A 46,170-nucleotide genomic window follows, 5' to 3' on the forward strand; every position below is an offset into this window, starting at 1 on the left:
AGGTTTATCACTGGTAGCATGCAAACAAGAGAAAGAAAAAGTTGATTTACTAGTTTATAATGCCAATATCCATACAGTTGATTCATTGCTTCCCAAAGCAACAGCTTTTGCAGTAAAAGAAGGTAAGTTTATTGCTGTTGGGGCAAGTCATGATATTCAGGAAAAATACCATGGGATACAGCAATTAGATGTCAAAGGAAAAACGATTGTTCCAGGGTTAATAGATGCACATTGTCATTTTTATGGATTGGGGATGCAGCAGCAAAATGTCGATTTGGTAGGAACCAAAAGTTTTGATGAGGTGGTTGAGCGGGTAGTAGCTTTTCAAAAGAAAAAACAAGTAAAATTTATTAGGGGAAGAGGATGGGATCAGAATGATTGGGAAGTGAAGGAGTATCCGACCAAAGCAATTTTTGATAGCTTGTTTCCAAATATCCCAGTAGTTATCACTAGAGTAGATGGTCATGCTATGCTAGCCAATCAGGCGGCTCTCGATTTGGCAAAAATCACAAAAGACACCAAGGTGTCAGGAGGTGAAATAGTTTTGAAAGACGGAGCGCTAACAGGAGTATTGATCGATAATCCAATGAGCCTTATAGAAGCAATTATTCCCAAACCCAGTAGTAAGGAACAGGCTCAGGGGTTAAAAGAAGCAGAAGCAATTAACTTTAGTTATGGCTTAACTACCGTAGATGATGCAGGGCTGGCACCTGAAGTTATTCAGCTAATAGATAGTTTGCAAAAAACAAAAGAATTGAAGATACGAATCTATGCAATGATTAGTAATACTCCGGAATATGTGGCAACTTATCTAAAAAAAGGACCTTATCGGACGGATGTCCTAAACGTATCGTCTTTTAAAGTATATGGAGATGGTGCTTTGGGATCGAGAGGAGCAGTACTTAAGAAACCATATACTGATCAGGAAAACCATTATGGAGCTATGGTAATCGGAGTTGCCGAGTTCAAAAAATTAGCTCGGAAATTAGCTGCTTCTCCTTTTCAGATGAATACTCATGCTATTGGAGACTCAGCAAATGCAGTGGTAATGAATACCTATTATGAAGTGCTGAAAGGGAAGAAAAATCGCCGATGGAGAGTAGAGCATGCACAGGTAGTTGATTCATTAGAGTTTGATATATTAGATGATAATTTAATTATGAGTGTACAGCCAACTCATGCTACCAGTGATATGTACTGGGCAGAGCATAGGTTGGGGACGCATAGAATTAAAGGAGCATATGCTTATAAAACACTTCTTAATAAAACGGGAAAACTAGCCTTAGGAACCGATTACCCGGTAGAACAGGTGAATCCATTTTATACTTTTTATGCAGCGGTAGCAAGAAAAGATTTGCAACAATATCCAAAAGAAGGGTTTTATAAAAATGAAGCCTTGACCAGAGAAGAAGCCTTGAAGGGCATGACATTATGGGCAGCGTATAGCAATTTTGAAGAATACGAAAAAGGAAGTATTACGCAAGGGAAATTTGCTGATTTTGTAATTCTCAATCAGGATATTATGTCGATAACTGAAGATGAAATCCCTGATACAAAGGTGATGTCAACATATTTAGGAGGGGAGAAAGTGTATTGATAAATAACATAAAAAAGACTCCTGATCGAATTTTTTTGATGGCAGGAGTCTTTTCACTAAAACTAAAAAAAGCGTTTTTTTGGCAACTATTTTCAAAATCCAAAATCTGATTATCTATAGTTTTACTGATATCGTGATCTAATTATTTTTGATATTAATATACAGTGCTCTTCTTGGGCTTCCCGGATTAAAAATAGCTCTCATTTTTTCTTTTTGTCCTTTGGTAAACATATGCATGACATCGTCATCAGCATGATTCATGAAATTCATAAACATATCATTGCTTCCACAGGATGTTTGAGGGTGTTTTGGTTTACCATAATAAATTCTGGATTGTTGTGGGGTATCTTTGACATCGTCAGAAGATGAGCAGTTGAATGCAGTCCCATAAGTGTGTTTAAGTCCCAACCAATGCCCGATTTCATGCGTAGCAGTTCGACCTTTATGCACACCATTTTGTAGTGGAGCTAATGTTCCAAACGCATTGGGGTCAATGGCAATTCCGTCAATTCTCGGATCATCTCCAGGAGCACTGGAGAAGGCATATGCTACTTGATTATCTATATCCCTGAAATAAGCAATCCATATATTTAGGTACTGATCGTTTGGCCAGGCATCTTGCCCTCCTTTATCCGTAAAAAAAAGTGCCAGATCTTCTATAGATTCCCCTTCATCTCTTTTTCCATCAAAGCCGGTAACATTTCCCATGGTTCTGATGATTCCTTTAGTAGGTTGTCCTTCCGGGGATGTTGTTGCCAATTTGAATTCTATTTTAATGTCTGCAATAAAAGGTTTGAATTCATCAGGTGTTTTAGAAAGATCTTCATTTTTCATTCTGAAATCCTGATTCAAAACCTTGATTTGCGATTTGATTTTATCATCGCTTATTTCAAAAGGTTCCGGAGCGTAGTTAACTACATGTACCACTACTGGAATAGTAATTATTTCATCTTGCCCCACAGATGTATTGTTGTCTTCTTCAGGGATGGTGCTATCATCGCCAGAACAAGAAATGAGAATACAACTAAGGCTAAAAAAGACAATAGTTATCTTTTTTTTCATAGGATTAGGATAGGTTTATTACATTGCTAAGAGGAGAGATTGTGTATAATGTATTTGTATACCATACTGACAATCTGGATATCATATGTTTTCCCCTTACAGCGAAGATATAAAAGCTTTTATATCTCGAATCCTGCCTTAATATAAGTTTAACAGTCAGAGGGTGTTAAAAAAAGAGGGTGAATAAAGCCAGGATCAATGGGGGAAAAACAGTTCATTTTCCACCGTTAGCTTGTAAGTCGGCAATGCATTGAGGGTCTAATGAAGGAATCCCATTCCCTAAGATACTCATCATTGAATTTCCGAATTCAATGGTTGCTCCCATCAAACATCCTGAAATATTACAATGACCTTTAGCAGTGAGGTCTTCATGAGGTGTTACAGTAGGCGTTCCTACATTTACCAATCCTAATAAGTGCGCAAATTCATGATGAAGTGCTGCTGTCTCTATAATAGGTAAGGTCGGAGCATTGATGGTATTACTCAATTCTTTTAAGGTGTCTTCATAGATAACTATAGATGTATTGAGGTAGGCAGTTCCAAGGGTCTTTTTAGTAGCTGTATCTTTTTCGTTTTTGCCATCTGCAAAATAAATATAGACTGATATTTCGTCTCCTGTATTATAGGAGGTGCGGGTGTTGTTTTCTATTTGAGCAATTTCTTCAATTGTAAAAGGAGCAAGGTTAGAAGAGGCTACTGTACGTTGTTTAATGGTGATGCCATCAGGTTTATGAAGCCGATCAGTTAAGAATTTTCTTAAACCATTGATAGCTTCTATTGTAGGTTCCGCTCCTTTGACAGATACAATTTCCAATGTGATTCCTTTGTAATTTATATCACTTAGGAGATCATTAGCAGAGGTTCCTACCCCTTTTTTATTTGCCATTTGCGCTTCGCTGAATGCTGGGGAATCATCTTCTGTACTACATGCAGTAAACAAGATTGAACTTATCAGTAAAAGACTTAATAATTTTGTAATTTGCATAAAATGAGTTTTCCAGATAAACGAGCGTTAGTAAAATTAAAACTTATGAAAAAAGTAATCGTTAGTCTTTTTATCTTTTTGACATATACTGTTTTTTCGCAGCAAAGATCATACCATGAAGATGTTAAAGAGTATTTTGATTTGAACGGGACTACACAGCAATATAGCAATGCAGTAGATCAAATGTATGAGTTGCTTCGAAATCAATTACAGCATCAGGTCCCCGCCGCCATATGGGAAGAGTTGCAAAGAGAGAAAAATACGACTTTAGGAAATGTAAAATCGTTATTGACTCAGGTGTATAAAGAGCACTTTAGTCATCAGGAGATAAAGGAGTTGTTAGCATTTTATAAATCCGAAACAGGAAAGCAATTCAGGAAGAATCCCGATGGCTTATCCAGAAAGCAAAACAAACGATATGAACGGTTTTTAGCTTCGGATGTGGGGCAGAAAGTAAAAGCACAAAGTCAATCACTAAAGAAGGCTGTAGGAGAAGCTAGTGAATTATGGAGTCGTGATTTATACCGGGAAACCGTAAAAAAGCTTAAAGCTAAAGGGTATTCTTTTTCGCAGTGATTCTCGCCAGATAATCGTTGTTTTCTCCTTTGATAATACACTCGCAAATGAACCCGTGAGCATTTGCGGCATTGACTAGCGTATTGTAGTCTATGTACAACCAATCAAACCATTCAGATTCATCGCCCTTGTACCGGAGTTTGTATTTCATCTCTCCGTAGTAGTCAGCATTAGCATCCACCCAAAAACCACCATCTTCATCTTCGAATAAATAAGAGATGTCCGAAGAATCTATGAGGATTTGTCCCTTAGGATGAAGAAGCTTTTTTACTTGAGTAAAAAAATAGTCAATATTAGGAAGCCTTCCGATGATGCCGCTACCATTCATTAAAAAAAGAAGGGTGTCATAGCTCCCTTCCTGATCAAAGAAATTTTCGCATGCGGCATTGGACACGCCTCTTTTATGTGCAATGCGAATTGCTCCGGCAGAGATATCGATCGCTTTTACGTTTAGTTTTTTCTCTTTTTGTAGATATAGACTGTGACTTCCGGCTCCGCAACCAACATCCAGAACTGTTCCATAAGAAAGTTCAAGTGCTTTTTGTTCTATTGCAGGCATGAGTGAGTACTCTCTGAATAAATAAGCAATAGGAATTAGATCATCATCAAAATCGGGCGCAATTACAGTGATATCTTCCGGGGAATTACTGGTGTAATAATCTTGTATTGCTAAGCCAAAAATATCTGTATTCATTCTATATTATGCTATGATTTCTAAATAAGAAATGCAATCTCTTTATAAACGGTAATTAATAGGTTACTTTTGCTGTATGCAGGATTTTTTAGATCAATTACCGACACTCGCCAAAGATAAACATAACGAGAATAAAAAGTTCTTTTCCAAATTAAAAAAGAAGCAGCCCAAACGGTTTGATATAACAATGCAGCAACTGCATGATGAAGAGTTTGCCGAGACGGACTGTCTGACATGTGCCAATTGCTGTAAAACAACTGGTCCTTTGTTTACTGATAAGGACATCGAGCGAATTGCCAAATACATGAAAATGAAACCATATGATTTTGAGCAGAAATACCTTCGAAAAGATGAAGAAGGGGATATGGTTTTACAAGAAACACCTTGTCGTTTTTTAGCTTCTGATAACTACTGTTTGATTTATGATGTCCGACCAAAAGCATGTAGGGAGTATCCACATACAGATCGAAAAAAGTTTCATCAGATTGCTCACCTGACCATGCACAATGTGGCTATATGTCCTGCAGCATTTAGAATAGTAGAAAAAATGAAGATGTTATTTCAGGGAGGGTAAAAGCAATAAAATAAAGGGGGCTTTTATTGCATTAAAAAATCTCTCTGAATCCTAATGCTTCTAATCTGTTTTGATCTTTTGATACTCCAGGGATTTTTGGAGCAGAGGTAAAATGAGTTTCAATTTTAGGAGTTCCGATAATCTCTCCGGTTTCTTTATGTATTTTGTAATAAGAACCGCTACTTTTGCTATTTGGGTTTTCTGCTTTTTCTTCTACGTAAAAGTGATCATTCTCTTCAAAAATCGTCATCTTTAGATCCCATGCTCTAGTGTTGATTTCTATAGAACTTCCATAAATAGCTTTTACTACGAGGTTGATATATTTTGTATGTTCCTTTGTAGGGATATAAAACTTTGTTTTGGAATAAAAATCAACTCCGCTGTCCTTATGAAAATGACCATTTTTCCCATAGCAATTATTCCGATTACTTTTCTGTTTTACTTTTCCACTAGGTAATTCGACCTCGAGATTATAATAGAATTTTGCATATAAAGGCACATAAAGTACATTCCGCTCAAAAGAAACAATAATTTTTCTGTTATCAGTAACTACCTTGATAAAGTCAAAATCCTCTCTGTAAATAATTTTTCCTAGATGTTTTTTCTGTTTAATGATATTGATTGCAATGTCAATTAATTCATTTTTTCCTAATTTTTTTAACTCTTGTATTGTATAGGTAGTATTTCCTATGGTATCCAGCTTAAAAGCTTTATTGATATCTGTTGTTATTGTGGAACTCATCATGATCGTTTCAATTTATTGTTTAATTCCTAAAGGCAATTTCAAAATGCCGTAAAGGTGGATTGGAAGCTATAGGATGATTGGGGGGCATCTATAACAGCTACGACATTTTGAAATTTTAGAACTCTTAATTGAACATTACTCTCATTTCTAATGTTTGCCTTGTTAAATTTGGTTATACGTTTTTGTCACTTCTCCCATCTACAGTAGAAGGGATATTTTTTTATTGTCTGATATACGTTTTTGTGTTGTACAGCGGTACTTAGCATAAGGTGTGCTATACCTAGATATGGGATTGTTTTTTGGTCTCTTTCTGATGTTTTGCTATGGGAAATATAAACTTGGAGGATCCTGATGTAATCAATTTTATAAGTAGGGCGTAATCGTTGTTGGTTTATACCATCATAAGCATCAGATAGTGTGAAAGACCTTGTATCTTTATTCAGATATAATAAAGAAGATGTTGTCTTTATAATGTCTAAAAGTTGCTGGGATACAGCTGTTGTTTTAGACCAAAAAAACTCCCGGTAATTTCTGATTTTTGATAAAGACATAAAATGTGTTTAGTAGTAATGCATGTAATCAAAAAACATTTTGCAAAAGCTATGTTTTTTTGATTAGGGAGTATTGTGTTTTATTTTATGAACAAGTTTTTTCTGTAGATCTCCTGATAAAATTACAAGACCAGATGGTGTTAGTTATTTTAAGGTCGCTATGTTGTGTTATTGAAAGTACAGGAAACCTGAGATGATCTGTTGTGAGAACTACCGTCTCTTATGGTTGCCATAAAAGACAGTAGTTTTGTGTGTCTGAAATCAGTGTTAATTATTTACTTAACTCTTTTTTAAGGTCAGCAATAGTTTTTGCCATTGCTACTCCAGGAAGTTTTATAGGAGCAGCAACCTGAGCTACAAATGTTCCTTTTACTTCACCTCTTTTATATGTAGTAAACCCAACTCTGTATAAACCTACAGTAAGTGCTTTTGTAGGGCTGCTGATTTCACTCTTGTATCTCAAAAGAGAGTTGTAGCTGCTCCCACTAGGCTGTTTAGGCATTTCTCCACTGTCATCATTGCTAGCAAGTGTTACCCAGTTGGCATTTTTTACAGCATCTTCTGTAATGTTATTTTTACTGATAATATCGGAACGCTCTAATGTAATGTATGTATCAAAGTAGTCATTCGATTTGCTGTTATCAGCATATGCTTTAGATACAGTTGCATTCTTTATTTTGTTTTTTCCTACAGGAGACATCATTCTTACTCCTAATTCAGGAGCTACTGCAGGAATCCATACATATATGTAGTAGAATTTTTTCCCATCTTTTACTTGATCTTCATTTCCTGGAGTTGCATATCCTAGGTAAGATACAACATCTGTATAAGGAACTTTGATGGTTTTAGGTCCGATCTTTTTTTCGATAGAACTTCCGAATTTTTTAAGTTTTTGTGCTTGTAAGGTTGCAGAACTTCCAAGTGCGAAAATACTGAGTAGTACTAAAATTTTTGTTTTCATTATTGAATATTTATTAGTGTTGATTGTATAGGTTAGACACACGGTCTGTTTGTATTTATAATAGTTTAAAAGAAACCGTTACATAGTATTTTTGAGTAGATGTTATCTTGTTAATATCTATGTATTGGCTGGATGTATTTGAACTTCTAATAGCGATAATATCTCCAATGTTTTTGTTGAGTTTTTCTGCCATTTTTTGCGCAATACTTTTGGCATTTAGAATTGCTTTATGGCTAATCGTAGCAAGCTCTTCTGCGCTTTTTTCTTTTGCTATGATTTCAACATTTGTAACTCTTACTCCAGGGGTTTTTAAGGCCATTATTTTTTCGACTTCTTCAGAGGAGTTAGAAGTGTAGTTGTAATACATTACTTCGTTTATTTCTGAAGTTCCCGCATAGAGTTTATAGGAGGTATTTTTCTGAAATTTAGCAAAATCTATTCCTGCCGTTTTTAATTTACTTTTATAAGTGTTTGTTACTTCATCAAGGCTTTTAGCTTCTAAATTTCTATATCCATCGGCTAAAACTTCTTTGATATTTATGAGCATATTATATCGGTCTATAGTAATGGTTGCCTCAGTTTCTCCGACAACTTCGATAGCATTTTGTGTCTCCTGAGAAAAGATCGGAGAGCTACAAATTAAAAACAGCAGGTAGATTGTGTATTTCATGATTGTATGATATATGACTGTTTTTTTTAGAAGAATAAGATGTATGCAACGATCATCCAAACTCCAACGATAAGACCAAGCATCCCTAGTTTTCCTTGCATAGGAGCTAATTTTGCTCTTAATTGTAGTGCTTTCTCTTTTGCTGCTTCATTTTTAGAAAGTACAAGTTTGTTGATCATTCCGAATCCTAATAAAAACCCTAATACTGCTTCTACAAGGTTACCAGCTAATAATGTTACCCACCAGATAGGGTGTGTTGTAAGCCATCCAATATTTAAAATTGCAGAGATAACTCCCCATACTCCCCAGAAACAAAATACAAGCCCAATCCAACCTTGATATGGTTCGATTTTATCCAGTAATTCTTTTGCGTTTGGTTTTTTAGATAGTAATAATGATGGTACTGCTAAAATACTTAGTATAATTAATGTGATTCCCCAAGTCATGATTTTATAAGATTTATAGGGTTAGTAATAGTTTTAACTCGCTCTGTGTTATAAGAACAATGCAAAGATGGGGGATATCTCCTGGGGGATAAACACTCTTTGTAGTGAAAATAACTACCCTGAAAACAGGGGGTGTTTTTTTTGATAAATTATTGCTGGTCTTATCTGTTTGTTGACTTTTCTATAGAAAACGAGAAAATAGCGTGAGTTTTAATAAAAAAAGAAGAAAAGCAGAGAGGAAAGTGTTGGGTGAAAGAAGAGCGTATATGTATAGAAACAGTAAGAAAGCAACGCTTTTCTTGTTTGATAAGAATTTTTATAAAAATTCTAAAAAAAGATGCAAAATAGCATAAGGAATTAACTTATGAATTCTCCTAGATAAAAAAAAGGAAGTGGGATAGAAATATTAATGAGGGATATTCGCTTAAGGTTCTATATATTTCATTTTTAGTGCGTACTTAGTAAGTCCAGCCAAATTTCTGACATTGAGTTTGGCGATGAGGTTTTTTCGATAACTTTCTATAGTGTGCTTGCTTAAAAATAACTGATCTGCAATTTCTTGAGTTGTATATTCTTGTGCGATCAGAGTGATAACATCAATTTCTCTTTGAGTTAGTTTGATTTCGTTTTGTTTCTTTTTAGAAAACTTATTTTCAATATAAATATCTTTAATCTCTTTTGAGAAATATTTTTCACCTCCTAAAATTGTTTTTATAGCTAAAAGTAATTCTTCTTTTTCAGCATTTTTAGGAACATACCCATCAACATCATGCTCAATCAGATTGTCAATCATTTCTGCATTGTTATGCATACTGACAACCAGTGTTTTTATATTTCTGTTTTTTTCTTTCAGCATCTTGTTTAATGTGATGCCATCTACTTCTGGCATGCTGATATCAGTAATGATCAGGTCAATTTTTTCTTTTGGGTTGATCTCTACATATTTTATGATGTTACTTCCGTTTTTTGCAGTTAATAAGATATTGTAGTCTTGTTCTTCATTAAGAATACTAAGTAAACCGTCCAAAAACATTTTATGATCGTCTGCAATGATAAGGTTGTATTTCATAATATAATATGTTTTTTATTAGGGATTTCGATATTAATGATAGTTCCTCTTTTGTGTCTGGAATCAATGGTATAGACCCCGTCCAACGCCTTTAGACGCCTTTTGAGGCTGGTTAGTCCTACTCCTGGTGTAATCAGAGCACAACTGAACCCTATTCCATTATCTTCAAAAATTAAATGAATGGTGTCGTGAATAAGGTCTATTTGAATATCTAACCGAGTTGCTCCGCTATGTTTTATTGTATTAGTAATTAATTCCTGTAGAATTATGAAAATTTCATTTTGTAACTTTTCGTCTATTTCATTATTGATATCATCTTCCGGGTATATAGAAAGCATCACCTTTAATTTGCTTGCTTCCTCAATGTTTTTCATATATTCTGTGATCAAAGGTACAAAATCGTTTTGACGAAATTTGGTTGGAATTAAATTATGTGATAAAGTTCTTACTTGCTGGTATGTGTCATCTAACTGATGGTATAATGTTTTGAATTTGCCTCTGTCTTTGGATAAATTGCTGAATTGTAATTTTATGGCGGCAAGATTACCTCCAATACTATCATGTAGCTCCTGAGCTATTCTTTTTCGTTCTCTGTCTTGTCCTTCAATGGAAGCCCGAATTAATTTTAATTCCTGATCTTTTAATATGGTAGAAATTCGTTGTTGGCCGATCTCTTTTAGTTTTTTGTTGAGCAGGCTTTGTGTTTTTAATTTTTGATAATATAAAATGAGCAACCCTATGATAGGAATTAATGTAATAATAAATGAAATAAAGGTGATTTTCTTTATTTCTTTTTGACGGTTGATTTCTAATTCTTTGAGCTGCTTGTCTTTTTTTAAAAGAATGATTTCATTTCTTCTTCTTTCAGCAGTATTTTTTAAAAACAAGATTTGATTTTCATTTTCCTTTCGCTGAATGTCTTTTTGAAGGTCAATATGCCTGAGTTCATCTTCTTTGTTTAATAAGGTCAGTTTTTCTTTTTCTTTCTGAAGTTTTTGATACTTGTTTTCAAGAAAAGTTATCTTTTTCAAACGCTCTAACGCATTGATAGAATCTTTTATCACAAAATATTGAGAAGAAAGTGCAAAGGCACTTTTATAATCGTCTTTTTGTAAGGCGATAAGCTTTAGTTTATGATAAATTTCTGCCTGCTCTTTTAATAAATTAGAAGGAATAGCTTCTTTTAAGATTTTTTTATAAATGGCAGCGGCGGCATTAATGTCTTTTTGAACAAATAACCGATCGGCAATCCCTAATTCTGTGGTAATTCTAAGCTTGGCTAGTTCCTTTTTTTGTACTTCGGGCGCTATTTTTTTTGCAGGAAAAGCGGAGATTTCTTCTACTGCTTTTTGAGCATAAATAAAAGGAAAACAGCCTAATAGGATAATTAATATGTTTTTTTGAAAAGATTTGAGCATAAGCAAATGTATCAAATCCTATATGTCTGTATATCCCTGAAAATGGGGTTTTTTGTTATACGGTATTTGTTATTTGTACAAGAGGTACTTAGCGCGTGTTTTCTTATAAATGTTTAGGTCTGAGTTCCATGAATCTCGGATTTTTTGTATAGAAACTCCTTGCTCTATTTGTTTTTGTAATAAAGTATTTCCTGCGTGTATGGTAAATGATTTGTTTTTGAAAAAAACAGCTTTTTTACTAGAAAGTTTATAGGCATTTATAATCCAGCTTAAGTTAATTCTATTCATTTTTTCGGTGTTTCTAAGGTCAATACCGTTGCAGAGATTTCCTTTGTGTTTAGGGTTTTTAGCTCCAAAATTAGGAGCAGGAGTATAGCTAAAAGGGTATTTGTCTTTAGGTAATTCCGGAGCTCCAATTAGCTGAAATTGCATTTCGGTTCCTCGACCTGCATTGATAGTTGTACCTTCGAATAAACCTAAACTGGGATATAGATTAATAGCAATATCATTAGGGAGATTGGGAGAAGGTCTGATGGGAAGGTGATAAGGAGTTGTGTGAGTATAGTTTTTTACAGGGATTATGGTGAGATTGCATTTCTGATCGGTCTGTAACCAACCTTCTCCATTAATCATTTGTGCATATTCTCCAATAGTCATTCCATGTACTAAAGGAACTGGATGCATTCCTACAAAACTACTATGTCTGGTGTCTAAAACAGGACCGTCTATATAATGCCCGTTTGGGTTGGGTCGATCTAATATAATAACAGGAATCTGGTTTTCTGCACAAGATTGCATCACATAATGTAATGTAGAAATGTAGGTATAAAAGCGAACTCCTACATCCTGAATATCGAATACGATTATGTCTATGTCTTTTAGCATATCAGAAGTAGGCTTTTTATTTTTGCCATATAGTGATATAATCGGAATACCAGTTTTTTTATCTCTTCCATCAGCAACGTGTTCTGCCGCGTCTGCTTTACCTCTAAAGCCATGTTCGGGAGAAAAGACTTTTTTTATTTTTATCGAATGGGCGACAAGTGAATCTACCAGGTGAGTAGTTTTGGTATCGTTTCTGAAAATTACACTGGTTTGATTCCCCACAAATGCTACATTTTTATTTTTGAGTAACGGGAGGTATGCGTCTAACTGATTTGCTCCTACAACAGGAGGTTGAGATACGGAAGTAGCTGTTTTATTTACCTTAGAAACCGTTTGAGGATCTATTTTTGCTGTTGCAAAATTAGAAGAAGCATTATTTCTACAAGAAATAAAAAGGAGAAAGAAGAATAAAAATGTATTTTTGAATGTATGTTTTATAAAAACCATAAATAAGTTTGAATTTCGAATATTTTATAGCTAAACGCCTTATCAAAGGTAAAGAGCATAAAAGTAGCATATCGACACCAATAATAAAAATTGCGATTTTTGCAATTGCTTTGGGAATGGTGATGATGTTGATTACTATAGCAACAGGAGTAGGTCTTCAGAAAAAAATACGGGAAAAAGTAGCAGCATTTAATGGGCATATTGTAGTCTCCAGTTATGATAATAATCAGAGTATAGAATCATTAGTGCCTATAGATAAAAATGAGTCTTTCTATCCTGAGTTTTCATCATTAGAAGGGATAGCACATGTACAGGGAGTGGCTACAAAAGCTGGGATTATAAGGACAGCTTCGGATTTTGAAGGGATTGTAGTAAAAGGCGTAGGGGCAGACTATGATTGGTCTACTTTCGAAGAGTATTTGGTAGAAGGGAAAATTCCTGATTATGATACAAGTCACCCGGTAAATACCGAAATTCTAATTTCTAAACATATTGCAGATAGGTTACAGCTAAGTATTGGAGACAAAGCCAATACATACTTCCTAAAAAAAGGAAAATCTTCTAATCCGGTGCCGAATATTAGATCTTTTGTAGTGACAGGAATTTATTCTTCAGGATTTCAGGAGTTTGATGAGGTTTTCGTTCTTTGTGATATAAGACATATTCAACGTTTGAATAAATGGAAAGAAAATGAAATTGGAAATTTTGAAATCTTTATAGACAATTTTGAGCATTTGGAAGAAAAAGGCGTTGAAGTCAATGAAACTATTTACCCCGTATTATATCAGGAAACAATTGCTAGTAAATACGAAACGATATTCGAATGGTTAAAATTATTCGACCTCAATATTATAGGGATTATAGCGATTATTATTTTGGTAGCCGGGATTAATATGATTACTGCTTTGTTAGTTTTGATTTTGGAACGTACACCTATGATTGGTATTCTGAAAGCATTAGGAAGTTCAGATTGGAGCATTAGAAAGGTATTCCTGTATAATGCAGCCTATTTGATCATGATTGGGCTTTTTTGGGGGAATCTTATTGGGCTGGGATTGTTGTGGATTCAGAAATTATACGGTGTAATTAAACTGAACCCAGAGACCTATTATGTGAGTACGGCTCCGGTACATATTGATATAGGATATGTATTATTGCTAAACCTGGGGACCTTGTTATTGTGTCTTATTATGTTATTAATTCCATCCTATATCGTATCAAAAGTATCTCCGGTTAAGGCAATACGTTTTGAATAAAAAGATTATTTGCTAAAAAAAGTGGAGGTTGATGACACATCTTGTTATCTTTGTGCTTAGAATAAAATATCATTTCTAAAGATAATTCTTAGAAGATTATTCTGTAGGGATGTGTTTTTTTGTAAAAAGAATAAAGGTTTGGTACTGTCATTCGGTTTTTGTTTAACTAAATAATTATAGGGTCTTGGAATACGCAGAGAATATTTTAGAAACGATAGGAAATACTCCATTAGTAAAAATGAACGCATTGGTGAAAGATGTTGATGCGTTGGTGTTGGCAAAATATGAAACATTTAACCCCGGGAATTCTGTAAAAGATCGGATGGCATTAAAGATGATTGAGGATGCTGAATCTGATGGTAGATTACAACCAGGAGGGACGATCATAGAAGGAACTTCTGGAAATACAGGAATGGGATTGGCTCTTGCAGCAGTTGTGAAAGGGTATAAGTTGATCTGTGTGATGGCAGATAAACAATCCAAAGAAAAAATGGATATTTTGAGAGCAGTGGGGGCAAAAGTTATGGTGTGCCCTACTAATGTAGATCCTGAGGATCCGAGATCGTATTATTCTGTTTCCAAACGATTGTCTGAAGAGACACCTAATTCATGGTATGTTAATCAATATGATAACCCTTCTAATACGTTAGCTCATTACGAAAGTACAGGACCAGAGATATGGGAGCAAACAGATGGAAAGGTTACTCATTTTATTGTAGGGGTTGGTACAGGAGGGACAATCTCTGGAGTAGGGAAGTATTTAAAAGAAAAAAATCCAAATGTAAAGATATGGGGAGTAGATACGTATGGCTCTGTTTTTAAAAAATATCATGAAACGGGAATTTTTGATGAAAATGAAATCTACCCTTATATCACAGAAGGTATTGGAGAAGATATTTTGCCTAAAAACGTAGATTTTTCGGTTATTGATGGTTTTACCAAAGTAACTGATAAAGATGCTGCCATTTATACGCAAAAATTGGCAAGAGAAGAAGGAATGTTCTTAGGGAATAGCGCAGGGGCAGCGATCAAAGGGTTATTGCAATTAAAAAAAGAATTCAAACCTGAAGATGTTGTTGTTATCCTTTTTCACGATCATGGAAGCAGGTACGTAGGGAAGATGTTTAATGATGATTGGATGAAAGAAAGAGGGTTTGTAGAAGAGGAAGCATATACAGCCTCTGATCTTATAAAAGCGCATGAAGATAAACAGCTGGTAACTGTGAAAACAGAAGAATTAGTGTCACATGCGATTGAGCGAATCCGAAAGTTTCAAATATCCCAAATACCCGTTGTAGATAGCGAGGGGTTTGTTGGTTCAGTGGATGAAAGTGCTCTTTTTACAGCTTTTCTGGATGATAAAAACCTGGCAGATACTCCCATAAAAGAAATTATGAATCCGCCATTTCCTATCGTGGAAAAAAACACTTCATTAGATGAAATATCAGGACTCATTAAAAAAGGGAACTCTGCTGTTCTGGTAAATTTAGGAAATAATAAGCACCATATCATTACCAAGTATGACGTTATAAGTCATATAAAATAATTTATTATCTTTAGAGGGATGAATTACCCCCTCTATTTAATAATGTGATCTTTTTTAGTAGGATTCGTGTTTTTCTATGTCTAATTTTTTGTTTAGTTGGATGATAGGAGTTTATGGTGTATCCAGAAGATACACATAGTGGGGCATCATTAAAATCATTGCCTATGTATAAATATACGTTTGATTTTTCTGATATAGATCGCTTAAGGGACTATTTCCATTCGGAATTAGACCCCAAAGGAACTACAGATAGAATTTTTTTTCCTCCTGAGATTGGGGATGGGTATCTTCAGTATTATAAAATTTCTCCAGAGGTTTTTTTATTGATAAATAATTATACGGCAAATGCTGATATTGAATATATAAGGAAACCTGCTGAAGAAAGAGACCTGATTTTACATTTTAGAAAATATGCTTTAGATCATGAAGTGACCTCAGATGAGATCATCAGCAGGTATTCTAATGGTTATACGCCAGGAAATATGCGCTGTATAGACGCCAGAACCGGAGAGCGGGTATTTATAGCCAAAGGAGGTGTTGTGAAGTCTACTATGATTGTTTTAAAAAAATCATTTACGAAATCGTATTTGATGAAAGGAAATGAGGCTCTTGTTGATAAAGTAGATCATTATATAAAACAATCCCATAAACACATTAATAAGTTTTATCTTTCCTATAGGCAGTCTAAGTTATTTGATCAGATCGTAGAACCTTTTGAAGATAAAGTGGAAAGTTACTTGTTTTATCTGGCCAGAGCGGTGTTACTATTAGAAACATTTTGGAAAGATGTACTCAAGTGGACAACAGAGGAAAACCCATTTAGTATTAATAGCTCTCAGATTGGCGGAATTTATAAAGTAACTGATTATTTGGAAAATAACTTAAATGAACCTTTTATCGGGGTTGATCAGCTAGCTACAATGGCATATATGAGCAGGACAAGCTTTTTTAATACTTTTAAAGAGATTCATAACCAGACCCCTTTAGAATTTTTTAATAATAAGAAGTTAGAAAGGTCGTATAATATGATTTTTACAAAACAATTATCTGTAAAAGAGGTAATGAGTAATTTGAACTATTCTAACTCTTCTAAGTTTAGGAAAGCATTTTTTGATCGATTTAATATTTATCCTGATTGAGAAAATATGATATAAAATAAAGATGGTCATCAAAAAATGACAACCATCTATAACCTAACACAAACTCAACTTCGTTTAGGGTTTTAAAATTTTAAGTATATATTTTGAAAGACGTTTTCCCAATTGCTTCATGACCAAAATAACTAAAAGAAGACGTAGATTCGTTTCCATTAATACAAAATATATTACCAATAGTCCAACTGTTTGATTATTAACATTTTTTTATAAAAATTTTAAGCTTAATAAGTTTTTTTAATAATGAAAAACAAACTTTTTTTCAGAAAAATGATCGTTTTTAAGAAAAAATGTCAGAGAGCTTAATAACCCATATTTTATAGTTATCTTGTTGTTCTTTAATGTGTTGTATTTGTGGAAGAGCATTTTGTTCAATATATATGGAATCATAAAAAGTTTGATGTTTTTAACCTGAAAACATCAGCAGGTGAGCTGGTTTCTATTTATTCATCAGGGATCCACAATAAAAATACTTCTGGTCCTGACTTTTTTAATGCCAAACTAAAAATAGGAGATCAGCTATGGGTAGGAAATGTAGAAGTTCATATAAAGGCCAGTGATTGGTATGCACATGCGCATCAAGATAATGAGGCGTATGATAAAGTTATACTTCACGTGGTTTGGGAAAATGATATGCCTGTTTATAGAAAGGATAAAACCCAGATACCTGTTGTACAGTTAAAAGACTTTATTAAACCAGCCTTGTTGGCGAGATATCAGATCTTTTTCGAAAATATGAAACGAAAAACAATTATTTGTGAAGGGCTAATTTCTAGTGTTTCTGATTTTAGAATGTACCATTGGCAGGAACGATTATTTATAGAAAGGCTGGAAAGGAAAACAGTAGAAATTCATAGACTGCTACAAAAGACAAAAAATGATTGGGAACAAGTGTTGTTTTTATTAATCTGTAAGAGTTTTGGATTGAGAATTAATAGTGATGCATTTCTTAGTATTGGGATGTCTTTTGATTTTTCAGTGTTTAAAAAATGTCAAGAATCTCTCTGTCAACTAGAAGCATTGTTTTTTGGTCAGGCTAAGATGCTTCCGGAAAATCCAGATTCGAAATATGAGAAAAATCTAAACAAAGAGTATCAGTTCCTGAAAAAAAAGTTTTCGTTAACTACTACAGGAGTGCTGTCTCCACTTTTTTTTAGATTACGCCCGGGGAATTTTCCAACAATACGATTATCTCAATTAGCCAATTTGTACAATCAAAATAATAAATTATTCCATAGGTTAATACATGTGAAAAATATTAAGGAAGTGTATGGTTTGTTCTCTGTTTCTGCAAGTGATTTTTGGAATAACCATTACGTTTTTTCTAAAGAATCCTCAAAAAAAGTGGAAAAAAGAATCTCTAAATCGTTTATTGATCTAATTGTAATAAATACGATAATTCCTTTAAAGTTTTTGTTTGATACAATGCAAGGGGTGGATGCAGAGAAAAATATATTTGATTTGATGTCAGAGGTTTCTCTAGAGAAAAACGCTATAATCAGGCAATTCGAATCCATGAAAATAACCATGAAGAATGCAATTCATTCTCAAGCAATGATTGAATTAAAGAATAAGTATTGCGATAAGAAGGCATGTCTGAAATGCGATGTTGGGAATTATTTACTCAATAGATAATAAAATTAATTAGATTATAATTAATTTGCAGTATGATTTATGATTTACGACACTTTTTGGAAAGGAATGGATTTTATGTATCATCCAGGTTAGCAGACAGACTTGGTATCAGAGCTAAAAATGTACGATTGTTTTTTATCTATATAACGTTTGCTACGGTAGGACTGGGATTCGTATTGTATCTGGTAATGGCATTTTGGTTAAAATTAAAAGACTTGGTGTATACCAAGAGAACTTCGGTATTTGATCTTTAATGATGTTGAACTGGTTAAGATCTAAAATATATATAGCACTGTTTTTTTTAATTATATCAGTGTTAATTGGTGTATTGGGGTTTCATCTGTTTGCAGGCTATTCCTGGATAGATGCATTATATATGACCGTAATTACACTGTCTACAGTTGGTTTTGGAGAAGTTGGTCCTTTAAATGAGATGGCAAAATTATTTACTATTTTCCTCATTGCGATTAATGCAGTCGTATTTGCCTATTCAGTCTCCGTAATTACAGAATATATTGTGAGTAAAAATGATCCCGAAAGATTATATTATAAGAGGATAAAAAATATGATAGAAAAATTGGAAAACCATATTATTATAGTGGGATATGGAAGAAACGGGAAGCAGGCTGCCGATAAATTATTAGCTTACGACAAGAAGTTTGTTATCATAGAAAAAGATAAAGATATCATTGATAAACATCAGAATGATAAGTTTTTTTTTATGGAAGGCAATGCAACAGAAGATGAGGTGCTGATTGATGCAGGTATAAAGAGAGCTTCTTGCTTGATATGTACTTTGCCAGATGATGCAGATAACCTCTTTATTGTATTGTCAGCAAGACAGATCAACAGACGCCTAAAAATAATAAGTAGGGCTTCTCAGGATGCTTCCTATAAGAAAATACGATTAGCAGGAGCGGATAATGTAATTATGCCGGATCGAATCGGAGGAGATCATATGGCATCATTGGTCGTTGTGCCGGATTTAATCGAGTTTTTAGATAATTTATCAATTGTAGGAAAAGGACTCATTAATATAGAAGAGATTACTTTCGAAGATATGTTTACGGATGGGGAAAAACGAACGATCAGAACTATAGATATGAGAGCAAGAACCGGATGTACTATTATAGGGTATAAATCTCCGGAAGGGGAATACATAGTAAACCCGGAAGCAGATACAGTTTTAAGACCTGGTTGTAAAGTCGTTGTTTTAGGGAGACCAGAGCAAATTAACCTTCTAAATAAGGAGTTCGGAATTTAGCGGTTACAATATATTTAATTGTGAAAAAATTGTAAACAAAGGCTTTTTTTTGCATATTGCTCACTTTACTAAACAATAAAATTTATAATTCATAAAATCATGAAGAGATTTCTTCTTTCAATTTTAGCACTCACTATACCGTTACTGACATTTGCGCAAGAAGCATCAGAAAAAGGGCTTGATCAGAAAATAGACGAAGCATTTAAACCTTTTTCAGACGCTGTTTCCGGCATCGTTTTTTTTCAAGTTTTTAAAGATGCTCCATTTGTTATCATTCTATTAGTATTTAGTGCTTTGTTTTTTACACTGTATTTTGGATTTCCAAATATTCGATATTTTGGGAAAGCAATTAATGTGGTAAGAGGAAAGTATGATGATCTAGAAGGGCATGGAGTAGGAGACCCATCAGCAGCGGTGGATGGAGATATTCCAGATACAATCAGAGATGAGTCAAAAGAAGGAGAAGTATCGCATTTTCAGGCATTGGCAACCGCGGTTTCAGGAACAGTTGGTAATGGTAATATTGCAGGGGTAGCTTTGGCAATTGCTTTGGGAGGTCCCGGGGCAACCTTTTGGATGGTTATTTGTGGATTATTAGGGATGTCTACTAAATTTGTAGAATGTACGTTGGGAGTTCAGTATCGCGATGTGGGAGAAGATGGAACAGTCTATGGAGGACCGATGTATTATTTAAGTAAAGGATTAAAAGAAAGAGGATTTGCGACGTTAGGAAAAGTAGTTGCGGCGCTTTTTGCTGTTTTCTGTATTGGAGGATCCTTTGGAGGAGGAAATGCTGCGCAGTCTAATCAGGCAACTGTAGTGTTAAAAGAGCTTTTGAAATTAGATAATACTGGAGCTGGCTTTTGGATAGGAGTTATTCTGGCAGTGTTGGTAGGTATTATTATTATAGGAGGAATTAAGCGTATTGCATCAGTGACAGAGAAGGTTGTTCCTTTTATGGCTGTTATGTATATTTTGGCTTGTTTGTATATAATTTTTGGGAACTTCTCTTTAGTAGATGATGCTACAGGATTGATCATAACAGAAGCATTTAACCCGAAAGCTATTGGAGTAGGTGGTGTTATTGGAGTTTTGTTAGTAGGATTTAAAAGAGCTGCTTTTTCGAATGAGGCAGGTGCAGGTTCTGCATCGATAGCGCATTCTGCAGTGAAAACTAAGTATTCTGCTAGTGAAGGTTTGGTAGCTTTACTGGAACCATTCATTGATACTGTAGTGATCTGTACGATGACCGCTTTGGTAATTATTATCTTTAATTTTAATGGAGAATTTGATTATGGAGGTTTGCCAGAAAGAGTAGAACAAGCTGATGGTACTTTTAATGCAATGGTGGATGGAACTTTGTATGAAGATGTTAAGGGTAAAGTGCTTATTAATGGAGAATTGAAGGAAGGTGCGGGGATAACAGCTGCAGCATTTAAAAAATACATTCCGTTTTCAAATATTTTCTTAACAATAGCAGTAGTGTTGTTTGCTGTTTCTACAATGATCTCATGGTCGTATTATGGATTACAATCATGGAAGTTTTTGTTTGGAAGAGGAAAAGCAGCGGATTTAACGTATAAGATATTATTTTTGACCTTTGTGATTATTGGAGCAGCTGCTAGTATGGGGTCTATCTGGGCATTTTCAGATGCAATGATATTTGCCATGGTGTTCCCTAATATGGTTGGGTTGTTCTTTTTGTTTCCAGTAGTTAAAAAACAATTGGTGCGATATTTTGATGCAATAAAAGCCGCCAAATCGTAGAAAAACTTTTTTCTGAAATGAAAAATATAAAATCCCATTTCGAAATGCATGAGCGTTTTCGAAATGGGATTTTCCTTTTATTAGTAATATTGTTTTTAGGAGGTCTCGCTTTCTTTTTTTATCCAGTAGAAGAAAAAGAATATCATTTGACAGAGCTAGAGAACTATCAAAAAGAAATTGATTCTCTAAAATTAGAAGAAGAAATAAAACGACAGGAAAGAAAGAAGGTATCTTTTAATCCTAATTTTATTTCTGATTATAAAGGATATATTCTTGGAATGTCGGTAGAAGAGTTGGATCGTTTGCACGCATATCGCAAAAAAGGTTTGTGGATTACTTCTGCTAAAGATTTTCAAAAAGTAACACAGGTTTCTGATTCGTTGTTAAATGCGATGATTCCTTTGTTTTTGTTTCCGGAATGGAGTGTTAAATCAAGAAACCTCCGTACAGTTAGTATACATAGAATAAAGAAAGATCTGAATTTTGTATCTGCGGAAGAATTAATAGGGACGTGTAAGATACCTGATTTTATCGCTGAAAGAATTATTAAGTACAGGGATAAGTTGCAAGGTTTTTTAGCAGATGAGCAATTGGAAGAGGTATATGGATTGTATAAATGGCAACGAGAAAATATCCTGAAACTGTATACTGTAAAACAAAAAAAGACAGTACAGAAAATTAATGTCAATAAAGCTACGGTAGAAGAGTTGTTAACCGTTCCTTATTTTGATTTTGAAACAGCAATTCAGATAAGAGAATTTATAGAAGAAAATAAATCTATTTCAGAATTAGGTGAATTAAGAGGAATTGAAGGGTTTGATCGCTTTAAAATTAATAGAATAGCATTATATTTGTATGCAGATTAGGGATTATTCAAAAAACAATAGTGTATATTAAGTAATAGTTAAAAAATAGCCTTTAAAATGGTTATTTTTTAATATTTATGTAGTTTCTGGTCTTTTTTATATAAAGTTTAGAATAGTTGTGAAAAATAAAGGTAAGTTATCATATGAGTAAAATGTATTTTACTGAAGAGCATGAACTTTTTAGAAAGAGTCTTCAAGACTTTTTAAAGAAAGAGGTGGTTCCTCATATAGAAAAATGGGAGGAAACAGGGACGATCGATCGTTTTATCTGGAAAAAATTTGGAGATATGGGGTATTTCGGAATTGCTTACCCCGAAGAGTTTGGAGGCTTGGATTTAGATCTTTTTTATACAGTAATACTTTTAGAAGAATTACAAAAAATTAATTCAGGAGGTTTTGCGGCGGCAATATGGGCACATGCATATTTGGCGATGACCCATATTAACAAAGAAGGAGACCAGCGAATAAAAGAAGAATATTTGTCTCCTAGTATAACAGGAGATAAAATAGGGTGCTTATGTGTGACAGAGCCTTTTGGAGGGTCTGATGTTGCTGGAATGAGAACTACTGCAGTTAAGGATGGAGATCATTATGTGATAAACGGATCAAAAACATTTATTACCAATGGAGTGTATAGTGACTATTTGGTGGTTGCGGCAAAAACATCTCCGGAATTGGGAAATAAAGGGATTAGTATTTTTGTTATAGATAGAGATACTCCAGGGGTGTCCTCTGTAAAATTAGATAAATTAGGGTGGAGAGCTTCCGATACCGGAGAGATTGCTTTTGATGGAGTACGCATACCTAAGGAAAATTTGATGGGAGAAGAAAACAAAGGCTTTTCTTATATTATGCAGCATTTTTCACTAGAGCGATTGATAATGGGGATTAATGCTCATGCTAGATCCGAATATGCAGTAGAATATACGATTCAATATATGTCAGAAAGAGAAGCTTTTGGAAAGACACTGGACAAGTTTCAGGCATTGAGGCATTCTATAGCGGAAATGGCAAGTGAAATAGAAATGAGTAAGGAGTTTAATTATTCAGTGGCAAGAAGGTTGGATAAAGGAGAATATGTGGTAAAGGAGGCAACGATGTCTAAATTGCTTTCCACTAAGATTGCTGATGAGGTTGCTTATAAGTGTTTGCAAATGTTAGGAGGCTATGGATATATGGAGGATTACCCATTGGCGCGATTGATGAGAGATAGTAGACTTGGTCCTATTGGAGGAGGAACATCAGAGATTCTCAAAGAGATTATTGCAAAAATTATTATAGATAAGAAAGAATATAAACCAGCTACATAGCAGAGAAGGTAAAGAGGATTGAAATCTTTTTAGAATAAAAAGAGCAGAAAACTTTGTAGGTAATACTTTTCTGTTATCTTTGCAACCTAAAATTTTTAAAGAAAGGAGGTGCATTATGTTAATTATACCAGTTAAAGACGGAGAAAATATAGATAGAGCTTTAAAACGTTTCAAGCGTAAATTTGACCGAACAGGTACTATGCGTCAGCTACGTAAACGTCAGCAATTTACAAAACCTTCTGTATTGCGCAGAGCGCAAATTCAAAAAGCTCAATATATTCAGGGCTTAAGAGATCAGGAAGAGATCTAAGAAGTGATTCGTTAAGGTTTTCTGTTTGATAAGAAAACCGTCTCAAAATAAATAAAACCGTTATGGCAAAAGTTTATACTTTTGTTTTATAACGGTTTTTTTATGTTTTTAAATGAATTTATTGACTACTTACAGTTAGAAAAAAAATATTCGTCTCACACTGTGTTGGCTTATGAGAAAGATGTGTTGGCTTTTTCTGAGTTTTTAAAAAAAGAAGAAGGAGGGGATGTGGTATCGGTTCATTATGCGCAAATTAGATCCTGGATTGTTTTTTTGGTGGAAACCGGACTGACCAATAGAACGGTGAATAGAAAGATTTCTTCCTTGCGATCATATTATAAGTTTTTGTTGAAAACAGGGGTGGTTGATAAGAATCCTCTGGCGAAACATAAGGCTTTGAAGGTGTCAAAGAAGCTTCAGGTTCCTTTTTCTGAAAAAGAAGTGGAAGATGTGCTGGGGGTGTTGGCGGATGCTGGTGATTTTGTCAGTGTGCGGGATCGTTTGATTGTAGAGCTTTTTTATTCTACAGGAATAAGAAGAATTGAATTGGTTAATTTGAGCTTATCAGATGTGGATAGGGGGCGAAAATTACTTAAGGTGTTGGGGAAAAGAGGGAAGGAGCGATTCGTACCGCTTTTAACCTCGGTTTTGAAAACACTAAACATGTATTTGGAGGTGAGAAATGAATTGTTAGAGGGGAAAGATGAAAAGGCGTTGTTCTTGACTGAAAAGGGAATTAAAATTTATGAAATGCTTGTGTATCGAGTAATAAATGGCTATTTTAGTAAGGCTTCTTCAAAGTTAAAAAAGAGTCCGCATATTCTAAGGCATTCCTTTGCAACTCATTTGCTCAATGAAGGAGCAAATTTAAATGCGGTAAAAGAATTACTTGGGCATTCCAGTTTAGCGGCTACACAGGTTTATACACATCATAGCGTGGCTGAATTGTCAAAAGTGTATAGAAAGTCCCATCCTCGGAATAAAAAGTGATTCGTGATTGAGGAATCATTATCGCGCATTTTAAGTTATTTTTTGTTCAATTTATTAAACCTTTTAGTTATGAAAGTAAACTTGCAGTCCGTAAATTTTAATGTAGATAAGAAATTAGTTGATTTTATTCAGGGTAAATTGGATAAGTTAGAAGTGCATTTTAATCGTATAATTTATGCCGATGTGTTCTTGAGAGTTCAAAATACAAGTGGGAAAGAAAATAAATTTACAGAAATTTTATTGAGTGTTCCAGGGGATGAATTTATGGTTAAAAAGATCAATAGGACGTTTGAAGAAGGTGTGGATGAGTGTGTTAGTTCTTTAGAGCGTCAATTGAGGAAAAGAAAGGAAAAATTAAAAGCGCATGCTTAGCGAATTTTTTTTCAGAAAAAGTTTTTGAGAATTAAAATGTTTTCTTACATTTGCACCGCGTTAGAGATAACGCAGCCTTTTACAAGTTAAAAGGAAGGCAAAAGCCGATATAGCTCAGCTGGCTAGAGCAGCTGATTTGTAATCAGCAGGTCGTGGGTTCGAGTCCCTCTATCGGCTCAAGTTCTTAGAATAATTATGATATAAAATACCATTGGGGAGATACTCAAGCGGCCAACGAGGACAGACTGTAAATCTGTTGGTTTTTACCTTCGCAGGTTCGAATCCTGCTCTCCCCACAAAAAGAAAAATACAAGTCTTTAGTAATTTATTGGCTTGTTTTTTTTGGCAGTAAAATAATAAGGATTATCTTTGCAAAACTTTTTAAAAGTTTAGATTGTCTAAGAAAATAATGCGGGAGTAGCTCAGTTGGTAGAGCGTCAGCCTTCCAAGCTGAATGTCGCCGGTTCGAACCCGGTCTCCCGCTCTAAAGCGCAGAACTAATCTTAATGAGTTTTTAAGGTTGGTTTTTTAATATAAAGAAAATGACGAATCGGATTTCTTTCGAAATAAAAATGAAAGTGCTCGGGTTTGTCATCGTACTTTTTAAAAAGCCGGTGTAGCTCAGGGGTAGAGCGTTTCCTTGGTAAGGAAGAGGTCACGAGTTCAAATCTCGTCATTGGCTCTTAGTTCAGAAGCATAAAATGAACACTAATATATAACTAAGATTAAATAAATTAATTATGGCAAAGGAAACTTTTGATCGTTCCAAACCGCACTTAAATATTGGTACTATTGGACACGTAGATCACGGGAAAACAACGTTAACTGCTGCAATTACAAAAGTATTAGCAGAGGCTGGACTTTCTGAAGCAAGAGATTTTGATACTATCGATAATGCTCCTGAAGAAAAAGAAAGAGGGATCACTATTAATACTTCTCATGTAGAGTATCAAACGGCTAACCGTCACTATGCACACGTTGACTGTCCAGGTCACGCGGATTACGTAAAGAACATGGTAACTGGTGCTGCGCAGATGGATGGTGCGATCTTAGTAGTTGCTGCTACTGATGGACCTATGCCTCAAACACGTGAGCACATCCTTTTAGGACGTCAGGTAGGTATTCCTAGAATCGTTGTATTCCTTAATAAAGTGGATATGGTTGATGATGAGGAATTATTAGAGCTTGTTGAGATGGAAGTAAGAGATCTTCTTTCTTTCTACGAGTATGATGGAGATAATGGACCTGTTGTTTCTGGATCTGCATTAGGAGCTCTTAACGGTGAGCAAAAATGGGTTGATACAGTATTAGCTCTTATGGAAGCTGTTGATACATGGATTGAGTTACCAAAGCGTGATGTAGATAAGGATTTCTTAATGCCAATCGAAGATGTATTCTCTATTACTGGACGTGGAACAGTTGCTACTGGTCGTATTGAGACTGGAGTTGCTAACACTGGTGATCCAGTAGAAATCATCGGAATGGGAGCAGAGAAATTAACTTCTACAATTACTGGAGTTGAAATGTTCCGTAAGATATTAGATAGAGGAGAAGCAGGAGATAACGTAGGGATCCTATTAAGAGGTATCGAGAAAACTGAAATCTCTAGAGGTATGGTAATCGTTAAGCCTGGTTCTGTAACTCCACATAAAAACTTCAAAGCTGAGGTGTATATCCTTAAGAAAGAAGAAGGTGGACGTCACACTCCATTCCACAATAACTACCGTCCACAGTTCTACGTACGTACAACTGACGTAACAGGAAATATTTCTCTTCCTGATGGAGTAGAGATGGTAATGCCTGGAGATAACTTAACAATCACTGTTGAGCTTATTCAGCCAATCGCAATGAATGTTGGACTACGTTTCGCTATCCGTGAAGGAGGTAGAACAGTAGGAGCTGGTCAGGTAACTGAGATTCTAGACTAATTAGAATAAAGATATAAAAGTGAGGTGTCTTTATTAAGATACCTTACTTTATCTAAATACGGGTTTAGCTCAGTTGGTAGAGCACTGGTCTCCAAAACCAGGTGTCGTGAGTTCGAGTCTCGCAACCCGTGCAACATAAAAAATAAATAGAAAGTAGTCTTGTACTACTTCTGTTTTTTAACTAAGAATTTTATAATGAGATAAGAATTAATTTTTTAGTTAGAAACTAAAAAGAGACTTTCTTAATCCGTTCAAAAGATAAAATAAGATGGCTGGATTTTCAAATTACATTACAGAATCGTATAACGAATTAAGAAATCATGTTACATGGACTCCTTGGGCAGAAGCACAAAGATTAACTGTAGTAGTGATTGTTTTTTCAGTGTTATTCTCTTTAGCTATTTGGGGTGTTGATACTGTATTTAGTAACGTTATAGAGTATTATTTTTCTTTAGTTAAATCTTAAATTTATAGCATGGCCGAGGTAGATAATACAAAGAAGTGGTACGTTGTTCGAGCAGTTAGTGGTCAGGAGAATAAGGTAAAAGATTATATAGAGCGTGAAATCGCTCATATGGGATTAGAAGATTATATTTCTAAGATATTAGTTCCTACAGAAAAAGTTGTTCAGATACGTAACGGGAAGAAAATAAATAAAGAAAGAGTTTATTTTCCTGGTTATGTAATGATAGAAGCAAATTTATCTGGGGAAATTCCGCATATTATAAAATCAATAAATGGAGTTATTGGTTTTCTAGGAGAAGTAAAAGGAGGAGATCCTGTTCCTTTAAGGAAATCAGAAATAAATAGAATGCTAGGTAAAGTAGATGAGTTAGCTGTAAAAACAGATAACGTTGCTATACCATATACTGTAGGAGAGACGGTGAAGGTGATCGATGGACCATTCAATGGATTTAATGGGACAGTAGAAAAAGTAAATGAAGAAAAGCGTAAGCTAGAAGTAATGGTTAAGATTTTTGGAAGAAAAACACCATTAGAGCTTAGCTATATGCAAGTAGAAAAAGTATAATAATTGTTACATTATATATCCTGAATTGTTCTTAACGCTTCCAAAACTGTAGGACAATTCTAATTTAAAATTAGAGAAATGGCTAAAGAATTAAGTAAGGTAGTAAAACTACAAGTTCGTGGAGGTGCTGCTAATCCTTCTCCTCCTGTTGGACCTGCTTTAGGTGCTGCCGGAGTAAATATCATGGAATTCTGTAAGCAATTCAATGGTAGAACACAGGATAAAGCTGGAAAAGTATTGCCAGTGGTTATTAGTGTTTATAAGGATAAGTCGTTTGACTTTGTTATAAAGACTCCACCAGCAGCTGTTCAAATATTGGAAGCAGCTAAACAGAAAAAAGGTTCAGGAGAGCCTAATCGTAAAAAAGTAGCTAGTGTTACTTGGGATCAAGTTCGTGCGATTGCAGAAGATAAAATGCAGGATCTTAATGCATTTACTATAGAGTCTGCAATGAAAATGATTGCCGGAACAGCTCGCTCTATGGGTGTAACTGTTAAAGGTGACGCACCATTTTAATCATTAAACGTTTATAAAATGGCTAAAGTAACTAAAAAACAAAAAGAAGCACGTGCTAAGGTTGATAAGAATAAAGCTTACACGTTAGAGGAAGCTTCTTCTTTAGTAAAAGAAATAACAAATGTAAATTTTGATGCTTCTGTAGATCTAGCTGTTCGTTTGAACGTTGATCCACGTAAAGCGAATCAAATGGTACGTGGGGTAGTAACATTACCACATGGAACAGGTAAGGATGTTAAAGTATTAGCATTAGTTACTCCTGATAAAGAAGCTGAAGCAAAAGAAGCAGGAGCTGACTTTGTAGGGCTTGATGAGTACTTAGATAAGATCAAAGGAGGATGGACTGATGTTGATGTAATTATCACAATGCCTAGTGTTATGGGTAAATTAGGACCTTTAGGAAGAATCTTAGGACCTAGAGGATTGATGCCTAATCCAAAGACTGGAACAGTAACAATGGATGTAGCAAAAGCTGTTTCTGACGTAAAAGCTGGTAAGATCGATTTTAAAGTTGATAAAACAGGAATCGTTCACGCTTCTATCGGAAAAGCATCTTTTGATTCGAATAAATTAGCTGGAAATGCTAAGGAATTATTAACAACATTAGTAAAGTTAAAGCCTCAGGCAGCAAAAGGAGTATATATTAAGTCTATATATATGTCTTCTACAATGAGTCCTGGAGTAGAAGTAGATTCTAAAAACTTTGCTGGGTAATTAAGATAAACGATTATGACTAGAGAAGAAAAATCACAAGTTATTGAAGACTTAACTGCTCAGTTAGCTGATAATTCTAACATCTATTTAGCTGATATATCAGGTCTTGATGCAGGAACAACTTCAAACTTACGTAGAGCTTGTTTTAAAGCAAATGTATCACTAGCAGTGGTAAAGAATACTCTATTAGCAAAAGCTATGGAGAATTCAGATAAGGATTTCGGAGAATTACCAAATGTATTAAAAGGTAATACTTCAATTATGTTCTCAGAAACTGGGAATGCACCAGCGAAGGTAATTAAGGAATTTCGTAAGAAATCAGAAAAGCCTTTATTAAAAGGAGCCTTTGTAGAAGAAGCAATATTTGTAGGTGACGAAAACTTAGAGACCTTAGTTAACATTAAGTCTAAAGAAGAAGTTATCGGAGATATTATTGGCTTACTACAGTCACCTGCTAAGAACGTAGTATCTGCGTTGAAGTCAGGAGGAGGAAAAATAGCTGGTATCCTTAAAACATTATCCGAGAAAGAAGGATAATCATAATGTGTACGCACTTTTAACAAATTATATTTCAAATTAAAATTATTATTTAAAACGATAGAAAATGGCAGATTTAAAAGAATTCGCAGAACAATTAGTTAACTTAACAGTAAAAGAAGTTAATGAATTAGCTGATATATTAAAAGAAGAGTATGGTATCGAACCTGCTGCTGCTGCTGTAGCTGTAGCTGGAGGAGCTGCTGGTGGTGGAGAAGCTGCTGAGGAGAAAACAGAATTTGATGTTATCCTTAAAGCTGCAGGTGGATCTAAATTAGCTGTTGTAAAACTTGTAAAAGATTTAACAGGATTAGGTCTTAAAGATGCTAAAGAATTAGTAGATGGTGCTCCTAAAGCAGTAAAAGAAGGAGTAGCTAAAGACGAAGCAGAAGCTCTTAAAACTCAATTAGAAGAGGCTGGAGCTGAAGTTGAGCTTAAGTAAGCTTACCATAGTTCAAAATATAGGTTTAGACCTGGAGATTATTTCTCTAAGGTCTAAACCATTTTGCGTATATAAGTAATAAGTCTTATTAAATCGCATCATTTTTTAAAGTTTTAATTTAAATTCCGTCCATTGATGTTAGCAACACAAACTGAAAGATTGAATTTCTCTTCTGTAAAGAATAGACCTGAATATCCAGACTTTCTTGATATTCAGATAAAATCATTTCAGGATTTCTTTCAACTAGAAACGAAGTCTGAAGAAAGAGGAAGCGAAGGTCTGTATAATACCTTCATGGAGAATTTTCCGATTACAGATACACGTAATCAATTTGTATTAGAGTTTATAGATTACTTCGTAGATCCTCCAAGATATGATCTTCAAGAATGTATAGAAAGAGGGTTAACATATAGTGTTCCCTTAAAAGCGAGATTAAAGCTTTTTTGTACCGACCCGGAACACGAAGATTTTGAAACCATAGTGCAGGATGTATATTTGGGAACGATCCCCTATATGACACCAAGTGGTACCTTCTGTATCAATGGAGCCGAGCGTGTTGTAGTGTCACAGTTACACCGATCTCCTGGTGTATTCTTTGGACAATCATTCCACGCCAATGGAACAAAGCTGTATTCTGCCAGAGTAATTCCTTTTAAAGGATCCTGGATAGAATTCGCTACAGATATCAATAGTGTGATGTATGCATATATTGATAGAAAGAAAAAATTACCGGTAACAACACTTTTCCGTGCTATTGGATTCGAGCGCGATAAAGATATTTTAGAAATTTTTGATCTTGCAGAAGAGGTGAAAGTTTCTAAATCCGGATTGAAGAAAGTTTTAGGACGTAAATTAGCCGCACGTGTATTGAATACATGGCATGAAGATTTCGTAGATGAAGATACCGGAGAGGTAGTATCAATCGAAAGAAATGAAATTGTATTGGATCGTGATACGATCTTAGACAAGGATCATTTGGATGAGATTGTAGACTCTGGAGCTAAAACAATCTTATTACATAAAGAAGATAATCAAAAAGGAGATTATGCAATTATTCATAATACCCTTCAGAAAGATCCTACCAATTCTGAAAAAGAAGCAGTAGAACACATATATAGACAATTACGTAACGCTGAACCGCCTGATGAGGAAACCGCAAGAGGGATCATCGATAAGTTGTTCTTCTCTGATCAGCGATATAACCTAGGAGAGGTAGGTCGTTACAGAATGAATAAAAAATTAGGGTTGGATATCGAAATGGATAAGCAGGTACTTACCAAAGAAGATATCATAACTATTATAAAATACTTGATTGAGTTAATTAACTCTAAAGCAGAGATTGATGATATTGATCACCTTTCTAATCGTCGTGTTAGAACAGTAGGAGAGCAGTTGTCTCAGCAATTCGGAGTTGGATTGGCAAGAATGGCGCGTACTATCCGAGAGCGTATGAACGTTCGTGATAACGAAGTCTTTACTCCAATCGATTTGATTAATGCCAAAACATTATCATCTGTAATTAACTCTTTCTTCGGAACAAATCAGCTGTCTCAGTTTATGGATCAAACAAATCCATTAGCAGAGATCACACATAAACGTCGATTATCAGCGTTAGGACCTGGTGGATTATCAAGAGAACGAGCAGGATTTGAGGTTCGTGACGTTCACTATACACACTATGGTCGTTTATGTCCTATTGAAACGCCAGAAGGACCAAATATTGGATTGATATCTTCATTATCAGTATTTGCAAAGGTGAATTCGATGGGATTCCTGGAAACCCCTTATAGAAAGGTAACTGAAGGGAAAGTGGATCTAAAAGAATTTAGATACCTAAGTGCTGAAGAAGAAGAAGAAAAATTAATAGCGCAAGCCAATATACCATTAGAAGAAGATGGAACAATTGCTTCTGATAAGGTAATTGCACGTATGGAAGGTGACTTCCCGGTAGTAGATCCGGAAAGTGTAAACTATGCCGATGTAGCACCAAATCAGATTGCTTCTATTTCAGCGTCTCTAATTCCTTTCTTGGAGCATGATGATGCGAACCGTGCCTTGATGGGATCAAACATGATGCGTCAGGCAGTACCATTATTAAGAGTACAGGCACCAATTGTAGGAACAGGATTAGAAAGACAGGTGGCTTCCGATTCCCGTGTATTGATTAATGCAGAAGGAAACGGAGAAGTAGAGTATGTAGATGCTAATAAGATAACGATTAAGTATGATAGAACTGATCAACAGCGAATGGTAAGCTTTGATGGAGATTCTAAAACATATAATCTTATCAAATTCCGTAAGACTAACCAGGGAACTTGTATTAACCTTAAACCTATCGTAAGAGTAGGTGACAGAGTAAACAAAGGACAGGTATTGTGTCAGGGGTATGCTACAGAAAATGGAGAACTTGCTTTAGGTAGAAACATGAAAGTAGCCTTTATGCCTTGGAAAGGGTATAACTTTGAGGATGCGATTGTGATTTCTGAAAAAGTAGTAAGAGAAGATATTTTTACTTCTATTCATATTGATGAATACTCACTGGAAGTTAGAGATACGAAACTTGGTAACGAAGAATTAACCAATGATATTCCAAACGTATCCGAAGATGCAACTAAGGATCTGGATGAAAATGGAATGATCAGAGTGGGTGCAGAAGTAAAACCTGGAGACATTCTGATTGGTAAAATTACACCAAAAGGAGAAAGTGATCCGACACCAGAAGAAAAACTACTTAGAGCTATATTCGGGGATAAGGCTGGAGACGTTAAAGATGCTTCATTAAAAGCTTCTCCTTCTTTACACGGAGTAGTAATTGATAAGAAGTTATTCGCCAGAGTAATTAAAGATAAGCGTAAACGTTCTCAGGATAAAGAAGATATTTCTATCTTAGAACGATCGTATGATGCAAAATTTGCATTGCTAAAAGACGAACTTGTAGAAAAGTTATTCCTTATCATAGGAGGAAAAACTTCTCAGGGAGTTATGAATGATCTTGGAGAAGAAGTGTTGCCAAAAGGAAAGAAGTATACTCAGAAAATGCTGAATAGTATTGATGATTATACACACTTGACAAAAGGGACATGGACTACTGATGATGAGTTAAATTCATTAGTTGCAGATCTGTTGCATAACTATAAGATCAAAGAAAACGACTTACAAGGGAACTTAAGAAGAGAGAAATTTACAATTTCAGTAGGAGATGAACTTCCTTCAGGAATTATAAAGCTTGCTAAAGTTTATATCGCGAAGAAGCGTAAACTGAAAGTGGGAGATAAAATGGCAGGACGTCACGGTAACAAAGGTATTGTGGCACGTATTGTTAGAGAAGAAGATATGCCATTCTTGGAAGACGGAACACCAGTGGATATTGTATTGAATCCATTAGGGGTACCATCACGTATGAATATCGGTCAGATTTATGAAACAGTATTAGGTTGGGCTGGACAAAAATTAGGTAGAACATATGGTACACCTATTTTTGATGGAGCTTCTCTGGATGAGATTAATAAATTTACTGATGAAGCTGGAATTCCAAGATTCGGTCATACCTATCTTTTCGATGGAGGTACAGGAGATCGTTTCGATCAGCCAGCAACGGTAGGAGTAATCTACATGCTGAAACTAGGACACATGGTTGATGATAAGATGCATGCACGTTCTATTGGACCATACTCATTGATTACGCAGCAACCATTAGGAGGTAAAGCTCAGTTTGGAGGACAGCGTTTTGGAGAAATGGAAGTTTGGGCATTAGAAGCATACGGAGCTTCTAGTACACTTCGTGAAATATTGACGGTAAAATCTGATGATGTAATTGGAAGAGCAAAAACATACGAAAGTATTGTGAAAGGGGAACCAATGCCAGAACCTGGATTACCAGAATCCTTTAATGTATTAATGCATGAATTAAAAGGACTGGGACTGGATATCAGATTAGAAGAATAGTGAAAAATAACAGTCTTACTTATAGAAGTAATAAGTAAGACTGTATTCATCGTACTATTCAATATTTAAAATACAATAATTCTTAAGGTACCATATATTATGGCAAGAAATAATGATAAGAATGCAGTAAAGAGATTTAATAAAATCTCTATAGGATTAGCCTCTCCAGAATCTATATTGGCACAATCAAATGGAGAAGTTTTAAAGCCTGAAACTATTAATTATCGTACACATAAACCAGAACGTGATGGTTTATTTTGTGAGCGTATTTTTGGTCCTGTAAAGGACTTTGAATGTGCTTGCGGTAAATATAAAAGAATTCGTTACAAAGGGATTGTTTGTGACCGATGTGGAGTAGAAGTAACGGAGAAAAAAGTAAGAAGAGATAGAGTAGGACATATTAACCTAGTAGTCCCTGTAGCTCATATTTGGTATTTCCGTTCATTACCAAACAAAATTGGATACTTGTTAGGACTTCCTTCTAAGAAACTGGATATGATAATCTACTACGAACGTTATGTAGTTATCCAGCCAGGAATTGCTAAGAATGAAGAAGGGGAGCCTGTACAAAAGATGGACTTCTTAACAGAAGAAGAATATCTAAATATATTAGACAGCTTACCGCAAGAAAATTTATACCTGGATGATACTGATCCAAATAAATTTATTGCAAAAATGGGAGCTGAATGTCTTATAGAGATATTAAAGCGAATCGATTTGGATGCGCTTTCGTATGAGCTGAGACACAAAGCAAATAATGAAACATCAAAGCAACGTAAGACTGAAGCATTAAAAAGACTTCAGGTTGTAGAATCATTACGAGAAGCAAATAAGAATAGAGAGAATAGACCAGAATGGATGATTCTCAAAGTGATTCCTGTAATTCCGCCAGAATTACGTCCGTTGGTACCATTGGATGGAGGAAGGTTCGCTACTTCTGATTTGAATGATTTATATCGTAGAGTAATTATACGAAACAACCGTTTGAAGCGATTGATGGAGATAAAAGCTCCAGAGGTTATCTTGCGTAATGAAAAGCGTATGTTACAGGAATCTGTAGATTCGTTATTCGATAACACAAGAAAAGCTTCAGCAGTAAAAACAGATTCGAACAGACCTTTAAAGTCACTTTCAGATTCTTTAAAAGGAAAACAAGGACGTTTCCGCCAGAACTTATTAGGTAAACGTGTGGATTATTCTGCTCGTTCTGTAATTGTTGTAGGACCGGAATTAAAGCTATTCGAATGTGGATTGCCTAAAAATATGGCAGCAGAGTTATACAAGCCTTTTGTTATCAGAAAGCTGATAGAAAGAGGAATTGTAAAGACTGTAAAATCTGCTAAAAAGATTATTGATAAAAAAGAGCCGGTAGTATGGGATATTCTAGAAAATGTACTAAAAGGACATCCGGTATTACTAAACCGTGCTCCGACACTTCACCGTTTAGGTATTCAAGCATTCCAGCCAAAACTAATAGAAGGTAAAGCTATTCAGTTACACCCATTAGTATGTACGGCATTTAATGCCGATTTTGATGGGGATCAGATGGCGGTTCACTTACCATTAGGACCAGAAGCTATTCTGGAAGCACAATTGTTAATGTTAGCTTCTCATAATATTCTGAATCCAGCAAATGGTTCTCCGGTAACAGTACCTTCACAGGATATGGTGCTTGGGTTGTACTATATGACAAAACCTCGTAAGTCAACCGACGAATTGGAAATAAAAGGAGAAGGGTTAACCTTCTACTCTCCAGAAGAAGTGATTATTGCTTATAATGAGAAAAAATTAAATATTAATGCCAACATTAAAATCAAGGCTCTTGATTTTAATGAAGAAGGAGAATTAGTTCCTCAGATAATTGAAACGACTACTGGTAGGGTACTGTTTAATATGAAAGTACCTAAGAAAGCAGGTTTCATCAATGAGGTATTAACTAAGAAGTCACTTAGAGATATTATCGGACGTATTCTTAGTTTAACTAGTGTTCCTGAAACAGCGGCATTCTTAGATGAAATTAAAACATTAGGATTTAATTTCGCATTTAGAGGAGGGTTATCCTTTAGTTTGGGAGATATTATTATCCCAAAAGAGAAGCATACGATGATTGCAGATGCTAATGGTAAAGTAGATGATATCGTAGCAAACTATAACATGGGATTAATAACCAATAACGAACGTTATAATCAGGTTATTGATATATGGACATCGACAAATGCTCAGTTGACAGAGTTATCGATGAAGAGAATTCGAGAAGATCAACAAGGATTCAATTCTGTGTATATGATGCTTGACTCCGGAGCGAGGGGGTCTAAAGAGCAGATTCGTCAGTTAACTGGAATGCGTGGATTGATGGCTAAGCCTAAGAAATCTAACTCTGCCGGAGGTGAAATTATTGAAAACCCGATTCTTTCTAACTTTAAAGAAGGGTTATCGATCTTAGAATACTTTATCTCTACTCACGGAGCTCGTAAAGGACTAGCGGATACGGCATTGAAAACTGCCGATGCAGGATACCTTACAAGACGTTTGGTAGATGTAGCACAAGATGTAATTATTAACATTGAAGATTGTGGTACATTACGAGGAGTTGAAGTATCAGCATTGAAGAAAAATGAAGAAATAATTGAACCATTAGGCGCACGTATTGTCGGACGTACTTCATTAGTGGATGTAATTAATCCGTTGACACAGGAAGTTATCGTTGAAGGAGGAGAAGAAATCGATGATAAGATCGCTAAGAGAATAGAAGAATCTCCTGTAGAATCAGTAGAAGTACGATCAGCATTGACATGTGAGGCAAAACGCGGAATATGTGTAAAATGTTACGGGCGTAACCTTGCTACCGGAAAAACAGTTCAGCGAGGAGAAGCGGTAGGAGTTGTTGCTGCACAATCCATTGGAGAACCAGGAACACAGCTTACACTTCGTACTTTCCACGTAGGAGGTATTGCAGGAAACATTTCCGAAGAAAACCAATTAAAATCTAAGTTCGCTGGTAAGGTGGAAATAGAAGAATTGAAATTGGTAAAAGGAGAAGATCCAGAAGGAAATGAAATTGATGTAGTAATTTCTCGTACTTCAGAAATTAAGATAATAGACCCTAAAACTAAAATTACGTTAAGTACGAACCTTATTCCTTACGGTTCTCAATTAATGATTCAGAATGGAGATACAATTACCAAAGATCAGGTGATTTGCCAGTGGGATCCATATAATGGAGTGGTTATTTCTGAATTTGCAGGGAAAGTTCGTTATGAAAATATCGAGCAAGGAATTACTTATCAGGTAGAAATAGATGAACAAACAGGTTTCCAGGAAAAAGTAATTTCAGAATCAAGAGATAAGAAGAAAATCCCAACGTTACAGATTTTAGGGAAAGGAGATGAAGTACTACGATCGTACAACTTACCTGTAGGTGCCCACCTTATGGTAGAAGATAATGAGAAGATCAGAGTAGGAAAGATCCTAGTGAAGATTCCTAGAAAGTCTGCTAAGGCAGGGGATATTACAGGAGGTCTGCCAAGAGTAACAGAATTATTCGAAGCACGTAATCCTTCAAACCCAGCAGTGGTAAGTGAAATCGATGGAGTTGTTTCTTTTGGAAAGATAAAACGTGGTAACCGAGAGATTATCGTAGAATCTAAAATAGGAGAAATAAAGAAATACCTTGTTAAGTTATCGAATCAGATTCTGGTACAAGAGAATGATTTCGTAAGAGCAGGAATGCCGTTATCAGACGGATCAGTTACTCCAGAGGATATCCTTAAGATCAAAGGACCTTCTGCTGTACAGCAGTACCTTGTAAACGAAGTACAGGAAGTATACCGATTACAAGGAGTGAAGATCAATGATAAACACTTTGAGGTAGTGGTACGTCAGATGATGCGTAAGGTTAGAATTGTAGATCCGGGAGATACTATATTCCTAGAGAATCAATTAGTTCACAAATCTGATTTTATAGAAGAAAACGATCAAATCTTCGGAATGAAGGTGGTAGAAGATGCAGGAGATAGTGAGTTATTAAAACCTGGTCAGATCGTTACTCCTAGAGAATTAAGAGATGAGAATTCTGTGTTGAGAAGAGAGGATAAGAATTTAGCAACTGCTAGAGATGTAACCCCTGCAACAGCAACACCTATCTTACAAGGAATTACCAGAGCGTCTCTACAAACAAAATCATTTATATCAGCAGCCTCATTCCAGGAAACTACAAAAGTACTGAATGAAGCAGCCGTAAGTGGAAAAGTAGATAGCTTAGAAGGTCTTAAAGAAAATGTAATTGTTGGACATAGAATACCAGCAGGTACAGGAATGAGAGATTATGAAAGCATCATAGTAGGATCTAAAGAAGAGTTCGAAGATAGAATGGAACAAAAACAAGAAGTAAATTTTAACTAATAGAGCGAAAAGCCTGCCAGACGGCAGGCTTTTTTTTGCTTTGCCTAAAAAAAAGATATATGTCAGATAATAAAAATCAACACCAATTAAATATCGAATTGGATGAAAATGTAGCAGATGGTACGTATAGTAACTTAGCTATAATTAATCATTCGATTTCTGAGTTTGTAGTCGATTTTGTGAATATAATGCCAGGGAGACCTAAAAGTAAAGTGAAGAGTCGAATTATTTTGACACCGCAACACGCGAAACGTTTTCTAAAAGCATTGGCTGATAATGTACAAAGGTTTGAAGAGGCACATGGAGAGATAAAAGACTACGAACAACCTCCAATTCCAATGAACTTTGGACCTACAGGACAAGCGTAATAGTTTATTTTGCTGATAATTAGTATTTTTATAGTACGATGTCAGATAATACTATAAAAACATATCAGGAATTTTATCAGTTTTATTTAAAAGAACATAAGAATAAAGTAAGTAGGATATTACATTTTGTAGGGACTTTACTCGTGTTTATTCTAGTCGTTTTAGGAGTTATTTCTCAATGGACATGGCATTGGGTGTTTGTTCCTCTTGTCGGATATGGATTTGCATGGGTAGGACATGCTTTTTTTGAAAAAAATAAACCGGCTACATTTCAATATCCTGTATGGAGCCTATTGTCAGATTTTAAACTATTTTTTGAAATCCTTTTTCGGAAAAGATCATTTAATAGTGAAGAAGATTAAAAAAAGCCGAATAATTATATAATTATTCGGCTTTTTTCTTTTCTAAAATTCCGAAGTGTAATGGAATTTTATAGCAGGATATTTTTGTTCTGTCATTTGTAGTGAAAAAGATGAGTCTGCAAAGAAGACAAGTTGTCCATGTTTGTCTTTGGCTAAGAATTTGTTCTTTACTCGTTTAAATTCTTTAAACTCTTCTCCATTTTCATCTTCGGGATCTACCCAGCAAGCTTTGTGTACATTGAGGTTTTCATAAGTACATTTGGCTCCATATTCATGCTCCAGCCTATATTGAATTACTTCGTATTGAAGAGCCCCAACTGTTCCGATTACTTTTCGTCCGTTCATTTCCAAGGTAAAAAGTTGAGCAACTCCTTCATCCATTAACTGGTCAATTCCTTTAGCCAGTTGTTTTGACTTTAGCGGATCTGCGTTGTTAATATATCTGAAGAATTCAGGTGAGAAACTAGGGACCCCTTTATAATTCAGTTTTTCTCCGGTAGTCAGTGTGTCTCCGATTTTGAAGTTTCCGGTATCATGTAGTCCTACGATGTCTCCAGGGTATGAAATATCTACAATCTCTTTTCGTTCGGCAAAAAAAGCATTGGGACTACTGAACTTCATTTTTTTATTAAGCCTGGTGTGTAAATAGGGAGCATTTCTTTCAAAAGTCCCGGATACAATTTTTATAAAAGCCAAACGATCCCTGTGTTTGGGATCCATGTTCGCATGGATCTTAAAAACAAAGCCAGTAAAGTCTTTTTCTTCCGGGTGTACAACCCTAAGATCACTTTCCTTTGGTCTTGGAGGAGGAGCAATAGATATAAAACAGTCTAATAGTTCTCTAACTCCAAAATTGTTTAAGGCAGAACCAAAAAAAACAGGTTGAAGTTCTCCGTTTTTATATGCTTCCTGATCGAAAGAAGGATAGATTCCTTCTACTAACTCTATTTCCTCACGGAGGGTATCAGCAGCAGTGTCACCTATAAGATCACTTAACTCAGGAGATGACAAATCCGAAACTTCTATGGTTTCTTCAATGTTTTTTCGACTGTCCCCGCTAAATAAATTAATGTTTTTCTCCCATATATTATAGATTCCTTTGAAATCATAGCCCATACCGATAGGGAAACTCAAAGGAGTGATTGTAAGTCCTAGTTTTTGTTCGATTTCATCAAGTAGCTCAAATGCATCTTTTCCTTCTCTATCTAATTTGTTTATAAAAACAATCATAGGGATATTACGCATTCTACATACGGAGACCAGCTTTTCTGTTTGCTCCTCTACCCCTTTGGCAACATCTATTACTACAATAACACTATCAACAGCGGTTAAAGTTCTAAAAGTGTCTTCAGCAAAATCTTTATGCCCAGGAGTATCTAGTATGTTTATTTTGTATGATTTATATTCGAAAGCAAGAACAGAAGTAGCAACAGATATACCTCTTTGCCTTTCGATTTCCATAAAATCACTAGTGGCTCCTTTTTTAATTTTATTCGATTTTACAGCTCCGGCTTCTTGAATAGCTCCTCCAAAAAGTAATAGTTTTTCAGTAAGTGTGGTTTTTCCTGCATCTGGATGAGAAATAATACCAAATGTCCTTCTTCGTTGTATTTCTTCTGTGAATTTCATGCTACTATTTAATGAAGGAGCAAATATACTATTATTAAATAAAGAATGTAAAGCATAAAGAAGGTGTAAGTTACTTACCAATTTAAACGTTTAGCAGTGTTTTTTGTCGAGTAAAGTAGTGTTTGATCTAAAATGTTAAAATTTCACCAATTTCTGTATGTGTTTAATACCACGCTCTTTGTAAATTGTACCCTTAAAATTAATTACGGGAAAACCGTATATTTGTTAAGGTTTTATAAATCAATGATTTTAGGGGCTTTTTTTAAAATTAATATTATAAAAACCATTAATTGATTGAGAACAACATTGTAAGTGATTTTTAATTAGTGATTTGTGTATTGGGGGCACGATTATTAATAGATAAAAATTACGTTACAAGTATTACATAACTAACAAAATCATTCAATATGGTAGTTTTTCACTTTGTTAAAAGGTTATTAACTCTAGGGGCTTTTGAATATTTTCAAACGAGTTACAGACACATTAGAGTACCGGTAAGGGTAAATGGATTATTTTTAATAGCTTTCTTGGTTATAGGACTAGGAGCGTATGGACAGGCTGTCGATCCGTGTACAGATGGAGCCAGTGTATCAGGGGAGATTACAGTTTCTGATGCAGATGGGGATGGGATTAACAACTTTTGTGATGCAGATAATGATGGAGATGGAATCTCTGATGTTGCAGAAGGAAGGTGTAATGTAGCACAATCAGGAACCTGGTCAGCAACAGGTACAGGAACTGAATTTTCATATGATTTTGGAAACGGAATTATCGCCAGAGTTACTACTACAACTTCATTTGCTTTTTCTTCAGGAAATTTTAATCCGTCAGGAACTGGCTTTTGGTCAAAACCTCTGGAAGGGAATGTTTCTCTTCAAAATGAGTATGATTGGGATTCTTTTTTGACTATTAACTTTGAGGATGCATTAGGAAATCCAGTCTTAGTAGCTAATCCGATTTTTCATTTTGATAGAGTAGGAGGGTATATTGCTACAGGACAAAACTCAGCAGTCATTACCTTGCAAGATGGTGCCACATGGACAAAGTTAGCAGGTACGACTGATTTTGAAGTAACTCCTACTACTGTTTTTGATGGAGGGGCAGGAACATTACCCGCACCAGGAAGAGTAGGTTCAGAAAGTACAATGGATGATGCGGATGGATCTGCAGCGGGATCCGTAATGATTAATGAGGTAGTATCTACGGTTACGTTTCAGTTTATTGAATTAGGAAATGCCGTACCTCACTTAAATAGAGATGGGATTGAAATTATTATAGATGCATGTATCGCATTGGATACGGATTCAGATATGATTCCTGATTACTTAGATTTAGATGCAGATAATGATGGAATCTATGATGTGGTAGAAGCAGGTTTTGATGCAAAAGACACAAATAAAGATGGGAGACTGAATCTTGCAGATGGAACTTATGTTGATGTAAATAATAACGGACAAGAAGATACTATAGAATCTGCTACAGTGATTGATACCGGAAATGACGGTTCATTAGATTATATTACTTTGGATAGTGATGGAGATGGTTGTTCTGATGCAAACGAAGCATATAATGATGAGAATGCCGACGGAGGTGATGGAGGACAATATGGAACAGTAGACCCATCGACAGTAGATGCGAATGGATTAGTAACTGAAGCAGGGATAGATTATAGTTTAGGGACGAATACCAATGTCACAACAGCAGGAAATGCTCCAGTTATAACAACCCAGCCAGTAGATCAAACAATAAATGCTGGAGGGGATATAATATTTGAAGTAAGTGTTTCTGGTACAGGAATCGTATATCAGTGGCAGGTGGATACAGGGAGTGGGTTTATGGATATCGATCCAGCTGATATGACTGATATATACACAGGGAGTGATTCAGCGACCTTATCTTTAACGAATATTCCTGTTGCGGATCATGATAATACATATAGAGTTCGGATAACAAGTACTTCTTATGTATGTAGCAATCAACTGTCTGATGAAGCAGTGTTAGATTTAAATCCGGTAGCAGAAGATGATGCGTATACAACTATTGAAGATGTTGCTCTGACGACTCCTGATGTTTTGCTTAACGATGCAATTGTTGATGGAGCGAGCATTACTGCTTTTGATGCTACAGGAACTAATGGAGGAACCATTATTAATAATGGAGACGGAACATTTACTTATACTCCGGTTTCAGGGTATACAGGAACTGATACATTCACATATACAATATGTGATAATGATACACCTACAGCTAGTTGTGATACCGCGACTGTAACGATTACCATTACTGATGAAGGAAACCCAATAGCAGTAGATGATGCTTTTGATACCGTAGAAGATACACCGGTGACAACAACAGATGTGTTGCTTAATGATACTGTTATTGATGGCGCAAGTATTATTGCTTTTGATGCGACAAGTACTAATGGAGGTACAGTTGTTAATAATGGAGATGGAACGTTTACATATACACCAGTTTCAGGATTCACAGGAATAGATACATTTACCTATACTTTATGCGATGACGATGCACCTGTAGCAAGTTGTAATACAGCTACTGTGCGTATTACTGTTATCCCAGCGATTGAGTGTGATACACAAAAAACTTTAGATTGGTCTGGTGTGACATGGGGACCTGGAGACGCGTCTGCAACCTATACAGTTAGTAATACAGAACTTAATTTTTCGGTGACAGATGCATCAAATTCTTTGATCGCTGCTCCTGTACAATTACCAGTGTCTGGAGCTTTTTACAGAGGAAGCCAAGCTGGAATTCAGGAAACATTATTGTTAGCTTCAGACCTTACAGTATTAGGAACCACTAATGAAGTTGTTGTCGAGGTAGATTTAGGGATTTCAGGAATAGGAGTTAATAGTCTTAATTTTGAATTATTTGATGTGGATGGAGAACTAGGAGCTTTCTTCAGACAAGAAAAATATGTAATTACAGGATTTCTGAATGGCGCTACCGTGCTTCCGGTGATTAATGCATCAGGAAGCCAGCTTGTAACGGCAAATACAATTTTAGGAGTGGACCCTTCAGAACCTAATGGAGCTACCTCGGAAGAAGGAACCGTATATATAGGATTCCCTTCTGCTGTAGATAAGGTAGAGATACGATTCTCTATTGATGCGGGAGCAGTTATTAATCCAGGGAGTATTCCTGGTTTTGGAATTTATGATTTCAACTTTTGTCCGATTTTATTGTTGCAATCTGATACCGTAATCACTAATGAAGATACTTCAGTTCAGGTAGATATATTGAATAATGATAGCGGAATTCCAACAGAAGGGACTATTGCAGCAAGTGACCCATCAAATGGAACAGTCGAAATAGATGATAATGGAACCCCAGATGATCCTTCAGATGATGTATTAACCTATATTCCTGATCCGGACTTCAATGGTATGGATTCGTTTACATATACGGTATGTGATACAGCTTCACCTCAAAATTGTGATACAACTACAGTCGAAGTAACTGTGGTACCTGTAAATGATCCTCCTATAGCAACTGATGACTTATTTACTGGAGCAGAAGAAACAGAAATAACAGGAAATATTATTACAGCTGATAATGGAAATGGAATAGATAATGATATTGATTCTGCTGTATTAACAGTGACTGAATTTACTGTAGAAGGAACTAATTATGTAGTGCCGGATGGAGGAAGTAATGAGGTAATCTTGGATGGAATAGGAACTGTTGTTATTCATTCGGATGGAACGCTGAGTTTTACTCCAATAAAAGATTATCATGGGACATTACCGGTGATAACATATACAGTATCTGATGGGATGTTGACTGATCAGGGAGATATAACCATAGTGGTAACAAATGTTCCAGACCCATTATTACGTCTGGTAAAAACAGGAGAGCTAATTAACAGAGAAGTACATTATACTTTTACAGTGACTAATATTGGAGATACCGAAATTGATAATATTGTTATTGATGATGCGAGATTAAATGCTAGTGATTTAGTATTAGTTCCCAGTACATTATTGCCAGGAGAAGTAGGAACCGTGACAGCGATTTATCCAATTACAGATGAAGATATAAGAGATCAGGAGGTGATCAATAGTGCGACTGTTATTGGAGTCGATCCAGAAGGAAATGATATTATGGATATTTCTGATAATGGAGATGAGACTATAGATGATGATGGAGATGGAGATCCAGGGAATGATCCGACAATTACTTCTTTAGATACAGTATCTAATCTGGCATTGACCAAAAAAGGAGTATATGTAGATGCGAACAATGATGGAGTGCCTAATGTTGGAGATCAAATAACTTATTTTTTCACAGTGGCAAATACTGGAAACGTAGTTATAGAGAACATTGTGTTAACAGATCCATTAATAGGTATAGAAATTACCGGAGGTCCGATAACGTTAGAACCAGGAGAGGTGGATGGAAGTACTTTTTCAGGAGTGTATACCTTGACCGCAAAGGATATCAATCAAGGGAATGTTGAAAATCAAGCTACAATTACAGGGCAAAACCCTGATGGAGAAGATGTAATAGATCTTTCTGATGATCCTGATAATGATACTGATGTTGATGATGATAATGATGGAGATGGAGAAGATATCACAATAACACATATTGATATGGTAGACGATTTTACGGTCTTTACTGGAGTAAGCCCTAATGGTGATCAGATCAATGATGAGTTCAGAATTGTAGGTCTTAAAAACTTTCCTAATAATACAGTAGCAATCTATAATAGATGGGGAGTCAAAGTTTTTGAAGAAGAAGGATATGAGCAAGAAAATAATAAGATGTTCAAAGGGTATAGTGACGGGAGAGCTACTATTGATGAAAATGAACCGCTACCGGTAGGAACTTATTTTTATACCGTAGAGTATGAAGATGCAGCAGGAGAAAGAAAATTTAAATCAGGATTCTTATACTTAAATAGATAATTATGTGAAAGGGGAGAGTTTCCTCTCCTCTTTTTATTGAAAAATTAAAAACTGTATAAATGAATAGACTTATACTTTTAATTGTTTTTGTAACTAGTGTATGGTCAGCATCAGCACAGCAAGATGCTCAGTATACACAATATATGTATAATACGATAAGTGTCAACCCTGCATATGCTGGTAGTCGGGGAGTGATGAGCATCAGTGGTCTTCACCGGAG

General features: G+C 35.3%; 40 protein-coding genes and 5 tRNA genes (1 of these 45 cut by a window edge). 33 read left to right on the forward strand and 12 right to left on the reverse strand.

Annotated elements, in window-relative coordinates; all coding sequences use genetic code 11:
• Positions 1-1,597: the 3' portion of an amidohydrolase gene (locus ACFSTE_RS09790; RefSeq protein WP_378256552.1), read on the forward strand. Its footprint begins 29 nt before the window's first position; only the last 1,597 of its 1,626 coding nucleotides appear in the window; its start codon lies beyond the left edge, outside the window; its stop codon occupies positions 1,595-1,597.
• Positions 1,598-1,735: 138 nt separating this feature from the next.
• Here ACFSTE_RS09790 and ACFSTE_RS09795 read toward each other — a convergent pair whose 3' ends face one another.
• Positions 1,736-2,659, reverse strand: a complete 924-nt coding sequence (locus tag ACFSTE_RS09795; RefSeq protein ID WP_378256550.1) for a M43 family zinc metalloprotease — start codon at positions 2,657-2,659, stop codon at positions 1,736-1,738.
• 214 nt (positions 2,660-2,873) lie between these two features.
• Positions 2,874-3,644, reverse strand: a complete 771-nt coding sequence (locus ACFSTE_RS09800) for a hypothetical protein (RefSeq protein ID WP_378256548.1) — start codon at positions 3,642-3,644, stop codon at positions 2,874-2,876.
• Positions 3,645-3,689: 45 nt separating this feature from the next.
• Here ACFSTE_RS09800 and ACFSTE_RS09805 point away from each other — a divergent pair, with 45 nt between their 5' ends.
• Positions 3,690-4,220 carry a DUF2059 domain-containing protein gene (locus tag ACFSTE_RS09805; RefSeq protein ID WP_176029126.1) on the forward strand — a complete coding sequence of 177 codons (531 nt, stop codon included), beginning with the start codon at positions 3,690-3,692 and terminating at the stop codon, positions 4,218-4,220.
• Here ACFSTE_RS09805 and ACFSTE_RS09810 read toward each other — a convergent pair.
• Positions 4,195-4,914: a class I SAM-dependent methyltransferase gene (locus ACFSTE_RS09810; RefSeq protein WP_176029127.1), complete on the reverse strand. Its 720-nt coding sequence runs from the start codon at positions 4,912-4,914 to the stop codon at positions 4,195-4,197. The two genes, ACFSTE_RS09805 and ACFSTE_RS09810, sit on opposite strands and share 26 nt — an antisense overlap.
• A 76-nt stretch (positions 4,915-4,990) precedes the next feature.
• Here ACFSTE_RS09810 and ACFSTE_RS09815 point away from each other — a divergent pair, with 76 nt between their 5' ends.
• On the forward strand, positions 4,991-5,488 hold the full coding sequence (locus ACFSTE_RS09815) for a YkgJ family cysteine cluster protein (RefSeq protein WP_176029128.1): 498 nt from the start codon (positions 4,991-4,993) through the stop codon (positions 5,486-5,488).
• A 31-nt stretch (positions 5,489-5,519) separates the two neighbouring features.
• On the opposite strand, the gene ACFSTE_RS09820 is transcribed toward ACFSTE_RS09815, so the two are convergent.
• From ACFSTE_RS09820 to ACFSTE_RS09855, 8 genes are all read right to left on the reverse strand, one after another.
• The gene (locus ACFSTE_RS09820) at positions 5,520-6,233 is read right to left on the reverse strand and encodes a hypothetical protein (RefSeq protein WP_176029129.1); all 714 of its coding nucleotides are present in this window, start codon (positions 6,231-6,233) and stop codon (positions 5,520-5,522) included.
• A 185-nt stretch (positions 6,234-6,418) separates the two neighbouring features.
• A complete protein-coding gene (locus tag ACFSTE_RS09825; RefSeq protein ID WP_176029130.1) occupies positions 6,419-6,784 on the reverse strand; it encodes a hypothetical protein in 366 nt (121 codons plus the stop codon).
• A gap of 271 nt (positions 6,785-7,055) precedes the next feature.
• The gene (locus tag ACFSTE_RS09830) at positions 7,056-7,745 is read right to left on the reverse strand and encodes a Lipl32 family lipoprotein (RefSeq protein WP_378256544.1); all 690 of its coding nucleotides are present in this window, start codon (positions 7,743-7,745) and stop codon (positions 7,056-7,058) included.
• Between the two features lie 55 nt (positions 7,746-7,800).
• Positions 7,801-8,415: an SIMPL domain-containing protein gene (locus tag ACFSTE_RS09835; RefSeq protein WP_176029132.1), complete on the reverse strand. Its 615-nt coding sequence runs from the start codon at positions 8,413-8,415 to the stop codon at positions 7,801-7,803.
• A gap of 26 nt (positions 8,416-8,441) precedes the next feature.
• On the reverse strand, positions 8,442-8,861 hold the full coding sequence (locus ACFSTE_RS09840; protein ID WP_176029133.1) for a hypothetical protein: 420 nt from the start codon (positions 8,859-8,861) through the stop codon (positions 8,442-8,444).
• A 424-nt stretch (positions 8,862-9,285) separates the two neighbouring features.
• On the reverse strand, positions 9,286-9,930 hold the full coding sequence (locus ACFSTE_RS09845) for a response regulator transcription factor (RefSeq protein ID WP_176029134.1): 645 nt from the start codon (positions 9,928-9,930) through the stop codon (positions 9,286-9,288).
• Positions 9,927-11,348, reverse strand: a complete 1,422-nt coding sequence (locus tag ACFSTE_RS09850; RefSeq protein ID WP_378256541.1) for a sensor histidine kinase — start codon at positions 11,346-11,348, stop codon at positions 9,927-9,929. The genes ACFSTE_RS09845 and ACFSTE_RS09850 overlap by 4 nt, the downstream gene beginning before the upstream one ends.
• A gap of 69 nt (positions 11,349-11,417) precedes the next feature.
• Positions 11,418-12,680 carry an exo-beta-N-acetylmuramidase NamZ family protein gene (locus ACFSTE_RS09855; protein ID WP_378256539.1) on the reverse strand — a complete coding sequence of 421 codons (1,263 nt, stop codon included), beginning with the start codon at positions 12,678-12,680 and terminating at the stop codon, positions 11,418-11,420.
• Between the two features lie 8 nt (positions 12,681-12,688).
• Between ACFSTE_RS09855 and ACFSTE_RS09860 the strand changes: the two genes are divergently transcribed.
• The 28 genes from ACFSTE_RS09860 to ACFSTE_RS09995 all read left to right on the forward strand — a co-directional run bounded on the left by ACFSTE_RS09860 (position 12,689) and on the right by ACFSTE_RS09995 (position 39,393).
• Complete coding sequence (locus ACFSTE_RS09860) at positions 12,689-13,936, forward strand: ABC transporter permease (RefSeq protein ID WP_176029137.1); 1,248 nt, start codon at positions 12,689-12,691, stop codon at positions 13,934-13,936.
• Positions 13,937-14,120: 184 nt separating this feature from the next.
• Complete coding sequence (locus ACFSTE_RS09865) at positions 14,121-15,482, forward strand: pyridoxal-phosphate dependent enzyme (protein ID WP_176029138.1); 1,362 nt, start codon at positions 14,121-14,123, stop codon at positions 15,480-15,482.
• A gap of 164 nt (positions 15,483-15,646) precedes the next feature.
• A complete protein-coding gene (locus ACFSTE_RS09870) occupies positions 15,647-16,621 on the forward strand; it encodes a helix-turn-helix domain-containing protein (RefSeq protein WP_176029139.1) in 975 nt (324 codons plus the stop codon).
• Between the two features lie 369 nt (positions 16,622-16,990).
• Positions 16,991-18,271 (forward strand): DUF2851 family protein, encoded by a 1,281-nt coding sequence (locus ACFSTE_RS09875; protein ID WP_378256534.1) that lies wholly within the window; start codon positions 16,991-16,993, stop codon positions 18,269-18,271.
• 32 nt (positions 18,272-18,303) lie between these two features.
• Entirely contained in the window at positions 18,304-18,525 is a 222-nt protein-coding gene (locus tag ACFSTE_RS09880) for a PspC domain-containing protein (RefSeq protein ID WP_378256532.1), read from the forward strand.
• A 59-nt stretch (positions 18,526-18,584) separates the two neighbouring features.
• Entirely contained in the window at positions 18,585-19,535 is a 951-nt protein-coding gene (locus ACFSTE_RS09885; protein WP_368660056.1) for a potassium channel family protein, read from the forward strand.
• Between the two features lie 99 nt (positions 19,536-19,634).
• Positions 19,635-21,302 (forward strand): alanine/glycine:cation symporter family protein, encoded by a 1,668-nt coding sequence (locus ACFSTE_RS09890; protein WP_378256530.1) that lies wholly within the window; start codon positions 19,635-19,637, stop codon positions 21,300-21,302.
• A 17-nt stretch (positions 21,303-21,319) separates the two neighbouring features.
• Complete coding sequence (locus ACFSTE_RS09895; RefSeq protein WP_378256528.1) at positions 21,320-22,168, forward strand: helix-hairpin-helix domain-containing protein; 849 nt, start codon at positions 21,320-21,322, stop codon at positions 22,166-22,168.
• A gap of 143 nt (positions 22,169-22,311) precedes the next feature.
• Complete coding sequence (locus ACFSTE_RS09900; RefSeq protein WP_176029143.1) at positions 22,312-23,478, forward strand: acyl-CoA dehydrogenase family protein; 1,167 nt, start codon at positions 22,312-22,314, stop codon at positions 23,476-23,478.
• Positions 23,479-23,593: 115 nt separating this feature from the next.
• The gene (gene rpsU, locus ACFSTE_RS09905) at positions 23,594-23,788 is read left to right on the forward strand and encodes a 30S ribosomal protein S21 (protein WP_176029144.1); all 195 of its coding nucleotides are present in this window, start codon (positions 23,594-23,596) and stop codon (positions 23,786-23,788) included.
• 102 nt (positions 23,789-23,890) lie between these two features.
• A complete protein-coding gene (locus tag ACFSTE_RS09910) occupies positions 23,891-24,778 on the forward strand; it encodes a tyrosine-type recombinase/integrase (protein ID WP_378258938.1) in 888 nt (295 codons plus the stop codon).
• A 69-nt stretch (positions 24,779-24,847) separates the two neighbouring features.
• Positions 24,848-25,150: a ribosome hibernation-promoting factor, HPF/YfiA family gene (hpf, locus tag ACFSTE_RS09915; RefSeq protein WP_176029146.1), complete on the forward strand. Its 303-nt coding sequence runs from the start codon at positions 24,848-24,850 to the stop codon at positions 25,148-25,150.
• A 103-nt stretch (positions 25,151-25,253) separates the two neighbouring features.
• Positions 25,254-25,327 (forward strand) — tRNA-Thr (locus ACFSTE_RS09920).
• 36 nt (positions 25,328-25,363) lie between these two features.
• A tRNA-Tyr gene (locus tag ACFSTE_RS09925) sits at positions 25,364-25,446 on the forward strand.
• A 115-nt stretch (positions 25,447-25,561) separates the two neighbouring features.
• A tRNA-Gly gene (locus ACFSTE_RS09930) sits at positions 25,562-25,634 on the forward strand.
• Positions 25,635-25,760: 126 nt separating this feature from the next.
• Positions 25,761-25,832 (forward strand) — tRNA-Thr (locus tag ACFSTE_RS09935).
• 58 nt (positions 25,833-25,890) lie between these two features.
• Positions 25,891-27,078 carry an elongation factor Tu gene (gene tuf, locus ACFSTE_RS09940; protein WP_378256525.1) on the forward strand — a complete coding sequence of 396 codons (1,188 nt, stop codon included), beginning with the start codon at positions 25,891-25,893 and terminating at the stop codon, positions 27,076-27,078.
• A gap of 58 nt (positions 27,079-27,136) precedes the next feature.
• A tRNA-Trp gene (locus tag ACFSTE_RS09945) sits at positions 27,137-27,209 on the forward strand.
• Between the two features lie 137 nt (positions 27,210-27,346).
• Complete coding sequence (secE, locus tag ACFSTE_RS09950; protein ID WP_176029148.1) at positions 27,347-27,544, forward strand: preprotein translocase subunit SecE; 198 nt, start codon at positions 27,347-27,349, stop codon at positions 27,542-27,544.
• A gap of 9 nt (positions 27,545-27,553) precedes the next feature.
• The gene (gene nusG / locus ACFSTE_RS09955; RefSeq protein ID WP_176029149.1) at positions 27,554-28,108 is read left to right on the forward strand and encodes a transcription termination/antitermination protein NusG; all 555 of its coding nucleotides are present in this window, start codon (positions 27,554-27,556) and stop codon (positions 28,106-28,108) included.
• A gap of 78 nt (positions 28,109-28,186) precedes the next feature.
• The gene (gene rplK / locus ACFSTE_RS09960; protein ID WP_176029150.1) at positions 28,187-28,624 is read left to right on the forward strand and encodes a 50S ribosomal protein L11; all 438 of its coding nucleotides are present in this window, start codon (positions 28,187-28,189) and stop codon (positions 28,622-28,624) included.
• Between the two features lie 18 nt (positions 28,625-28,642).
• Entirely contained in the window at positions 28,643-29,338 is a 696-nt protein-coding gene (gene rplA / locus ACFSTE_RS09965; RefSeq protein ID WP_176029151.1) for a 50S ribosomal protein L1, read from the forward strand.
• Between the two features lie 15 nt (positions 29,339-29,353).
• Positions 29,354-29,875: a 50S ribosomal protein L10 gene (gene rplJ, locus ACFSTE_RS09970; protein WP_378256522.1), complete on the forward strand. Its 522-nt coding sequence runs from the start codon at positions 29,354-29,356 to the stop codon at positions 29,873-29,875.
• 67 nt (positions 29,876-29,942) lie between these two features.
• Positions 29,943-30,317 carry a 50S ribosomal protein L7/L12 gene (gene rplL / locus ACFSTE_RS09975; RefSeq protein ID WP_176029153.1) on the forward strand — a complete coding sequence of 125 codons (375 nt, stop codon included), beginning with the start codon at positions 29,943-29,945 and terminating at the stop codon, positions 30,315-30,317.
• Between the two features lie 135 nt (positions 30,318-30,452).
• Positions 30,453-34,262 (forward strand): DNA-directed RNA polymerase subunit beta, encoded by a 3,810-nt coding sequence (gene rpoB / locus ACFSTE_RS09980; protein ID WP_176029154.1) that lies wholly within the window; start codon positions 30,453-30,455, stop codon positions 34,260-34,262.
• Between the two features lie 99 nt (positions 34,263-34,361).
• Positions 34,362-38,663: a DNA-directed RNA polymerase subunit beta' gene (rpoC, locus tag ACFSTE_RS09985; protein WP_176029155.1), complete on the forward strand. Its 4,302-nt coding sequence runs from the start codon at positions 34,362-34,364 to the stop codon at positions 38,661-38,663.
• A gap of 59 nt (positions 38,664-38,722) precedes the next feature.
• Positions 38,723-39,031, forward strand: a complete 309-nt coding sequence (locus ACFSTE_RS09990) for a DUF3467 domain-containing protein (RefSeq protein ID WP_176029156.1) — start codon at positions 38,723-38,725, stop codon at positions 39,029-39,031.
• 38 nt (positions 39,032-39,069) lie between these two features.
• A complete protein-coding gene (locus ACFSTE_RS09995; protein ID WP_378256519.1) occupies positions 39,070-39,393 on the forward strand; it encodes an Mpo1-like protein in 324 nt (107 codons plus the stop codon).
• A 42-nt stretch (positions 39,394-39,435) separates the two neighbouring features.
• On the opposite strand, the gene ACFSTE_RS10000 is transcribed toward ACFSTE_RS09995, so the two are convergent.
• A complete protein-coding gene (locus tag ACFSTE_RS10000; RefSeq protein WP_176029158.1) occupies positions 39,436-41,022 on the reverse strand; it encodes a peptide chain release factor 3 in 1,587 nt (528 codons plus the stop codon).
• Between the two features lie 407 nt (positions 41,023-41,429).
• Here ACFSTE_RS10000 and ACFSTE_RS10005 point away from each other — a divergent pair, with 407 nt between their 5' ends.
• Entirely contained in the window at positions 41,430-45,950 is a 4,521-nt protein-coding gene (locus ACFSTE_RS10005) for an Ig-like domain-containing protein (protein WP_378256517.1), read from the forward strand.
• Between the two features lie 59 nt (positions 45,951-46,009).
• A partial coding sequence (locus ACFSTE_RS10010) for a type IX secretion system membrane protein PorP/SprF (protein ID WP_378298137.1) occupies positions 46,010-46,170 on the forward strand: 161 nt, incomplete at its 3' end.

This window comes from Aquimarina hainanensis (genome assembly GCF_042684685.1).
GTDB classification, from domain to species: domain Bacteria; phylum Bacteroidota; class Bacteroidia; order Flavobacteriales; family Flavobacteriaceae; genus Aquimarina; species Aquimarina hainanensis.

Bases quoted from the DNA above. Each gene is read 5' to 3' on its own strand.
- rplK (WP_176029150.1), top strand. From the start codon at position 28,187: ATGGCTAAAGAATTAAGTAAGGTAGTAAAACTACAAGTTCGTGGAGGT.
- rpoC (WP_176029155.1), top strand. From the start codon at position 34,362: ATGGCAAGAAATAATGATAAGAATGCAGTAAAGAGATTTAATAAAATC.
- hpf (WP_176029146.1), top strand. From the start codon at position 24,848: ATGAAAGTAAACTTGCAGTCCGTAAATTTTAATGTAGATAAGAAATTA.
- ACFSTE_RS09995 (WP_378256519.1), top strand. From the start codon at position 39,070: ATGTCAGATAATACTATAAAAACATATCAGGAATTTTATCAGTTTTAT.
- ACFSTE_RS09830 (WP_378256544.1), bottom strand. From the start codon at position 7,745: ATGAAAACAAAAATTTTAGTACTACTCAGTATTTTCGCACTTGGAAGT.
- rplJ (WP_378256522.1), top strand. From the start codon at position 29,354: ATGACTAGAGAAGAAAAATCACAAGTTATTGAAGACTTAACTGCTCAG.
- ACFSTE_RS09880 (WP_378256532.1), top strand. From the start codon at position 18,304: ATGATTTATGATTTACGACACTTTTTGGAAAGGAATGGATTTTATGTA.
- ACFSTE_RS09815 (WP_176029128.1), top strand. From the start codon at position 4,991: ATGCAGGATTTTTTAGATCAATTACCGACACTCGCCAAAGATAAACAT.
- ACFSTE_RS09890 (WP_378256530.1), top strand. From the start codon at position 19,635: ATGAAGAGATTTCTTCTTTCAATTTTAGCACTCACTATACCGTTACTG.
- ACFSTE_RS09850 (WP_378256541.1), bottom strand. From the start codon at position 11,348: ATGCTCAAATCTTTTCAAAAAAACATATTAATTATCCTATTAGGCTGT.
- ACFSTE_RS09800 (WP_378256548.1), bottom strand. From the start codon at position 3,644: ATGCAAATTACAAAATTATTAAGTCTTTTACTGATAAGTTCAATCTTG.
- ACFSTE_RS09835 (WP_176029132.1), bottom strand. From the start codon at position 8,415: ATGAAATACACAATCTACCTGCTGTTTTTAATTTGTAGCTCTCCGATC.
- ACFSTE_RS09820 (WP_176029129.1), bottom strand. From the start codon at position 6,233: ATGATGAGTTCCACAATAACAACAGATATCAATAAAGCTTTTAAGCTG.
- ACFSTE_RS10005 (WP_378256517.1), top strand. From the start codon at position 41,430: ATGGTAGTTTTTCACTTTGTTAAAAGGTTATTAACTCTAGGGGCTTTT.
- nusG (WP_176029149.1), top strand. From the start codon at position 27,554: ATGGCCGAGGTAGATAATACAAAGAAGTGGTACGTTGTTCGAGCAGTT.
- ACFSTE_RS09895 (WP_378256528.1), top strand. From the start codon at position 21,320: ATGAAAAATATAAAATCCCATTTCGAAATGCATGAGCGTTTTCGAAAT.
- ACFSTE_RS09845 (WP_176029134.1), bottom strand. From the start codon at position 9,930: ATGAAATACAACCTTATCATTGCAGACGATCATAAAATGTTTTTGGAC.
- tuf (WP_378256525.1), top strand. From the start codon at position 25,891: ATGGCAAAGGAAACTTTTGATCGTTCCAAACCGCACTTAAATATTGGT.
- rpsU (WP_176029144.1), top strand. From the start codon at position 23,594: ATGTTAATTATACCAGTTAAAGACGGAGAAAATATAGATAGAGCTTTA.
- ACFSTE_RS09870 (WP_176029139.1), top strand. From the start codon at position 15,647: ATGTATAAATATACGTTTGATTTTTCTGATATAGATCGCTTAAGGGAC.
- ACFSTE_RS09825 (WP_176029130.1), bottom strand. From the start codon at position 6,784: ATGTCTTTATCAAAAATCAGAAATTACCGGGAGTTTTTTTGGTCTAAA.
- rplL (WP_176029153.1), top strand. From the start codon at position 29,943: ATGGCAGATTTAAAAGAATTCGCAGAACAATTAGTTAACTTAACAGTA.
- ACFSTE_RS09910 (WP_378258938.1), top strand. From the start codon at position 23,891: ATGTTTTTAAATGAATTTATTGACTACTTACAGTTAGAAAAAAAATAT.
- ACFSTE_RS09795 (WP_378256550.1), bottom strand. From the start codon at position 2,659: ATGAAAAAAAAGATAACTATTGTCTTTTTTAGCCTTAGTTGTATTCTC.
- ACFSTE_RS09900 (WP_176029143.1), top strand. From the start codon at position 22,312: ATGAGTAAAATGTATTTTACTGAAGAGCATGAACTTTTTAGAAAGAGT.
- ACFSTE_RS09805 (WP_176029126.1), top strand. From the start codon at position 3,690: ATGAAAAAAGTAATCGTTAGTCTTTTTATCTTTTTGACATATACTGTT.
- ACFSTE_RS09855 (WP_378256539.1), bottom strand. From the start codon at position 12,680: ATGGTTTTTATAAAACATACATTCAAAAATACATTTTTATTCTTCTTT.
- ACFSTE_RS09990 (WP_176029156.1), top strand. From the start codon at position 38,723: ATGTCAGATAATAAAAATCAACACCAATTAAATATCGAATTGGATGAA.
- rpoB (WP_176029154.1), top strand. From the start codon at position 30,453: ATGTTAGCAACACAAACTGAAAGATTGAATTTCTCTTCTGTAAAGAAT.
- ACFSTE_RS10000 (WP_176029158.1), bottom strand. From the start codon at position 41,022: ATGAAATTCACAGAAGAAATACAACGAAGAAGGACATTTGGTATTATT.
- secE (WP_176029148.1), top strand. From the start codon at position 27,347: ATGGCTGGATTTTCAAATTACATTACAGAATCGTATAACGAATTAAGA.
- ACFSTE_RS09810 (WP_176029127.1), bottom strand. From the start codon at position 4,914: ATGAATACAGATATTTTTGGCTTAGCAATACAAGATTATTACACCAGT.
- rplA (WP_176029151.1), top strand. From the start codon at position 28,643: ATGGCTAAAGTAACTAAAAAACAAAAAGAAGCACGTGCTAAGGTTGAT.
- ACFSTE_RS09840 (WP_176029133.1), bottom strand. From the start codon at position 8,861: ATGACTTGGGGAATCACATTAATTATACTAAGTATTTTAGCAGTACCA.